Origin of the sequence: Neoroseomonas eburnea (genome assembly GCF_018129005.1) — a bacterium.
Taxonomy (GTDB): Bacteria; Pseudomonadota; Alphaproteobacteria; order Acetobacterales; family Acetobacteraceae; genus Neoroseomonas; species Neoroseomonas eburnea.
In genome coordinates, this window is sequence record NZ_JAAEDL010000001.1 from 393612 (window position 1) to 450257 (window position 56646).

50 protein-coding genes (2 of these 50 running past the window's edge) are annotated in these 56646 nt (G+C 71.2%); 22 read left to right on the forward strand and 28 right to left on the reverse strand.

The features are described 5' to 3' along the window. The 15 genes from GXW74_RS01850 to GXW74_RS01920 form a co-directional block, all read right to left on the reverse strand. A protein-coding gene (locus GXW74_RS01850) for a class I SAM-dependent methyltransferase (protein ID WP_211844558.1) crosses the window boundary here: on the reverse strand, positions 1-460 show its 5' portion. 257 nt of this gene lie to the left of the window's left edge; only the first 460 of its 717 coding nucleotides appear in the window; the start codon lies at positions 458-460; its stop codon lies off the left edge, out of view. Positions 461-587: 127 nt separating this feature from the next. Next, on the reverse strand, positions 588-1379 hold the full coding sequence (locus GXW74_RS01855; RefSeq protein WP_211844559.1) for an FAD binding domain-containing protein: 792 nt from the start codon (positions 1377-1379) through the stop codon (positions 588-590). Positions 1380-1499: 120 nt separating this feature from the next. Further along, positions 1500-3890, reverse strand: coding sequence for a xanthine dehydrogenase family protein molybdopterin-binding subunit (locus GXW74_RS01860; RefSeq protein WP_211844560.1), 2391 nt, complete (start codon positions 3888-3890; stop codon positions 1500-1502). A 115-nt stretch (positions 3891-4005) separates the two neighbouring features. Beyond that, a complete protein-coding gene (locus GXW74_RS01865; protein ID WP_211844561.1) occupies positions 4006-4509 on the reverse strand; it encodes a (2Fe-2S)-binding protein in 504 nt (167 codons plus the stop codon). 434 nt (positions 4510-4943) lie between these two features. Next, positions 4944-5975: an ABC transporter ATP-binding protein gene (locus GXW74_RS01870; protein WP_211844562.1), complete on the reverse strand. Its 1032-nt coding sequence runs from the start codon at positions 5973-5975 to the stop codon at positions 4944-4946. Continuing rightward, on the reverse strand, positions 5972-6961 hold the full coding sequence (locus tag GXW74_RS01875; protein WP_211844563.1) for an ABC transporter ATP-binding protein: 990 nt from the start codon (positions 6959-6961) through the stop codon (positions 5972-5974). The genes GXW74_RS01870 and GXW74_RS01875 overlap by 4 nt, the downstream gene beginning before the upstream one ends. Positions 6962-6966: 5 nt before the next feature. Beyond that, on the reverse strand, positions 6967-7896 hold the full coding sequence (locus GXW74_RS01880; RefSeq protein ID WP_338148107.1) for an ABC transporter permease: 930 nt from the start codon (positions 7894-7896) through the stop codon (positions 6967-6969). After that, positions 7896-8837, reverse strand: coding sequence for an ABC transporter permease (locus tag GXW74_RS01885; protein ID WP_211844564.1), 942 nt, complete (start codon positions 8835-8837; stop codon positions 7896-7898). Before GXW74_RS01885 ends, GXW74_RS01880 begins: the two co-directional genes overlap by 1 nt. A gap of 24 nt (positions 8838-8861) precedes the next feature. After that, positions 8862-10463: an ABC transporter substrate-binding protein gene (locus tag GXW74_RS01890; protein WP_211844565.1), complete on the reverse strand. Its 1602-nt coding sequence runs from the start codon at positions 10461-10463 to the stop codon at positions 8862-8864. 181 nt (positions 10464-10644) lie between these two features. Then, entirely contained in the window at positions 10645-12231 is a 1587-nt protein-coding gene (locus GXW74_RS01895) for an ABC transporter substrate-binding protein (RefSeq protein ID WP_211844566.1), read from the reverse strand. 18 nt (positions 12232-12249) lie between these two features. Beyond that, complete coding sequence (locus GXW74_RS01900) at positions 12250-13842, reverse strand: ABC transporter substrate-binding protein (RefSeq protein WP_211844567.1); 1593 nt, start codon at positions 13840-13842, stop codon at positions 12250-12252. Positions 13843-13908: 66 nt separating this feature from the next. After that, positions 13909-15501, reverse strand: coding sequence for an ABC transporter substrate-binding protein (locus tag GXW74_RS01905; protein WP_211844568.1), 1593 nt, complete (start codon positions 15499-15501; stop codon positions 13909-13911). A gap of 83 nt (positions 15502-15584) precedes the next feature. Beyond that, positions 15585-17189: an ABC transporter substrate-binding protein gene (locus GXW74_RS01910; RefSeq protein WP_211844569.1), complete on the reverse strand. Its 1605-nt coding sequence runs from the start codon at positions 17187-17189 to the stop codon at positions 15585-15587. A 249-nt stretch (positions 17190-17438) separates the two neighbouring features. After that, positions 17439-18965, reverse strand: coding sequence for an aldehyde dehydrogenase family protein (locus GXW74_RS01915; RefSeq protein ID WP_211844570.1), 1527 nt, complete (start codon positions 18963-18965; stop codon positions 17439-17441). Next, a complete protein-coding gene (locus tag GXW74_RS01920; RefSeq protein WP_211844571.1) occupies positions 18962-19819 on the reverse strand; it encodes an NAD(P)-dependent oxidoreductase in 858 nt (285 codons plus the stop codon). The genes GXW74_RS01915 and GXW74_RS01920 overlap by 4 nt, the downstream gene beginning before the upstream one ends. 86 nt (positions 19820-19905) lie before the next feature. On the opposite strand from GXW74_RS01920, the gene GXW74_RS01925 reads away from it, so the two are divergent. Continuing rightward, a complete protein-coding gene (locus tag GXW74_RS01925; protein WP_211844572.1) occupies positions 19906-20361 on the forward strand; it encodes a GtrA family protein in 456 nt (151 codons plus the stop codon). Positions 20362-20412: 51 nt separating this feature from the next. Here GXW74_RS01925 and GXW74_RS01930 read toward each other — a convergent pair whose 3' ends face one another. After that, positions 20413-21612: a glycosyltransferase family 2 protein gene (locus tag GXW74_RS01930; RefSeq protein ID WP_211844573.1), complete on the reverse strand. Its 1200-nt coding sequence runs from the start codon at positions 21610-21612 to the stop codon at positions 20413-20415. Positions 21613-21873: 261 nt separating this feature from the next. On the opposite strand from GXW74_RS01930, the gene GXW74_RS01935 reads away from it, so the two are divergent. The 3 genes from GXW74_RS01935 to GXW74_RS01945 are packed head-to-tail and all read left to right on the forward strand — an operon-like array spanning position 21874 to position 25327. Then, a complete protein-coding gene (locus GXW74_RS01935; protein WP_211844574.1) occupies positions 21874-23637 on the forward strand; it encodes a type I secretion system permease/ATPase in 1764 nt (587 codons plus the stop codon). After that, on the forward strand, positions 23634-25025 hold the full coding sequence (locus GXW74_RS01940; protein ID WP_338148108.1) for an HlyD family type I secretion periplasmic adaptor subunit: 1392 nt from the start codon (positions 23634-23636) through the stop codon (positions 25023-25025). The genes GXW74_RS01935 and GXW74_RS01940 overlap by 4 nt, the downstream gene beginning before the upstream one ends. A gap of 17 nt (positions 25026-25042) precedes the next feature. Next, the gene (locus tag GXW74_RS01945) at positions 25043-25327 is read left to right on the forward strand and encodes a hypothetical protein (protein WP_211844575.1); all 285 of its coding nucleotides are present in this window, start codon (positions 25043-25045) and stop codon (positions 25325-25327) included. Between the two features lie 27 nt (positions 25328-25354). On the opposite strand, the gene GXW74_RS01950 is transcribed toward GXW74_RS01945, so the two are convergent. Further along, positions 25355-26269: an FkbM family methyltransferase gene (locus tag GXW74_RS01950; RefSeq protein WP_211844576.1), complete on the reverse strand. Its 915-nt coding sequence runs from the start codon at positions 26267-26269 to the stop codon at positions 25355-25357. Positions 26270-26411: 142 nt separating this feature from the next. After that, entirely contained in the window at positions 26412-27404 is a 993-nt protein-coding gene (gene galE, locus GXW74_RS01955) for a UDP-glucose 4-epimerase GalE (protein ID WP_211844577.1), read from the reverse strand. Between the two features lie 63 nt (positions 27405-27467). Between galE and mepA the strand changes: the two genes are divergently transcribed. Then, complete coding sequence (gene mepA, locus GXW74_RS01960; protein WP_211844578.1) at positions 27468-28304, forward strand: penicillin-insensitive murein endopeptidase; 837 nt, start codon at positions 27468-27470, stop codon at positions 28302-28304. A gap of 144 nt (positions 28305-28448) precedes the next feature. Here the strand turns inward: mepA and GXW74_RS01965 are convergent, their stop codons facing one another. From GXW74_RS01965 to GXW74_RS01975, 3 genes are all read right to left on the reverse strand, one after another. Further along, positions 28449-29036, reverse strand: a complete 588-nt coding sequence (locus GXW74_RS01965; protein WP_211844579.1) for a DUF882 domain-containing protein — start codon at positions 29034-29036, stop codon at positions 28449-28451. A gap of 3 nt (positions 29037-29039) precedes the next feature. Next, the gene (locus GXW74_RS01970; RefSeq protein ID WP_211844580.1) at positions 29040-30596 is read right to left on the reverse strand and encodes a L,D-transpeptidase family protein; all 1557 of its coding nucleotides are present in this window, start codon (positions 30594-30596) and stop codon (positions 29040-29042) included. A gap of 179 nt (positions 30597-30775) precedes the next feature. Continuing rightward, complete coding sequence (locus tag GXW74_RS01975) at positions 30776-31897, reverse strand: NAD(P)/FAD-dependent oxidoreductase (RefSeq protein WP_211844581.1); 1122 nt, start codon at positions 31895-31897, stop codon at positions 30776-30778. A 104-nt stretch (positions 31898-32001) separates the two neighbouring features. Here GXW74_RS01975 and GXW74_RS01980 point away from each other — a divergent pair, with 104 nt between their 5' ends. Next, positions 32002-33339: an aspartate aminotransferase family protein gene (locus tag GXW74_RS01980; RefSeq protein WP_211844582.1), complete on the forward strand. Its 1338-nt coding sequence runs from the start codon at positions 32002-32004 to the stop codon at positions 33337-33339. On the opposite strand, the gene GXW74_RS01985 is transcribed toward GXW74_RS01980, so the two are convergent. After that, positions 33340-34176 (reverse strand): SDR family oxidoreductase, encoded by an 837-nt coding sequence (locus tag GXW74_RS01985; RefSeq protein ID WP_246522716.1) that lies wholly within the window; start codon positions 34174-34176, stop codon positions 33340-33342. Positions 34177-34199: 23 nt separating this feature from the next. Between GXW74_RS01985 and GXW74_RS01990 the strand changes: the two genes are divergently transcribed. The 5 genes from GXW74_RS01990 to GXW74_RS02010 all read left to right on the forward strand — a co-directional run bounded on the left by GXW74_RS01990 (position 34200) and on the right by GXW74_RS02010 (position 39705). Next, on the forward strand, positions 34200-35609 hold the full coding sequence (locus GXW74_RS01990; protein ID WP_211844583.1) for an amidase: 1410 nt from the start codon (positions 34200-34202) through the stop codon (positions 35607-35609). Positions 35610-35627: 18 nt separating this feature from the next. Then, positions 35628-36413, forward strand: coding sequence for an enoyl-CoA hydratase (locus tag GXW74_RS01995; protein WP_211844584.1), 786 nt, complete (start codon positions 35628-35630; stop codon positions 36411-36413). 4 nt (positions 36414-36417) lie between these two features. Then, entirely contained in the window at positions 36418-37290 is an 873-nt protein-coding gene (locus tag GXW74_RS02000) for an SDR family oxidoreductase (RefSeq protein WP_211844585.1), read from the forward strand. A gap of 98 nt (positions 37291-37388) precedes the next feature. After that, the gene (locus tag GXW74_RS02005; protein WP_211844586.1) at positions 37389-38501 is read left to right on the forward strand and encodes an LLM class flavin-dependent oxidoreductase; all 1113 of its coding nucleotides are present in this window, start codon (positions 37389-37391) and stop codon (positions 38499-38501) included. A gap of 55 nt (positions 38502-38556) precedes the next feature. Further along, on the forward strand, positions 38557-39705 hold the full coding sequence (locus GXW74_RS02010; RefSeq protein ID WP_211844587.1) for an iron-containing alcohol dehydrogenase: 1149 nt from the start codon (positions 38557-38559) through the stop codon (positions 39703-39705). 333 nt (positions 39706-40038) lie between these two features. Here GXW74_RS02010 and GXW74_RS02015 read toward each other — a convergent pair whose 3' ends face one another. Further along, positions 40039-41292 carry an NAD(P)/FAD-dependent oxidoreductase gene (locus GXW74_RS02015; RefSeq protein WP_211844588.1) on the reverse strand — a complete coding sequence of 418 codons (1254 nt, stop codon included), beginning with the start codon at positions 41290-41292 and terminating at the stop codon, positions 40039-40041. Positions 41293-41399: 107 nt separating this feature from the next. On the opposite strand from GXW74_RS02015, the gene GXW74_RS02020 reads away from it, so the two are divergent. The 4 genes from GXW74_RS02020 to GXW74_RS02035 all read left to right on the forward strand — a co-directional run bounded on the left by GXW74_RS02020 (position 41400) and on the right by GXW74_RS02035 (position 44717). Continuing rightward, entirely contained in the window at positions 41400-42281 is an 882-nt protein-coding gene (locus tag GXW74_RS02020) for a TauD/TfdA dioxygenase family protein (protein WP_211844589.1), read from the forward strand. Further along, positions 42278-43186 (forward strand): fumarylacetoacetate hydrolase family protein, encoded by a 909-nt coding sequence (locus GXW74_RS02025; protein WP_211844590.1) that lies wholly within the window; start codon positions 42278-42280, stop codon positions 43184-43186. The genes GXW74_RS02020 and GXW74_RS02025 overlap by 4 nt, the downstream gene beginning before the upstream one ends. A 36-nt stretch (positions 43187-43222) precedes the next feature. Beyond that, positions 43223-44209 carry a Bug family tripartite tricarboxylate transporter substrate binding protein gene (locus GXW74_RS02030; RefSeq protein WP_211844591.1) on the forward strand — a complete coding sequence of 329 codons (987 nt, stop codon included), beginning with the start codon at positions 43223-43225 and terminating at the stop codon, positions 44207-44209. A 61-nt stretch (positions 44210-44270) separates the two neighbouring features. Continuing rightward, positions 44271-44717, forward strand: a complete 447-nt coding sequence (locus tag GXW74_RS02035; RefSeq protein WP_211844592.1) for a nuclear transport factor 2 family protein — start codon at positions 44271-44273, stop codon at positions 44715-44717. Here GXW74_RS02035 and GXW74_RS02040 read toward each other — a convergent pair. Further along, positions 44707-45084, reverse strand: a complete 378-nt coding sequence (locus GXW74_RS02040) for a nuclear transport factor 2 family protein (RefSeq protein WP_211844593.1) — start codon at positions 45082-45084, stop codon at positions 44707-44709. The genes GXW74_RS02035 and GXW74_RS02040 overlap by 11 nt on opposite strands. Before the next feature lie 99 nt (positions 45085-45183). Here GXW74_RS02040 and GXW74_RS02045 point away from each other — a divergent pair, with 99 nt between their 5' ends. From GXW74_RS02045 to GXW74_RS28560, 4 genes are read left to right on the forward strand one after another with little or no spacing between them, the layout of a single operon-like run. Then, positions 45184-46152, forward strand: a complete 969-nt coding sequence (locus GXW74_RS02045) for a Bug family tripartite tricarboxylate transporter substrate binding protein (RefSeq protein ID WP_211844594.1) — start codon at positions 45184-45186, stop codon at positions 46150-46152. A gap of 10 nt (positions 46153-46162) precedes the next feature. Beyond that, a complete protein-coding gene (locus tag GXW74_RS02050; protein WP_211844595.1) occupies positions 46163-47032 on the forward strand; it encodes an isocitrate lyase/PEP mutase family protein in 870 nt (289 codons plus the stop codon). Next, positions 47029-47754: a haloacid dehalogenase type II gene (locus GXW74_RS02055; RefSeq protein ID WP_211844596.1), complete on the forward strand. Its 726-nt coding sequence runs from the start codon at positions 47029-47031 to the stop codon at positions 47752-47754. Before GXW74_RS02050 ends, GXW74_RS02055 begins: the two co-directional genes overlap by 4 nt. A gap of 3 nt (positions 47755-47757) precedes the next feature. Beyond that, entirely contained in the window at positions 47758-48936 is a 1179-nt protein-coding gene (locus GXW74_RS28560; RefSeq protein WP_211844597.1) for a class I SAM-dependent methyltransferase, read from the forward strand. Between the two features lie 194 nt (positions 48937-49130). Here the strand turns inward: GXW74_RS28560 and GXW74_RS02065 are convergent, their stop codons facing one another. Continuing rightward, entirely contained in the window at positions 49131-50114 is a 984-nt protein-coding gene (locus GXW74_RS02065; RefSeq protein ID WP_211844598.1) for a Bug family tripartite tricarboxylate transporter substrate binding protein, read from the reverse strand. Between the two features lie 106 nt (positions 50115-50220). Here GXW74_RS02065 and GXW74_RS02070 point away from each other — a divergent pair, with 106 nt between their 5' ends. From GXW74_RS02070 to GXW74_RS02080, 3 genes are all read left to right on the forward strand, one after another. Next, positions 50221-50940: a DUF1028 domain-containing protein gene (locus GXW74_RS02070; RefSeq protein ID WP_211844599.1), complete on the forward strand. Its 720-nt coding sequence runs from the start codon at positions 50221-50223 to the stop codon at positions 50938-50940. 194 nt (positions 50941-51134) lie between these two features. Beyond that, positions 51135-52214, forward strand: coding sequence for a tartrate dehydrogenase (locus tag GXW74_RS02075; protein ID WP_211844600.1), 1080 nt, complete (start codon positions 51135-51137; stop codon positions 52212-52214). 437 nt (positions 52215-52651) lie between these two features. Then, positions 52652-54160, forward strand: a complete 1509-nt coding sequence (locus GXW74_RS02080) for an amidohydrolase family protein (RefSeq protein WP_211844601.1) — start codon at positions 52652-52654, stop codon at positions 54158-54160. An 11-nt stretch (positions 54161-54171) separates the two neighbouring features. Here GXW74_RS02080 and GXW74_RS02085 read toward each other — a convergent pair whose 3' ends face one another. The 3 genes in view from GXW74_RS02085 to GXW74_RS02095 are tightly spaced (at most 57 nt apart) and all read right to left on the reverse strand, a layout consistent with a single transcriptional unit that may run on beyond the window. Next, positions 54172-55134 carry a Bug family tripartite tricarboxylate transporter substrate binding protein gene (locus tag GXW74_RS02085; RefSeq protein ID WP_211844602.1) on the reverse strand — a complete coding sequence of 321 codons (963 nt, stop codon included), beginning with the start codon at positions 55132-55134 and terminating at the stop codon, positions 54172-54174. 5 nt (positions 55135-55139) lie between these two features. Beyond that, on the reverse strand, positions 55140-56051 hold the full coding sequence (locus tag GXW74_RS02090; protein ID WP_211844603.1) for an NAD(P)-dependent oxidoreductase: 912 nt from the start codon (positions 56049-56051) through the stop codon (positions 55140-55142). Between the two features lie 57 nt (positions 56052-56108). Beyond that, a protein-coding gene (locus GXW74_RS02095; RefSeq protein ID WP_211844604.1) for a hydantoinase/oxoprolinase family protein crosses the window boundary here: on the reverse strand, positions 56109-56646 show its final stretch. The gene runs 1544 nt beyond the window's last position; the window shows 538 of its 2082 coding nt (coding positions 1545-2082); its start codon lies off the right edge, out of view; its stop codon occupies positions 56109-56111.

Sequence of the window (56646 nt, forward strand, 5' to 3'; positions counted from 1 at the left end):
ACAGGCGCGCAAGCCGGAGCAGCCGCCGCTCGGCCTTCGATCCCTCCGGGAGGCGATGCACCAACGGGGCGCCGAGATGCGGCTCGACCCAGGTCTCCCGGACGGGAAAGAGGGCCAGCAGGATGCCCTCCGGCGTCAGCACCCGCCGCAGTTCGGCGAGCGCCTTCTCAGGTTCGGGAACGTGCTCGAAGACCTGGTTCGCCGTCACCACGTCGAAGCTGCCGTCGGCGAAGGGCAGCGAAGCGTCGGGGGAGAACAGCGCGACGCGGCCCGGCACGCGGACACCGAGGGAGAACATGTCCCACTCCGCGTTCTTCACATCCACGCCGAAGGCGTCGAAGCCCTGGGCGAGCGCCGCCTCCAGCAACCCGCCGCGGCCGCAGCCGAAATCAAGGAACCGCCCGCCGGGGCGCGCGAGGCTCGCGGCCATCTCCGCCGCGAAGCCGTAGTTGCGCGACACGACTAGGACCGGAGGAGGACGGCCGCCCCCTCCCTGCTCAGGCATCCGGGCCAGCAAGGTGCTGGCTCGCATCCAGCCGGGGCGTGCAGCGCTGCCACCCGTCCGCTGACTTCCGTCATAATCGGTGTCACCCCGCCGCCGCGACCGCGCGCTTGGCCATGACCGTCACCAGATGGGCACGATATTCGGCGCTGCCGTGGATGTCGCTGTTGAGGTCGTCCGCGGCCTGCTTCACGCCGGCGACAGCATCCACCGACCAGTTGGCGGCAAGTGCGGCCTCCATGTCCGCCTGGCGGAAGACGCAGGGGCCGGCGCCATTGACCGCGACGCGCACGCCGCCGGCCGTCTTCGCCACGAAGACGCCGGCCATGACGTAGCGGCTCGCCGGGTTCTTCATCTTGGCGTAGCCCGCCTTCTCCGGGATCGGAAACTCGATCGCGGTCAGGATCTCGCTCGGCTCGAGCGCCGTGGTGAACATCCCGAGGAAGAAGTCGTCCGCGGCGATCTTGCGGCTGGAAGTGTGGATGGTCGCGCCCAGGCCGAGCACGGCAGCCGGGTAATCCGCCGCCGGGTCGTTGTTGGACACCGAACCGCCCATCGTGCCGCGATTGCGCACCTGCACGTCGCCGATATGGTCGGCCATATAGGCGAGCGCCGGGATGGCGGCCTTCACCTCCGCGCTCGTCGCGACCTCGACATGGCGGGTCAGCGCGCCGATGACGATGGCATTGCCGACCTTCCTGATGCCCTTGAGCTCGGCGATGCCTGACAGGTCCACCAGCGCCGAGGGCTTGTTCAGCCGATGCTTGAGCGCCGGCAGCAGTGTGTGGCCGCCGGAGATCGCCTTCGCGTCGGGATCGGCCAGCAGCTTGACGGCGTCGGCGACCGTGGCGGGCTTGTGGTAGGCAAAATCGTACATCTCGCTTGCTCCTTGCGTCGCGATCCGGCCGGTCTACGCCTCCGCGCCTCGACAGGGTCCGCGCGAAGCGTGCTTCGCGGGGTGTCTCGGCGCTCCGACGATCGGCCGGCGGCTGGTCCCCTACTCCGCCGCCTGACGGCGGCCGCCATTGATGATCTGCCAGATCTTGGCCGGTGTCGCCGGCATGTCCAGTGTCCGTACGCCGTAATCGCGCAGCGCATCCACCACGGCGTTGATGACGGCGGGCGGGGAGCCGATCGCACCCACCTCCCCGCAGCCCTTCACGCCGAGAGGATTGTGCGTGCACAGCGTGGTGTGCGTCGCCACGCCGACCGGCGGCAGGTCATCCGCGCGCGGCATGGTGTAGTCCATCATCGACCCCGAGAGGAGCTGGCCATCCGCGTCGTAGATGCAGGTCTCCAGCAGCGCCTGGCCGATGCCCTGGGCGATGCCGCCCTGCACCTGGCCCTCCACGATCATCGGGTTGATGACTCGGCCGACATCGTCCACGGCCGTGAAGTTCACCATCGAGACCTTGCCCGTGTCGGGGTCGATCTCGACCTCGGCGATGTGGCAGCCGCCGGGATAGGTGAAGTTCTTGGGGTCGTAGAAGGCGGTTTCCTCGAGCCCGGGCTCGAGTTCGTCGATCGGGTAGTTGTGCGGCACGTAGGCGGCCACCGAGATGTCCACCAGCGCCTTGGTCTTGTCCGTGCCGGCGACGCGGAAGGTGCCGCGGTCGAACTCGATGTCGTCGACCGAGGCCTCCATCAGGTGGGCGGCGATGCGCTTGCCCTTGGCGATGATCTTGTCCATCGCCTTCATCATCGCGCTGCCGCCGACCGCGAGGCTTCGGGACCCGTAGGTGCCCATGCCGAAGGGCACCTTGGCTGTATCGCCATGCACGATGTCCACCTGGGATACCGGCACGCCGAGCTTGTCGGCGACGAGCTGGGCGAAGGTGGTCTCGTGCCCCTGGCCGTGGCTGTGCGCGCCGGTCAGCACCGTCACGCTGCCGGTCGGGTGCACGCGGATGGTGCCGACCTCATAGAGGCCCGCACGGGCGCCAAGGCTGCCCACCACGGCCGAAGGAGCGATGCCGCAGGCCTCCAGGTAGGTCGAGCAGCCGATGCCGCGCAGCTTGCCCTGCCGGGCGGCTTCAGCGCGGCGCGCTTCGAAGCCGGCCCAGTCGGCCGCGGCCAGCGCCTGGTCCAGCGTCGCCTGGTAGTTGCCGGAATCGTACTGCAGCGCCACCGGCGTCTGGTAGGGGAACTGGTCGGGCTGGATGAAGTTGCGGCGACGGAGCTCGATGCGGTCGATGCCGGTCTCCTTCGCCGCCACGTCCATCAGCCGTTCCAGCAGGAAGGTCGCCTCCGGCCGGCCGGCGCCGCGATAGGCGTCCACCGGCACGGTGTTGGTGAAGACCGCCTTCACCTCACAGTAGATCACCGGCGTCGTGTAGGTGCCGGCGAGCAGCGTGGCATAGAGGTAGGTCGGCACGCAGGGCGCGAAGGTGGACAGGTAGGCGCCCATGTTGGCGTAGGTGTGCACGCGCAGGCCGAGGATCTTGCCGTTCGCATCCAGCGCGAGCTCGGCCTTCGACACGTGGTCGCGGCCGTGCGCGTCCGACATGAAGGATTCGGTGCGGTCCGCCGTCCACTTGACCGGGCGGGCCAGCTTGCCGGCCGACCAGGTGACGATCGCCTCCTCGGCGTAGTGGTAGATCTTGGAGCCGAAGCCGCCGCCGACATCCGGCGCGACCACGCGCAGCTTGCTCTCGGGAATGTGCAGCACGTTGGCGCCCATCAGCAGGCGAATGACGTGCGGGTTCTGGCTGGTGGTATGGAGGGTGTACTCGCCCGTCGTGCGGTCGAACTCGCCGAGCGCGGCGCGCGGCTCCATCGCGTTCGGGATCAGGCGGTTGTTGACCAGGTCCAGCGAGACGACCTTGGCGGCGCCGGCGAAAGCCTGGTCGAGCACCGCCTTGTCGCCGATGTGCCAGTCGTAGCAGAGGTTGTTCGCCACGCCGTCATGGATCACCGGCGCGCCGGGCTTCAGCGCGGCTTCCATGGTCGCCGCGGCCGGCAGCACCTCATAGTCCACGATGACCGCTTCCGCCGCGTCGCGCGCCTGTTCGCGCGTCGCGGCGATGGCGACGGCGACCGGGTCGCCGACATGGCGCACCTTCTCGGCCGCCATGACCGGGTGCGGCGGCTCGGCCATCGGCGAGCCGTCCTTGTTGTGGATCTGCCACCCGCAGGGCAGGCCGCCGAGCGCGTCCTTCGCCATGTCGGCGCCGGTGAACACCGCGACCACGCCCGGCATCTTCGCCGCCGCGGCGGTGTCAACGCCCCTGATGCGCGCATGGGCGTGCGGGCTGCGGACGATCCAGGCGTGCAGCTGCCCCTGGCGGTTGAAGTCGTCCGTGTAGGCGCCGCGTCCCTGGAGGAAACGGAAATCCTCCTTCCGCCGGACGCTCGCGCCGATGCCTTCGAACGGTGCCACGACGTTCATGACCTGTCCCCTCCCTTGAGGGCTTTTCGTTGAGCGGGCCGGCTTCGCCGGTCCCGAATTGTTGAGGCGCGCGCGAGCGCGCCCGATTGCCCGCGGCCGGCAAAGCCGCCCGCCGCTACTCCGCCGCGCGCGCGATCTCGCTCCGCCTGCCGTGCATGACCTCGGCCGCGGCGGCGATCGCCTTGACGATGTTGTGGTAGCCCGTGCAACGGCAGAGGTTGCCCTCGAGACCCTCGCGGATCTGCTGCTCGGTGAGCCCGCCGGGGTTCTTCTGCACCAGGTCGATCGCGCTCATGACCATGCCCGGAGTGCAGAAGCCGCACTGCAGGGCGTGGTATTCGCGGAAGGCCTCCTGCATCGGGTGCAGCGTGCCGTCCGGCTTGGCGAGGCCCTCGATGGTGGTGACCTGCGCGCCATCTGCCATCACCGCAAGGGTGGTGCACGACTTCACGCTCTCGCCGTTGATGTGCACGACGCAGGCGCCGCACTGGCTGGTGTCGCAGCCGACATGGGTGCCGGTCAGCCGCAGCTTCTCCCGCAGGAGCTCCACCAGAAGAGTGCGGCCCTCCACCTCGGCCGTGTGGGTCTGGCCGTTCACGGTCAGTGTGACCTGCGGCATCGTGCGTCTCCCTGAGTCGATGGATCGCCGCGCATGTGGTGCCCGGCTGTCGGGGCGCAAGCCTCGCGCTGCCGCCCATGCCTCGTCAAGCGTCGGACGCTGCCCGGACGCGCGGCGATCCGCGGGTTGCGAATGAGTCGCAACACCTTGCCGGCGCCGCGGTCCGGCTGCACCGGCCCAATGCCGCGTCAGCCGGTTCATCGCGATCAGAAGCGGAAACAGCGCCGAGATGACTGGCCGCAGCGGCACCCAGGCTGCGCCCAGGACCGTCACCACGCCCGACAACCGCGGCTGACCCGACGACAACGCGCCAGACCGGGGCACAGGAGCCCGACGCCTTGAAATTCCCAGCAGATGCGCCGGAAAACCGCCTGGATCCGGCGGTGGTCGGCGGAGGGGACGGGCAATGCCTCCTTTGCCCGTCCCCCGCGCGATCAGTGATGCGCGATCACCGCTGCCCCGCGCGCGCCGGCCAGCGGGTTCTCCGCCGCCGGCAGGTCGTGCAGATGGCAGGCCGCGAAATGGCCGTCCTCGGTCTGCCGGAGCTGCGGCTCGTCCTGCTTGCAGCGATCGAAGGCGTAGGGGCAGCGCGTGTGGAAGCGGCAGCCCTTGGGCGGCCGGATCGGGGACGGCACGTCACCCTTGAGGATGATGCGCTCCCGCGCCGCGCCGGGCTCCGGCACCGGCACGGCGGAGAGCAGCGCCTCGGTATAGGGATGCTTCGGCGCGGCGAAGAGCTGCCGCTTCGGCGCGACCTCCACGATCTTGCCGAGGTACATCACCGCGACGCGGTGCGTCATGTGCTCGACGATCGCCAGGTCGTGGCTGATGAAGAGCATCGCCAGGCCGAGTTCCTTCTGCAGGTCCTGCAGCAGGTTCACGATCTGCGCCTTCACCGAGACGTCGAGGGCGGAGACCGCCTCGTCGCAGATGATAAGGTCCGGATCCGCCGCCAGCGCGCGCGCGATGCAGATACGCTGGCGCTGGCCGCCGGAGAATTCGTGGGGCCAGCGGTTCACCGCATCGCGCGGCAGGCGCACGCGGTCCATCAGCTCGGCCACGCGGCGCTCGATGTCCGCGGCATCCTTCGCCAGGCCGAAATTGCGGATCGGCTCGGCGAGGATGTCGCGCACGCGCATGCGCGGGTTCAGCGAGGAGAACGGATCCTGGAAGACCACCTGCATGCGCCGGCGCATCGGCCGCAGCGTTCCGGCCGGCATGTCGTCGATGCGCGTGCCGTCGAGCACCACCTGCCCGTCGGTGATGTCGAACAGCCGCAGGATGGCCTTGCCGACGGTGGACTTGCCGCAGCCGGACTCGCCGACCAGCGACAGCGTCTCGCCCTTCTCGATCGAGAAGGAGACACCGTCCACCGCGTAGACATGGCCGGTGACGCCGCCGAAGAAGCCGGCGCGGATCGGGAAGTGCTTCTTGAGGTCGTTGACCTCGAGGATCGGCTGGCTCATGCGGCGACCGCCTCCTTCATGGCGTAGTGGCACGCCGCGATATGGCCATCGGCCTTTTCCTCGAGCGCGGGGGCGACCTTCCGGCAGAGGTCCGTCGTGTGGCTGCAGCGGCTGGCGAAGACGCAGCCTTCGAGCTTGCGCTTGAGGCTCGGCACCAGGCCCGGGATCTCCTGCAGCCGCGTTTCCTCCCCGGTCAGGGAGGAGCCGAGCTTCGGCATCGAGCCGAGCAGGCCCTGGGTGTAGGGATGGCGCGGGTTGCGGAAGAGCTTCTCGACCGAGGCTTCCTCCACCTTGCGGCCCGCATACATGACAATGACGCGTTCCGCGACTTCGGCCACCACCCCGAGGTCATGGGTGATGATGACGATCGCCGCCCCCACGGTGCGCTTGAGGTCCCGCATCAGGTCGAGGATCTGCGCCTGGATGGTGACGTCGAGCGCGGTGGTCGGCTCGTCCGCGATCAGCAGCTTCGGATTGCAGGCGAGCGCGATGGCGATCATCACGCGCTGGCGCATGCCGCCCGAGAGCTGGTGCGGGTATTCGCGCACGCGCCGCTCGGGTTCGGGGATGCCGACGAGCTTCAGCATCTCCACCGCGCGGGCCTCGGCCTGCTGGGCGGACATGCCCTGGTGCAGGCGGAGCGTCTCGCCGATCTGCCGTCCCACGGTGAGCACCGGGTTCAGCGAGGTCATCGGCTCCTGGAAGATCATGCTGATCTCGTTGCCGCGGATGGCGCGCATCTCGCGGTCCGAGCACTTCAGCAGGTCGCGGCCGTTGAAGCGGATGGAACCGGCGATCTTGCCCGGCGGCTCGGGGATGAGCCGCAGGATGGACATGGCGGTGACGGACTTGCCGCAGCCGGACTCGCCCACGATCGCGACGGTCTCGCCGGCGTTGACGTGGAAGTTCACGCCGTCGACCGCACGGTTGATCCCGTCGGGCGCGCGGAAATGCGTCTGCAGGTTCTCGACTTCGAGCAGTGCCATGGGCGTCAGATCCTCTTGGCCATGCGCGGGTCGAGCGCATCGCGCAGACCGTCGCCGAGCAGGTTCACGGCGAGCACGGTGATGGACAGGAACAGCGCGGGGAAGAACACAATGTAGGGCTTCACCTGCCACAGCGCGCGGCCTTCCGCCATGATGTTCCCCCAGGAGGGGATGATCGGCGGCGTGCCGGCACCGATGAAGGACAGGATCGATTCCACGATCATCGCGGAGGCGCAGATGTAGGTCGCCTGCACCGTCATCGGCGCCACGGTATTGGGCAGGATGTGGCGCCAGATGATGACCGGCGTGCGCGTGCCGCAGGACACCGCGGCATCGACATAGGGCTGCTCGCGCAGGCTCAGCACCACGCCGCGCACCAGGCGGGAGACGCGCGGCACCTCGGCGATGGTGATGGCGATGATGACGTTGCCGACCGAACCTCGCGTCAGCGCCATCAGCGCGATGGCGAGCAGGATCGGCGGGATGGACATCATGCCGTCCATCACGCGCATGACGATGCTGTCCGCCCAGCGCACGAAACCGGAGACCAGGCCGATGGTGAGGCCGACGATCGAGGACAGCACGGCCACCGAGAAGCCGACGATCAGCGACACCCGCGCCCCGTAGATGACGCGCGAATAGACGTCCCGGCCCAGCATGTCGGTGCCGAACCAGTACATGGCCGAGGGTTCGCGCGTGCGACGGGCCGGCGCCAGCGCCGTCGGGTCCACGGTGAACAGCAGCGGCGCGAAGACCGCCATCAGCACCATCAGCAGCACGATGGCGCCGCCGATGGCGATCGAGGGGTTGCGCCACAGGAAGCCGATGAATCCCTTGCGGGTCTTCACTGGCGGCATGATGTCGGGCATCGGCGTCGCGGCCTTGACGGCCTCCGGCGACACCTGGCCCGGGCTGAGAACGGAAGCGGAGGCCATCAGTACCGGATCCTCGGGTCGAACAGGGTGTAGAGCAGGTCGATCGCGAGATTGACCAGCACGTAGACGAAGGAGAACAGCAGCACGACGCCCTGGATGACGGGGTAGTCGCGCCGCAGGATCGCATCCACGGTCAGCCGGCCGAGGCCCGGAATCGCGAAGACGCTTTCCGTCACCACCGCGCCGCCGATCAGCAGCGCGATGCCGATGCCGATGACCGTCACGATCGGCACGGCCGCGTTCTTCAGCGCGTGCAGGAACAGGATGGAGGTCTGCCCCGCGCCCTTGGCGCGCGCGGTGCGGATGTAGTCCTGCTGCAGCACTTCCAGCATCGTCGCGCGGGTGATGCGGGCGATCAGAGCGATATAGACCGAGCCCAGCGCGATGGCGGGCAGGATCAGGTTCTCGAACCACGGCCAAAGGCCCTCGCTGAACGAGGTGTAGCCCTGCACCGGCAGCCAATCGAGTTCGAGCGCGAAGACGTAGGCGAGCAGGTAGCCCACCACGAAGACCGGCACCGAGAAGCCGAGCACCGCGAAGCCCATCACGGAACGGTCGATCCAGGTGCCGACCTTCCATGCCGCCACCACGCCCATCGGGATGGCGATGGAGACGGCGAGGATCAGCGTCACGAGCATCAGCGACAGCGTCGGCTCGATGCGCTGCTTGATCATCGTCACGACCGGCAGGTTGGTGAAGATCGAGACTCCGAGATCACCCCGCAGGATGTCGAACACCCAGGCCCCGAACCGGACGAGGTAAGGCCGGTCGAGGCCCAGGCTCTGGCGGATGCGTTCGACGTCCTCGGGGGTCGCCTGGTCGCCCGCGATGACTGCCGCCGGATCGCCCGGCGCGATGTAGAGAAGACTGAAGACGAAGAGCGCCACCACCGCCATCACGGGGATGGTGGCGAGGACTCGGCGGACGACATAGGCGAACATGTTTCTCGCTTGCCTGTTGGCTTGTTATGCCTTCGTGACATTCCAGAAGAAGGGCAGCGGCCCCTTCTGGATGCCCGAGACGTTGCTGCGCCACGCGGTGTAGCCCAGGAAGAAGCCCGTGGGGGCGTAGACGACGTAGTCCATCGCGGCGCGGTTGATCTTCGCCATCGCCGCGCGCTCGCTGGCCGCGTCAGGCGCCGCGAACCACTCGGCGACGCCGGCCTCGACGGCCTGGTTCGACGGCCAGCCGAACCAGGCGCCGTCGCCATTGGCGCGCAGCGCGTTGTAGGAGGCCGGGTTCACGCAGTCGGCGCCGGCGTGCCAGGTGTGGAACATGGCCCAGCCGCCCTGGTTCGGCGGGTTCTTCATCGCACGCCGCTGGCCGACCGTGCCCCAGTCGGTGGCGACGAAATCGACATTCATGCCGAGCCGCTTCAGCAGGTCGGCCGTCACGTCGCCCATCGCCTTGAGCGGCGGCTGGTCCTGCGCGACCAGGCAGGTGACCGGCTGGCCCGAATACCCGCCCTCCGCGAGCAGGCGCTTGGCCGCATCGATGTTGCGCGGCCCCTTGAGGATATCGCCGCCTTCCTCGGTGTAGCCGGGCGTCCCCGGCGTGAAGAAGCCAGGCAGCGGCTTCCACAGCGCATCGTCGCTGCCGACGATGGCGCGCATGTAGTCCTCCTGGCTCATGGCCATCAGGATGGCCTGGCGCACCTTCTGGCTGTTGAAGGGCGCATGCAGGTGGTTCATGCGGAACGCGCCGACATTGCCGAGCGGGTCGGCGATATCCACGCGGATGTTGCGGTTGCGCCGCATCACCGGGATCAGGTCGGACAGCGGGTTCTCCCACCAGTCCACCTCCCCGTTCTGCAGCGCGGCCGAGGCGGTGGCCGGGTCGGGCATCACCACCCATTCCACGCGGTCGACGTTGATGCGCTTGCCGCCCGAGAGCCAGTTCGCCGCCTCGCTGCGCGGCACGTAGCCGTCGAACTTCTGGAACACCGCCTTCGCACCCGGCACCCACTCGTCGCGCAGGAAGCGCATCGGGCCGGAGCCGACATACTCGCCGATCTGCTGGAAGGGATCGGTGCGCGCGATGCGCTCCGGCATGATGAAGCAGATCGGCGTGTTGGTCTTGCCGAAGGCGAAGCGCATCTTCGGATAGGGGCTCTTGAGCACGATGCGGAAGGTGCGGTCGTCGACCGCCGTCATCGCGTTGAGCTGCGCGCGGATCATCTGGCCCATCGGATCGCGCGGCATCCAGCGCGTGATGGAGGCGATGACGTCCTTCGCCAGCACCGGCTCGTTGTCATGGAACTTGAGCCCGGCGCGCAGCTTGAAGGTCCAGGTCAGGCCGTCCGAGGAAACCTCGTCGCCCTCCACCATCTGCGGCTTCGGCTCGAGCTTGTCGTCCACGCCGTAGAGCGTGTCCCACACCATCGCCGAGGCGTTGCGGACGACATATTGCGTCCCCCAGATTGGGTCGAAATTCGCCAGGTTGGCCTGCGGCACGAAGCGCAGCGTGCGCGCCGCGGCCCCCTGCGACAGCGCCGGAGCGGACATGCCGCCCGAGCCTCCGATCGCCGCCGCGCCCACACCCGCCTTGAGGAACGTCCTACGGTCCATTCACCGTCTCCCGATTGGCACCCTGGCAGAGCCTCTCCTGCCTGGGGCGCAGTCACATTGCATCAAATGTAGGCGCTTCACCAGCACCCTCGGGGGCTGCCCCCTGCCTCGACGCGACCGGTCCAGACCGGCCGCGCCGCATTGCGGCAGAAGATCAGCATTTAACGTGCCAGGAGGGGCGTCAGCCCTTGCCGATGTTCCAGAACACGGTGGCAGGCGCGCGGAAGACGCCCGTCACGTTGCGGCGCCAGGCCGAAGGCTGCCAGTAGTAGCCGAGCGGGATGTAGTACATCTCGCGCATCGCCACGCGGTTGAGTTCCTCGGCGATGCGGCGGCCTTCGGCCGGATCGCCCCCCTTCTCGACCCATTCGCCGCGCAGCCGCTCCACCTCCGGCACGTCCGGCCAGCCGAACCAGGCGTTGTTGCCGTTGGCGCGCAGGAAGAGGTTGAACACCGGCAGCGCCAGCGACTGGCCGGAGGAGGTGGTGTGGAAGACGCTCCAGCCGCCGCGCTCCACCGGCTCCTTGCTGGCGCGGCGCTGGACCACCGTGCCCCAGTCGGCCGAGATGAATTCGAGGTTCATCCCGATGCGCCGCAGCAGGTCGGCGGTGACGAGCGACAGCGCATTGATCTGCGGGTAGTCGCCCGGCGCGATCAGCACGACCTTCTCGTTGTTGTAGCCGGCCTCGCGCAGCGCCTGCTTCGCCCGTTCGACGTTGCGCACCTTGAGCAGGTCGCTGCCCACTTCGTTGGCAAGCGGGGTTCCGCAGGTGAAGACGCCCTCGCAGGCGCCCCAGTCCGCCGGATCGTCGCCGGCGACCGCGCGCAGGTAGTCGCGCTGGTCCACCGCCATCGCGACGGCGCGGCGGATCGCCGGGTTGTTGAAGGGCGGCTGCAGGGTGTTGAAGCGGCAGACGCCGTAGGTGCCGTCGAGCAGGCGCTGCTCCACCACCACGTCGCGCGCGCGGCGCAGCATCGGCAGCAGGTCGTGCAGCGGGTATTCCCAGTAGTCCTGCTCGCCCTGCGCCATCGCGTTGCCGCTCGTCGCGGGGTCGGTGATGATTGTCCACTCGATGCGGTCGATGCGCGGGATGCGGCCGCCGGCAAGGCCGTCCACCGGCTCCTGGCGCGGCACGTAGCGCTCGTTGCGCGCCCAGACGGCGCGCTGGCCAGGGTTCCACTCGTCGCGCACGAACTTGAAGGGGCCCGAGCCGACCGTCTCGCGGATCTGCTGGAAGGCGTCCGTCCCGGCGATGCGCTCGGGCATGACGAAGCAGGGGAACTGGGTCTGTCCCAGCGCCATGATCAGCAGCGGCGTCGGCTTGCTCAGCCGGAAGCGGAAGCGCCGGTCGTCGAGCGCGCTGAGCTCGGCGACATTCGGCCACAGCACCTGCATGAAGGGATCGCGCCGGCGCCAGCGGTCGATCGAGGCCACCGCGTCCTTCGCGAGCACCTTCTCCCCGTCATGGAAGAAGAGATTGTCGCGCAGCGTGAAGGTCCAGCTCAGCTGGTCCGGGGAGATCTCCCAGCCCTGCGCCATCTGCGGCCTGATGTCGCCCTTGGAATCCTGGGCGCAGATCTGGTCGTAGATCATGAAGGCGTGGTTGCGGGTGACGACCGCCGTCGTCCACACCGGGTCCAGGCTGGTGAGGTTCGCCTGCGGGATGACGCGCAGCGTGCGCGCCGCAGCGCCTTGCGACAGGGCCGGCGCGGAGACGCCCGCCGCGGCGAGACCCGCGGTGGCGCCGAGGAAGGTTCTGCGTTCCATGGCTTGCATCTCTCCGTGTCAGGCCCGCCGGATGTTCCAGAACAGCGCGAGCCCGGGAACGCGGTTGGTCAGGTTGCGCTTGATCGCCGTCAGCGAGAGGTAGGAACCGACCGGCACATAGGGCAGCTCGTCCATCGCGACCGTCTGCATCTCGCGCGCGATGCGCTGCTCGGCCGCGAGGTCGGGCGCGTCGAACCAGGCGTCGCGCAGCTCCTCGAGCCGCGGCACGGTCGGCCAGCCCACCCAGGCCTGCGCGCCGTTGCCGCGCACCGGGAAATGCGCCGCCGGGTCGGCGAAGTCGAAGGAGGAGAAGGCGGTGAGCAGCATCGACCAGCCGCCCTTGTCCACCGGCTCGCGCGAGGTGCGGCGCTGCACCACCGTCCCCCAGTCCGTCAGCACGATGTCGGCGTTGAAGCCGAGCCGGCGCACGAGGTCGGCGCAGACCTGCGTCATCGCCGAGGGGGCGAGGATGTCGGTCGGCCCGATCAGGCGCATCGGCTGGTTCGTGTAGCCGGCCTCGCGCATCAGCGCCTTGGCGCGGTCGAGGCTGCGCGGCCCGGTGAGCGGCCCCATGCCGGCGTCGTTCGCGAGCGGCGTGCCCGGCGTGAACAGCCCGACATTGGTGAAGTAGGTCGCCGGATCGGTGCCGACGATCGCCTGCATGAAATCCTCCTGGCTGATCGCCGGAAGGATCGCCTGGCGCATCTTCTTGTCGTTGAAGGGCGCGTGCAGATGGTTGAAGCGCAGGATGCCGGTCAGCGGCAGCGGGTCGATCGCCTCGATCGCGATCTGCCGGTTGCGGCGCAGGAGCTGCTGGATCTCCGGCGGCGGCTGCTCGTACCAGTCGATCTCGCCGGTCTGCAGCGCGGCGGCCGCGGTCGCGGCATCGACGATGATGTGCCACTCGACGCGGTCGAAATGCGCGACCTTCGGGCCGGCGGTCAGGCTCGGCGTGCCGTTCGCCACCGGCACGTAGTCGGCGAAGCGCTCGTAGACCACGCGGCTGCCGGAGTTGAACTCATCGGCCTTGAACTTGAAGGGGCCGGAGCCGATCGCCTCGCGCACCTGCTGGAAGGGGTCGGTCTCCGCCAGGCGCTGCGGCATGATGAAGGCCGGGCTGTTGGAGACCTGGCCGAGCGCCTTGAACAGCAGCGGGAAGGCCCGCTTCAGGCGGAAGCGCAGGCGGCGGTCGTCCACCACCTCGATATCATCGACCACCGTCGCGAGCTTCTGGCCGAAGGGGTTGCGGCGCATCCAGCGCTTGATGGAAGGCACCGCATCCTGCGCGCGCACCCTCTCGCCATCGTGGAACTTCAGCCCCTCGCGCAGGGTGATGGTGACGGTCTTGCCGTCATTCTCGGCCACGTGGCCCTCGGCCATCTGCGGCTGCGGACGGAACTGCGCGTCCAGGCCGTAGAGGCTGTCGTAGATCATGTGCCCGTGGTTGCGGGTGATGTTCGCGGTCGTCCAGATCGGGTCGAGGCTGGTCAGGTTCGCCTGCGGCACCATCTTCAGCACGCGGCTCTGCGCGGGCTGCGCAAAGGAAGCGCGCGGCAATGCGGCAGCGGCCCCCGCGGCAGCGGAGGCTCTCAGCAGGTCACGGCGGTTCATACTCAGTCTCCCAGGCCAGACAGTCGCTGCATCAGACCAGCCGAAGGCAGGATCGGCAACCCCGCATCAGCTTCGTTGCAAGTTCCAGAACAGCGGGGGCCCCTTCAGCATGCCGGAAATGCCGCGGCGATAGGCAGTCGCCTGGAAATACTGCCCAAGCGGCAGGTAGGGCACTTCGCGCAGCGCCTCGGCCTGGATCTCGCGCGCCACGCGCTGCTGGGCTGCGAGATCCGGGGCGTCGAACCATTGCGCGCGCAGCTCCTCCATGCGCGGCATGGTCGGCCAGCCGAACCAGGCGCGCTCCCCGGTGCCGCGCAGCGCCTGGTGCACGCCGGGATTGGCCAGGTCGAGACCGGACCAGAAGGTGAAGAACATGCTCCAGCCGCCGGCAGCCGGCGGATCGCGCCGGGCGCGACGCTGCACCACGGACGCCCAGTCCGCGGAGACGAGTTCCACCTCGATGCCGGCGCGGCGCAGCATCTCGGCGCCGGTATTGGCGAGGGCGGAGAGGGTCGGAAAGTCGCTGGCGGCGAGCAGCACCGCCTTCTCCCCGCCGTAGCCGGCCTCGGCGATCTCGCGCTTCGCCTTCTCGACATCGCGCGCGCCGGTCAGCACGGCCATGCCCTCGTCGTTCGCGAGCGGCGTGCCGGGCGCGAAGATGCCGACATCGTCGCGCCACAGGCTGCGGTCGCTGCCGACCACCGCGGTCATGAAGGCTTCCTGGTCCACCGCGCCGAGCAGCGCCCGGCGAATCGCCGGGCGGTCGAAGGGCGGATGCAGGTGGTTGAAGCGCGCGATGCCGACGAAGCCGGTCGGATCGAGGATCTCGAGCACGATGTTGCGGTTGCGGCGCAGGGTGGCCTGGATGTCGCCGATGGGATTTTCCCACCAGTCCACCTCGCCCGCCTGCAGGGCGGCGGCGGCGCTGCCCGGATCGGGCATGACATGCCACTCGACGCGATCGAGATGGACGCGCTTCGGCCCCGCCGTCCAGGTCGGCACGCCTTCCGGCCGCGGCACGTAGTCGGCGAAGCGTTCATAGACCGCGCGCCGGCCCGGCACGCGCTCATCGGCGAGAAACCGGAACGGCCCGCTGCCGACGATCTCTGTCACCGGCCGGGTCGGCGGCGTCGCGGCCAGGCGCTCGGGCATGATGAAGCAGACCGGCGGCGTCGGCTTGGCGAGCGCATCGAGCAGCAGCGCGAACGGTCGCGACAGGCGGAACAGGATGGTGCGGTCGTCGGGGGCGGAAAGTTCCTCCGTCCGCGCGATCAGCACCTGGCCGAGCGGGTCGCGCGCCGCCCAGCGGCGGATGGACGCGACGCAGTCCGCCGCGCGCACCGGCTCCCCGTCGTGGAACTTCAGTCCCTCGCGCAGGCGGATGGTGACGCGGCGGCCGTCATTCTCGACGCTGTGGCCCTCGGCCATCTGCGGCTCGGCCGCATAGTCCTGGTTGAACCCGTAGAGCGTGTCCCACACCGCGAAGCCATGGTGACGGGTGGCATAGGCGGTGGTGACGATGGGGTCGAGCGCACCGGGATCCGCCTGCGGCACGAACTTCAGGACCCGCGCGGCGCCTGCGGTCCCCTGCCCCAGCGCCGCGCGCGCCGGCCCGCCGGCCAGGGCGGCCGCGCCGGCGAGAAGATGGCGTCGCTGCATTCGCACCTCCGGGGCTCGCACGGCGCCTTCTGGACCAGATCGCCCGGCGCCGCGCAAGGGGCGCCGGGCATCCTCCCGCCGCATCAGGCCCGGCGGACGTTCCAGAACAGCGGCGGCTGGCCCTTCAGTATGCCGGTCAGGTTCCGGCGGTAGGCCGTCGGCTGGTAGTACATGCCGGTCGGGACATAGGGCACCTCCTCGAAGGCGATGCGCTGCATCTCCGTCGTTGCCGCCTTTGCCGCGGCGTCGTTCGGCGCGTCGAACCAGGCGTTGCGCTGCGCCTCGATCGCCGGGATGGTCGGCCAGCCCGGCCAGGCGGCGTCGCCATGGCCGCGGATCGAGGCATGGCTCGCCGGATTCCAATGGTCCACGCCCGACCAGAAGGTGAAGAAGCCCGACCAGCCGCCCTGATCGAGGGCATTCTTGCTGGCGCGGCGCTGCACCACCGTGCCCCAGTCGGCGCTGATCAGATCGACGTTGAAGCCCATGCGGCGGAACAGGTCCGCCCCCACCAGCGTCGCGGCATTGATCGAGGCGAGGTCGGTCGCGTTCAGCAGCACCAGCCGCGCCCCCATCGCGCCGGCCGCCTGCAGTTCCGCCCTCGCCGCATCGATCGATTTCTTCAGCCGGTCGAGCCCGACGGTGGCGGCGGAAGGCGATTCCGGGGCGAAGAAGCCGATGCCCTCGCGCTTCAGGGTCTGGTAGCCGGGCACCGTCGCATCGCCGATCACCGCCGTCATGAAGTCCATCTGGTTGACGGCGGTGATCACCGCGCGGCGCACCGCGGGGTTGTTGAACGGCGCGGTCAGGTGGTTCGGCCGGAAGATGCCGATCAGCCCGGTGGCGTTGATCACGTCCACCGCGATGTTGCGGTTGCGCGCGACGAGCGGAAAGAGGTCGGCGGTCGGCTGCTCCCACCAGTCGATCTCGCCCGATTGCAGCGCCGCGGCGGCGGTGGAGGCATCGGGGATGATCCGCCACTCGACGCGATCGAAATGCGCGACCTTGGGGCCCGCGGTCATCGACGGCGTGCCGTTCGCCACCGGCACGTAGTCCGGGTTGCGGACATAGGCGATGCTCGACCCCGGCACCCATTCGTTCTGCACGAAGCGGTAGGGTCCGCTGCCCACCGCCTCGGCCAGGTTGGTGAAGGGATCAACGTTGGCCAGCCGCTCGGGCATGATGAAGAGGCAGGAGGTCGTGACCTTCGAGAAGGCCTCCAGCATCTTCGGGAAGGGCCGCGACAGCCTGATGCTGAAGACGCGGTCGCTGTCCTCCGTCATGTCGGCGACGCGCGCCAGCAGTTCCTGGCCGAAGGCATCGCGCCGGCCCCAGCGGCGGATCGAGGCGATGCAGTCGCGCCCGCGCACCGGGCTGCCGTCATGGAACTTCAGCCCTTCCCGCAGGGTGAAGCGCCACAGCAGGCCGCCATTCTCCACCACATGGCCCTGCGCCATCTGCGGCTGCGGCTCGAACTTGTCGTTCATGCCGTAGAGCTGGTCGAAGACCAGGAAGGCGTGGTCGCGCGCGACGAAGGCCGTGTTGGTGAAGGGGTCGATGTTGGGCAGGTTGGCATGCGGCACGTATTTCAGCGTGCGCGCCGCGGCGGGCTGCGCGAGCGAGGGCCGCGCCAGGGCGGAGGCCGTGGCGGCGAGGGCGGCGCCCGCCAGCAGGTCGCGTCGGAACATCAAGGTCGTTCTCCCAGGGGTACAGCGGGGGCGGAGCCTAGCGGCCGGCGTTCAGCCGATCCAGCGCGACGACGCCGCGCGTCCCGTCCGCAAGGCCCGCGGCATCCGCAGCGAAACGAGCGGACAGGCAGGCCACTGAAAACAAAGGCGGGCTGCGCAGGGGCACCTTCGGGGCGACGTCGCGACCGGGACGCCGGGGGAAGCGGCGGAATGACCGGCAAGGCGTGGCGGCCTGCGCGCCACGCCGCCTCAATACCCCGCCGGCCGGTGGCCGAATCCGAGCGCCGGCGTCTCCGCCGTGTCGATCCACACCGCCTTGCTCTGGGTCAGTTCCGCCAGCACCTCCGCCCCCGAGGAGCGCCCGTAGCCCGATGCCCCGAAGCCGCCGAAGGGCACCGAGACATGGATGGTGCGGTAGCCGTTCACCCAGAATGTGCCGGCGCGCACCGATGCCGCGACGCGGTGCGCCCGCCCGACATCGCGTGTCCACACCGCGCCGGCCAGGCCGAAGCGGGTGGCGTTGGCGAGCGCGATCGCCTCCGCCTCGTCCTCGAAGGGGATGGCGGCGACGACGGGGCCGAAGATCTCCTCCTGCGCCGGCCCTGCGGCATTGGACAGGCCCGCGAGCACGGTCGGCGGCACCCAGAACCCGTGCTCCGGCAGGCCCGGCGGCGGCGCGGCGGCGATGACGCGGGCGCCTTCGGCCGCGCCCTGCCCGACCAGCGCGCGGACATGGGCGAATTGCCGCGCATTCGCGACGGGGCCCATCTCGGTGGCGGCATCCAGGGGATCGCCGAGCCGGATGCGCGAGGCCGCCTCCGCCATCGCCGCGACGAAGCGGTCATGCACCGACCGCTGCACCAGCAGGCGCGAGCCGGCGACGCAGGACTGCCCGCTGCCGGCGAAGATCGCCTGTTGCGCGCCCTGCACGGCGGCGGCGAAGTCGGCGTCGTCGAAGACGATGTTCGCGCTCTTGCCGCCGAGTTCGAGCACGCAGGGGATGGTGCGCGCCGCGCAGGCGGCGGCGACCGCGGCCCCCGAGGCCGGGCCGCCGACGAAGACCACCTTCGCGACCTCCGGCGCCGCGAGCAGCGCCGCGCCGCTCCCCTGCCCCGGCCCGCAGACCACCTGCACCAGGCCGCGCGGCAGCCCCGCTTCGAGGCACAGCCGCCCGAGCGCGAGCGAGGTCAGCGGCGTGAACTCGGAGGGCTTCAGCACCACCGCATTGCCCGCGGCGAGCGCCGGAAACACGTTCCACCCGGCGGTGAACAGCGGCGCGTTCCAGGGCGTGACGGCGAGCACCACGCCGAAGGGCTCCCGCCGCACGATCACCGTGTGGCCGGAGGGCACGGGCACCGTGCGGCCCTCGATCTTGTCGCACCAGCCGGCCCAGTATTCGGCCATCTCGGCGACGCGCGCGGCCTCCCCGCGCGCATCGCGCAGCGGCTTGCCGGACTGGGCCGATTCGAGGCGCGCCAGCGCCTCCGCGTCACGGCGCACCAGCGCGCCGACCGCCCAGAGGCGCCGGCCGCGCTCGGCGGCGGACAGCGCCAGCCATTCGCGCTGCGCCCGCGCGGCGCCGGCGCAGGCAGCCGCGACGAGCGAGCCGTCGGCCGCGGCATAGTCCATCAGCGCCGCGCCGGTGGCCGGATCGGTCAGCGTCACGCCCGGGCCGGCGGCCTCCGCGATCTCGCCATCCACCAGGCTGCCGGCGCGGCCGCCGAGCAGCGCCGCAACGCCGGCCTCGAGCTCCGGCCTTGCCGAGAAGACCGTCATGCCACTTCCCCTTCGAAGATGGCGGCGGAAAGCCGGTTGAAGTCGGCCTCGTCGGGCACGGCGGCGGACAGCGCCTCCCACGCCGCGGCGGCGCGGGCGGTGGCGTCGAGCGGCGCGCCGACCGCCCCGGCCAGCGCCACCGCAAGGCGCACATCCTTGCGCATCAGCCCGGCGGAGAAGCCGGAATCGAAAGCGCCGCCGAGGATCCAGCGGGGCCAGTTCACCTCCGTCGCCGCCGAGCGGCCGGAGGCGCCGTTGATCACGGGCAGGAGTGCCTCCGGGGCCACGCCGGCCGCCGCACCGAGGCGCAGCGCCTCCCCCGCGACGACGAGATGCGTCGCCACCAGCAGGTTGTTCACCAGCTTCGCCACCTGGCCGGCACCGGAAGGGCCGATATGCAGCAGCCTGGCCGCCAGCCGGTCGAGCAGCGGCCGCGCACGATCGAGCGCGGCAGCGTCGCCGCCGACCATCATCGCCAGCGTCCCGGCGGCCGCACCGGCCGGACCGCCCGAGACCGGCGCGTCGAGATAGGCGCATCCCGCCGCCGCGGCCTGTGCGGCGAAGCCGCGCACCGCCCCGGGCGAGAGGGTCGAGGTGTCGGCGATGACCGCGTCCCGCGGCAGGACCGGCAGCAATTCGGCGAGCACGGCGCCGACCGCCGCCTCGTTCGGCAGGGACAGCACGGTCACCGGCGCCCCGGCATCGGCCAGGGCCGCCGGCGCCCTCGCCCCGGCTTCGGCCGCCGCGGCCCGTTTCGCCGGATCGAGGTCCCAGGCCGAGACGGCCACACCGAGCTCGCGCAGCCGGCGCAGCATCGCCATCCCCATGTTGCCGAGACCGATCACAGCGACCATTGCCACCCCGCCTGCAAGACGCCGCGGGAAAGTGGCAGCGCGGACCCGGCTGGGCAAGGCGAGGCGGCCGCCCTACACCCCCGGGCATGGAGCAGGTCCCCTTCATCGACTCGCTGCTCGTGCGGCTGCTCGGCCAGGAGCGCGCGCGGCTGCTGCTGGAATTCATGCGCTTCGGCATCGTCGGCACCATCGGCTTCGTGGTCGACACGGCGGTGCTCTACGGCGCGCTGGCGCTGGGCGGCGGGCTCTACCTCGGCCGTGCGATCTCCTACGTGTCGGCGGCGACCACCACCTGGGGGCTCAACCGCGTCTGGACCTTCCGCGGCCGCGGCAGCGGGCCGGTGCACCGGCAATGGGCGCTGTTCCTGGTGGTGAACCTGGTCGGCTTCGCGCTGAACTACGGGACCTATGCCCTGCTGGTGAGCCTGGTGCCGCTGGTGGCGGCGCACCCGGTCCTCGGCGTCGCCGCCGGGTCGATCGCCGGGATGTTCACCAATTTCGCGCTCTCCCGCCGCCTGGTCTTCGCCGGCGTGCGGGGCTGAGCCTGGCTGGCATCCTGCTTCCGAAGTCGCCAGGACTTCGGAAGCAGGACGCTAGGCGCCCCCCGGGCCGGACCGCATCATCCCGAGCAGCGCGACGAAGAAGGCCCCGAAGGCCAGTTGCAGCCCGAGCACCATGGCCGTGACCGAGGCGATCGCGACCCGCATCGCCCCCATGCCGGCCAGCGGCCCGAAATGCTCCGCCCCCCACATCGCCACGGCAGCGACGCCGAGGCCGAGCCCCGCCAGCACCAGCACCACCGCCACGATCAGCGCCGGCTCCAGCCCGAAGCGGGCAAGCAGCGCGGTGAGCCGCTTCTCCTCCGGCACCACGCCCTGCTGGGCGCCGTGGATGCGCGCGAAGACCCAGAACTGCACCGCCTGGAAGCCCATCACCACGGCGCCCGAGGCATAGAGCAGCGTGTGGACGTCGAAGGTCACGCCGCCCACCGCAACCGGCCCCGGCAGCAGCGCCGCCATCGCCGCCAGCCCGGCGAGGAACAGCGCGGCGCCCGGATAGAGGAACAGCCAGCGCGGGCAGAAGACGAGCAGGAAGCGCAGATGCCGCCAGCCATCCCGCCAGGAGCGCAGGTGCGGCGGCCGCGATCGCCCGTCCGGCGACAGCGTCGTCGGCACCTCGGCCATGCGCAGGCCGTTGACGGTCGCCTTCACCACCATCTCGGAGGCGAATTCCATCCCCGGCGCGCGCAGGTCGAGCGCCAGCATCGCCGCCCGGTCGAAGCCACGCAGCCCGCAGTGGAAATCGCCGACCGGGCTGCCGAAGAAGAGCCGCCCGATGGTCGACAACACCGGATTGCCCAGGTAGCGGTGCAGCGGCGGCATCGCCCCGGGCCGGATCCCGCCCTTGAAGCGGTTGCCCATCACCAGCTCGAAGCCTTCGCGCAGCCTGTCCACGAAGGGATCGAGCGCCGCGAAATCGTAGGAATCGTCGCTGTCGCCCATGATGACGTAGCGCCCGCGCGCCGCGCGGATGCCGGCGATCAGCGCGGCGCCGTAGCCGCGCTGCGGCACCGGCACCACCCGGGCGCCGAGCGCCTCGGCGATGGACTGGCTGCCGTCGGTGCTGCCGTTGTCGGCGACCAGCACCTCCCCGGCCACGCCGGCGCGGGCCAGGTAGCCCATCGCCTTGCGCACGCATGTCCCGAGGGTCTCGGCCTCGTTCAGGCATGGCATCAGGATGGTGAGCTCGATCGTCGCCGCCCCGGTCGCGACCTGCGGTTCAACCCTGTCCATGCCGGTCCCGAGACTCCCTTGCGACGCCGCGGCCGCGCGGCATCCTCACGGGGGAAGCCTCGGCGCGTCACGCGCGAATTGTCACCGATCATACATTGATTCGACGGATGATATGGTGTGTCAGGCGCTGCCTGCACGCTCATGCAGTCGCGGACGGCGCGGGAACAGGACGGAAAGCGAGCGCCACGATGGCGAGGGCGGACGACAGGGCACGGGCTTGCGTGGCGCCGGACGGCAGCCGCTGCGACAGGGCGCCGGCGCATGGCTGCTGATCCCAGGGCGCTCCTCGGCGAGGCGAAGCCGACCGCGACGCTTCTCGGCCGCGCCGTGGCCGCCTGCCGCGGCCAGTTCATCGCCGTCGGCGTGTTCAGCGGCGTGGTCAACGTGCTGCAGCTCACCGTCTCGCTCTACATGATGCAGGTGTTCGACCGGGTGCTCGCGACCCGCAACCTCGACACGCTGCTCCACCTGACGCTGATCGCCTTCATCGCGCTCGGGCTGCTGGCGCTGCTCGAAGGGGCGCGGTCCCGCGTCATGCAGCGCATCGGCGCCTGGGTGGAGGAGAAGGTCGCGCCGGAAAGCTTCAGCCGCGCCATCGAGAGCCAGCTCCGCGGCCGGCCCTACCGGATGGAGGCGCTGCGCGACCTCGGCGTCTGCCGCGGCTTCATCGGCTCCCCCGGCGCGCTGTCGCTCTACGACGTGCCCTGGGTGCCGGCCTATCTGGTGGTGATCTTCCTGCTCCATCCGCTGCTCGGCACCGTCGCGCTGGCCGGCGCGGTGCTGCTGTTCGGCCTGACAGTCTTCAACGAGCTCGCCACCTCGAAGCTGCTGCGGGAGGCGAACACCGCCGCCATGGCGACGCAGCGGCGGGCCGATTCCATCGTCCGCAACGCCGAGGTCATCGACAGCATGGGCATGCTGCCCGCCGTCATGGCGCGCTGGCGCGCCGGCGTGGTCGAGATGTCGGGGCCGATGAACCGCGCCATGGACCGCGCGGCGCCTCTGCTCGCCTTCACCAAGTTCTTCCGCCTGGTGATCCAGGTCGCGATCCTCGGCATCGGCGCCTATCTGGTGCTGGGGCAGGAACTGACCGCGGGCGCCTCGATCGCCGCTTCGATCATCATGGGCCGGGCGCTGGCGCCGGTGGAACAGCTCATCGGCGGCTGGAAGCAGCTCGTGCAGGCGCGGCAGTCGTGGAAGCGGCTGCAGGCCTTCCTGATGCTGCCGCGGCTGCGCCCGCCGGGCATCCCGCTGCCCGCGCCCACGGGGCGGCTCTCGGTCGAACGCGTGACCTACGGCTTCCCCGGGTCGAGCGTCGCCACCATCAAGGGCGTCGCCTTCGCGCTCGAGCCGGGGGAGAGCCTCGCGGTGATCGGGCCTTCCGCCGCGGGCAAGACCACGCTGATCCGCCTGCTCACCGGCACGCTGCAGCCCAATGCCGGCTCCGTGCGGCTCGACGGCGCCGATGTCTACACCTGGCAGCGCGAGGATTTCGGCCGCCATGTCGGCTACCTGCCGCAGGATGTCGAACTCTTCGACGGCACGGTGCTCGACAACATCGCCCGCATGGCCGAGGCCCCGGCCGAGGCGGTGTTCGACGCGGCGAAGCTCGCCGGCGCGCATGAGATGATCCTGCGCCTGCCGAAGGGCTACGAGACCGAGATCGGCGAGGGCGGGCAGCATCTCTCGGGCGGGCAGCGCCAGCAGATCGGCCTGGCCCGCGCGATGTTCGGCAACCCCAAGCTGATCGTGCTGGACGAGCCGAATTCCAACCTCGACGGCGATGCCGAATCCGCCCTGCTGCGCGCGCTGCACGACCTCCGGCGGCGCGGCACGACGGTGGTGCTCGTCTCCCACCGCCCGGTGCTGGTGCAAGGGGTGGAGAAGGTGCTGCTGATGCGCGACGGCGCGGTCGAGATGTTCGGCCCGCGCGCCGAAGTGCTGAAGAAGATCATGAAGCCCGCCCAGCCGACACCGATCCCGGCGCCGGCCAATCGCATCGCAGGCCGGGAGGCACAGGCGTGAGCGAAGCCGCACCCGCCGCCCCGCCGCCGGGTCAGGACATCATCCCCCGGCGGGAACGCCTGCCCGCGGTCGAGCTGACCCTGCCCGCGGTGCCCGGGCCGGCCCCCCACCCCCGCACGCGCGGCACCATCCTCTTCGGCTTCGCGGCGATCGGCCTGTTCTTCGGGGCCTTCGGCGCCTGGTCCGCGCTGGCACCGCTGAGCGAGGCGGCGATCGCCCCCGGCATGATCAAGGTGGAGGGCACGCGCCGCACCATCCAGCACCTGGAAGGCGGCATCGTGCGGGAGATCCTGGTGCGCGACGGCGACCGGGTCCGCGCCGGCCAGGTGCTGGTGCGGCTCGACGACATCCGCGCCGGGGCGGATTTCGAGACGCTGCGCAGCCAGCGCTGGTCCTTCCTGGCGCAGGATGCGCGCCTGACCGCCGAGCTCGAGGACCGCCCGGAACCCGCCTTCCCGCCCGAGTTGCTGGAGGCGGGCGAGGCCCGCGCCACGGATGCGATCGCCGGCCAGCGCGCCGTCTTCGAGGCGCGGCGCGCCGCGCTGGTCAGCCAGGTCGCGGTGCAGCAGGCGCGCATCGGCCAGCAGGAGGCGATCATCTCCGGCGCCACCGGCCAGCTCCGGTCCCAGCGCCAGCAGCTCGAACTGATCCGGCGGGAGGAAGAACTCACCCGCGTGCTGGTGCAGCAGGGCCTGCAGCGGCTGCCGACGCTGCTCGCGCTGCAGCGCACCGCCGCGTCGCTCGAAGGCCAGGCGGAGGACCTGCAGGGCCAGCTCGACCGCGCCGCGCAGGCGATCGCCGAGGCCCGCAGCACCATCGCCTCCATCATCGGCCAGCGCCGGCAGGAGGTGGCGGCGGAACAGCGCGACCTGCGCACCCGCGTCGCGGAGGTGGAGGAGCGGCTGCGCGCCGCGCGCGACGTCGCGGTGCGGCGCGACATCGCGGCACCGGAGGACGGCACGGTGCTGAACCTCCGCCTGTTCAACATCGGCGCCGTGGTGCGCCCCGGCGACCCGGTGATGGACCTGGTGCCGGCGCAGGACCGCCTGGTCGCCGAGGTGAACGTCCAGCCCAACGACATCGACGTCGTCCATGTCGGGCTGCAGGCCGAGGTGCGGCTGCCCGCCTTCAAGCAGCGCCTGGTGCCCTACCTGCACGGCCACGTCACCTTCGTCGCGCAGGACGTGACCATCGACGAACGCACCCGTGCGAGCTTCTACCGCGCGCACATCCTGATCGACGCGGAGCAGCTCAGCCGCTCCGAGGGCGTGCAGCTCGTCCCCGGCATGCCGGTCGAGGCGATGATCCAGATCGGTGAGCGCAGCTTCCTGCGCTACATCACGCAGCCCGTGCGCGACAGCTTCACGCGCGCCTTCCGGGAACAATAGGACAAGAGGATTCCAGAATGGCTGATACCCGCACGACCGTCTTCGCCGATGGCGTCATCGAGGCGCAGGTCGCGCACGGCGTCGCGCGCATCACGCTGGCGACGACGGGTTCCGACGGCAAGGCCGTGCCCTGCGCCACGCTGTGCGTGCCGGTGACGCAGCTTCCGGCCATGGTCAACGGCATGGGCAACCTGCTGAAGCAGATCGAGGAACGCGTCCGCGCGCAGGTCCAGCAGCAGCAGGCGGCACAGCCGGCCGCGGCGGCCGATACCCCCACCGGGGCCTTCCGCTTCCAGAGCTGAATCCCGCGGCACAGTGCGTACGGCCGGTCAGCGGGCCGCGTACGCAACCGAAGGAACCCGGGCGGTGGCCGGCGCGCCGGCCACGCAGGCGACGGCCTCCCGGTGGTCGGGCATGCCGGTGAAGACGAAGGCGTTCTCGCCCATGTTAACGACCTCCGCATCGATGCCGGAGATCGCCCTGTAGAAGCTCCGGCTGGTCCGCGTGAACGGGATCAGGTGATCGTGCAGTTCCACGATGAGCAGCCGGGCGCGGTCGATCCATTCGGTATTCTTCGCGAAGATCTCGCTCTCCGCCCCCTCGACGTCGATCTTCGCGATGAGGATGCGCTCGTGCTTCTCCTGGCGCAGGATGTCGGACACGCCGAGCGCCTCGAAGGAAACTTCCGTACCGGCACCCGGGCCGCGCCCGACCTGGAACGCCCAGGGCTCCGCGCCCGGATTGCGCAGGCAGACGCGCTCCTTCTCCGCCCAGAGCGCCATGCGCAGCGGGGTGATGTTCGGATGGCCCGCGGTGTTGCGTCGGAGCAGCTCGAAATTCGCGCCCTCGGGCTCCAGGGACACGATCCTCGCCTGCGGGAAGCGGCGCGCGAACCAGATCGCCGCCAGCCCGATGTTCCCCCCGGCGTCGATGATGAGCGGCGTGCCGCCGGCGCGCACATCCTCCTCATAGGCCTCCCGGACGAAGGCGGATTGCCGCACGTCCTCGAAGTTCTCGAAGTCGTATTCCCGCAGTGCGAAGATCTGGCAGAAGGTATGGAAGTCGCTGGTCCGCGCGCGCAGCAGGATGTCCTCACGCGTGCCGCGCAACCTGACGCGGATCACGCGCCCCGGATTCGAACGGTAGTTCCGCCAGATCAGCGCCGCGGTCCCGGCCAGGCCCAGTGCTTCCACGAGCCCGGCCAGCATGCCGACGCGCTTGCCCCACCAGATCGATCGGATCATCCCCGTCTCCCTGCGCCTCGTCGGCGGCGATGCCCGTCCAGGCCCGGTGCGGCAGTGTGGCCACCCCGTGCGGGCCGGAACAAAGCGTGCAGGGAAAAACTTGTCGGGCGATCCGGGAACGGGAGTGTCCTTTCAGGACCGTTCAGCGGTCGCCATAGCCCCGCGGGTGCTTCTCCCGCCAGGCCCAGGCGGTACGCACGATGTCGTCCAGCGCACCGAGCCTCGGCGCCCAGCCGGTCTCGGCGCGCAGGCGGTCGCTCGCCGCCACCAGGACCGCCGGGTCGCCGGCGCGCCGGGGTCCGATGGAATGCGGCACCTGGCGGCCGCCGACGCGCTCCACCGCGGCAATCACCTCCTTCACCGAGGCACCGGTCCCGCTGCCGATGTTGTAGCGGCAGGAGCCATGCGTCTCGAGCCGCACCAGCGCCGCGAGATGTGCCTCCGCGAGATCCGTCACATGCACGTAGTCGCGGATGCAGGTGCCGTCGGGCGTCGGGTAGTCGTCACCGAACACCGTGAGCGCCGGGCGGCGGCCGAGCGCGGCATCGATCGCGAGCGGCACCAGGTGCGTCTCGGGATCGTGGTCCTCGCCGGCACGGCCGGCGGGATCGGAGCCCGCGGCATTGAAGTAGCGCAGCGCGGCGTAGCGCAGCCCGTGGATGCGCTCCGCCCAGGCAAGGCCTTCCTCCACCATCCGCTTGCTGTCGCCATAGGGGTTGGAGGGCGCGATGCGGCACTCCTCGTCGATCGGCACGCGCTCCGGCTCGCCGAACAGCGCGGCGGTGGAGGAGAGCACGAAGCGCAGGCAGCCGGCCTTGATGGCGGCCTCGGCGAGGCGCAGCGAATGGCCGACATTCTCGGCGATGTAGTGCAGCGGATCCTTCATGCTGGCGCCGACGAGCGAGAGCGCCGCGAAATGCAGCACCGCATCGAAGCGCCAGGCGGCGAAGACCTCCGCGACGCGCGTCGCGTCGGCGAGGTCCGCTTCCACCAGCGTGGCGCCGGACGGCACCGCGGCGCGGTGGCCCTGGGAGAGGTTGTCGAGCACCACCACCTCGGCACCGCGGTCGAGCAGGGCAAGCACCAGATGGCTGCCGACGAAACCGGCGCCGCCGGTCACGAGATATCGGGGCAAGCAGATCCTCCTTGGCGGACGGCGGCAGTTCCAGGCGCCGCCGATCTGCTTTAGCAATCGGGCATGGGCAAGGCATCTCTTCTCGCGCTGCTGGCGCTGCTGCTCCCGCGGATCGTGATGGCGCAGGGCATCACGCGCGCGGACCTCTGGGGCGCCGTCAGCGCGCCGGCGCCGGGACCGGCGCGGATTGTCGGCAGCACCGGCCTCGGCTGCATCGCCGGCGCCGTGCGACTGCCGGACGAAGGGCCGGGCTGGCAGGCTGTCCGGGTTTCACGCAACCGCCACTGGGGGCATCCGGCCATGGTGAGCTGGGTGCAGGATTTCGCCGCGGCGGCGCGGGCGCGGGGCTTCCCCGATCTGTGGATCGGCGACCTTTCCCAGCCGCGCGGCGGACCGATGACCTATGGCCACGCCAGCCATCAGGCCGGCATCGACGCCGATATCTGGCTGGACCTGAGCCCGAAGCCGAGCGTGCCGGCGGTGCAGCGGGAGAACCCGCCCGTCGCCTCCCTGGTATTGCCGGACGAATCGGGGGTCGATCCGGCGCGCTTCACGGATCGGCACGCCGCGCTGATCCGGCTGGCGGCGGAACAGCGCGGGCTCGACCGGCTGCTGGTGAACCACGCCATCAAGCGGGAACTCTGCCGGCGGCATCGGGGGGAAGCCTGGCTGAGGCGGGTGCGCCCCTGGCGCGGGCACGATTCGCACATGCACATCCGGCTGCCCTGCCCGGCGGGACAGGCGGAGTGCCGGGGCATCGCACCGCCGCCGCCCGGGGACGGCTGCGATGCCAGCCTCGACTGGTGGCTGACGCCGGAGGCTCGGCGGCCGGCGCCGCGGGCGCCCGGGCCGGCGCCGCAATTGCCGGCCGCCTGCGCGGGGATCCTGGCGGCGCGGTGATGGTGAGGGGGGCGTTGCCCCCTCGCGCTCCCCCACCAGGGGACGCGGTCCCCTGGACCCGCGGTCACTCAAGCAATCGGTTTCCAAAGGCCCCGAGGCCTTGGCGGGGCGAGCATGAAGGAGGCAAAGCCCCCCTCGCCCGTGTCACCAGCGCCTCGCCGGTCCGCAATCCAGGTGCACGAACCCGTCGCGCCGATAGAGCCCGACGCCCCCGATCTGCATGTCCGCCGCCACCCGCGCTATCCCCATCGCCTGCCGCCCGGGCAGGCGCACATCGGCCGCCATGCCCGACATGTGCAGCGACACGCGCGAAACACGCCGCGACTGGCGCGCCCGCGCCGCATTGGTCTCGGGCGCGCGGTAGCCGCTGATCACCTCGTAGTGGTCATCCGAGTCGAGATGCCGCGCGACGGTGTGCAGCACATCGAAGAGCCTCGGGTCCATGGGCGTTGTTTCGTCCATGGACGGGTCACGGAAGAGGAGATCGAGGCGGCGCAGCGCCTCACGGTCGTACCGCCCCTCGCGCCAATAGACGCCTTCGAAGGATTCGCCCGTCTGGACCCTGCGGATGCGGACGACGCGCGCACCGCCGGCCGCCGCCTGCGCGGCGGCCGTTGCCGGCGCCACGGCCAGGGCGAGCAGCCCGCCGAGGCCGGCACGGATCACTTCACGCCGCCGCGCCACCACCGGATCGCAGCACGGGCAGTCCAGACGATGGAACACGCGCGCCATGGGTCAGCGTGTCCCGGTGTTGCGGGCAGCCCCCCCGTCCACCGAGGCGAGACGCTGGTTCTGCGCGCGATCCAGGGCGCGGGCGTATTCGGCATCGAGTTCGTAGATATCCTGGCGCATGACGACGCGGCCCCCTTCCACGATGACGGTCGTGTAGTGCAGCCGTACCGGGATGGAGCGCGCGAGGGGTGCGCTGCGGGTGGCACGGCTGGCCAGGACGCGGTCCACCTGCGCCCTGTCCCAGGACCCTGTGCCGGATAGCGCCTCGGAAAGCAACTCCATCGGCCTCTCGAGTCGGATGCAGCCGGAGGAGAAGGCCCGCTGGCCCCGGCTGAACAGATGCCGGTCCGGGGTGTCGTGCATGTAGATGTCGTCGCCGTTCGGCATGACGAACTTGATGCGGCCGAGGGCGTTGGTGTCACCCGCGTCCTGCCGGATGTAGTAGGGGAAGTTGGTGCGGCTGTAGCCGCTGAAATCGATCGTGGTCGGGTCGATCTCCACCACCTCGCCGTCGATGCGCTGGTACATGCGGTAGCCGCGCGCCTGCATCGCCGCCGGGTCGCGGCGGAAGCGCGGCAGCAGGTCCTCGCGCGCATTGCGCTCGGGCACGCCCCATTGCGGGTTGAACTGCACTGAGGTCATGCGGACGTTGAGCATCGGCGTCTGCCGGTCGCGCCGGCCGACGATGACGGCCATGTCGCGCACCACCCGGTCGCCTTCCAGCAATTGCAGGCGATAGTGCGGAATGTTGACCTCGATGCGACGCTCGGTGGAGCGTGGCGGCTGGCCGCGGCGCATGTCGAGCGCGACGCGAAGCTGGTTGACCTTCGCCTCGGCCGGAATGTTCAGCGTCGCCCAGGTGATGGCGCCGACGCGCCCATCCGTCTCCAGGCCTTCCTGCGCCTGGAACTGGCGCACGGCGGCGAGCAGTCGCTCGTCATAGACCGGGTTGGTCGCCGCGGCGCCCTCGACCAGGGCGGCATCGATGAAGGCCAGGCGCGCGCGCAGCTGCGGCACGCGGGCCGCATCCGTGCTGCCGGGCTCCAGCGTGCGACGCGTGTCGCCGGTGATGCGCGGCCAGCCGCCGGCGGCGACGAGGGCCCGGTAGCGCGCGAGCTCCGCCTTCAGCGCCGGCGCGTCCGGCGGCAGGTTGGAGGCACGCTCGATGACCTCCGCCGGCTCCCGTGCCGTGCCGAGTTCCGCCATCCAGGCCGAAACATTCACCGAGGAAGGATCGCGCCGCAGGTCCACCCGCCCGCGCAGCGAGGCGACGCGGCCGAGCAGCAGGTCCGTCAGTGCCGCCCGAGCCGCGCGCATCGTTTCGGCATTGTACCGGGCCGGATCGGCGGCGGCCAGCTCCGCCGGCGGGACGTGGTAGTGCCGCGGGTCGAGCCCGTCCTCCGCGAGCCGGGACAGGCGATCCGCGAGGCGGGCCATCGCGGCCGGGGAGGCAACCTCCGACGCGGCCGGATAGGCGGCCGGAGCCACCCCCTGGGACAGGGCCGGCGGCGGGAGAAGTGCGGTGGAGGCGAGGAGAGACAGGACGAGAACAGCGCGCATGACGATTTCGTAAGGGCCACCTCTGAAAAAGCCAAGAATACGATGCGGCGGCGGAGCGTTATTTCTCGTGCTGTTGCAGCAATTCCGCACAGCCGGTCGGGAATTCCCTCCCCTCCCCGGGGCGGTGCGGGCCGGCGCCGGAGATCGGAATGCCCGAATGGCGCGTTGTCGAACGGGCGTCAGGCCGCGCGCGAGCCCTCGAAGCGCCTGGCTGAGAAGGGGGCGAGGACGGGGTCGAGCGCCCCCCGGGCGATCATCGGCGCAAGCAGCCGGGCGTGCGCGCCGGCGAGCGTGACGCCGGAATGGCAGTTGGCGGTGAAGGCGCCGGGGAAGCGTTCCGACTGGTCGTAGATCGGCAGCCCGTCCGGCGCCATCACCCGCAGCGCGGACCAGGCGCGGACGATGTCGAGTTCGGCGATCCAGGGGAAGGAGAGCACGGCGCGCTTCGCGATCTCCGCCATCACCGGCGGGGACTGGCGGAGGTCGAAGCCGACCTCCTCCATGCTGTCGCCGAGCATGATCGTTCCTTCGGCCGTCTGGCGGATGGTGGTCGTCGGCATGGGCAGGATGCTGCGGGCACGTTCGGTCACCAGGATCTGGCCGCGCTGCGGGCGGACCGGGGCGCTGAGGCCGAAGCGCGGCGCGAGCGCCGCGTTGCCGAGGCCGGCGGCGAGCACGATGCGCGGGGCGGCGAAGGCGCCGGCCGGGGTCTCCACCCGGAAGTCGTTCGGCGCGGCAGTGCCGCCGGTGACCGTCGCATTCGGGATGTAGGCACCCCCGGCATCCGTGAAGGCGCGGTGCAGCGCCCGCAGCAGCAGGAGGGGGCTCGCATGGCCGTCATAGGGCGACCAGGAGGCGCCGACGACGGCCGGGCCAAGGCCGGGCAGCATCCCGCCGAGCTCGTCCGCGCGGATCATGCGGTAGTCGAAGCCGTGGTTGCCGGCTTCCTCCTTCATCCGCGCCATCCGCGCCGCACGGTCCTCGAACTCCGCCTCGCCCAGGCAGAGATGAACGCCTCCGGGCTGCTGCAGGGCGGGATCGAGCCCGGTACGCGCAGCGAGATCGGCCGCAAGACCCGGCCATTCCCTGGCGGAACCGCGCGTCCAGAGCTGGTACCACGGCGCGCCGAGGCCCTTCGACTGCACCCAGACCAGGCCGAAATTGCCGCGGGAGGCGCGGAAGGCGACGTCGCCCTCGTCCAGCAGCAGGGTGTCGAGCCCCCGGTCGCGAAGCCCGCAGGCGATGGCGGCGCCGACGAGGCCACCGCCCACCACGATCGCCTCCGCGCTGCGTGACTGCATCCGCGCATCATGGTCCGGCTCGCGCCCCGGCGTGAAGCCCCGCGCCGTTGACGCGCCCGAAGGAGCGCGCGAGCCTTCGCGGCCCAGGATCAGGAGCCCACCCGATGAGCCCGCTCGACGCCCCGCGCGACCCGCGCAACAGCGACCTCGAGACCGCCCTGATCGAGGCGCGGGACGCCTACACCGACGCACGGCCGGGCAGCGCCGCGATCCATGCCAGGGCGCGCGAGGTGATGCCCGGCGGGAACACCCGCACGGTGCTGTTCTACACCCCCTTCCCCACCGCCATGGTGCGCGGCGAAGGCTGCCGGCTGTGGGACGCGGATGGGCGCGAGTACCTCGACCTCTGCGGGGAATACACCGCCGGGCTGTTCGGCCATTCGGAGACGCGCATCCTCGATGCGGTGAAATCCGCGATGGACCGCGGCATCAACCTCGCGGCCGTCGGCGAGAACGAGGGCCGGCTGGCGGCGCTGATCTGCGGGCGGTTCCCCTCGGTGGACCAGGTGCGCTTCACCAATTCGGGCACCGAGGCGAACATCATGGCGCTCGCCGGCGCGCGCGGCTTCACCGGGCGGACGGAGGTGCTCGCCTTCCGCGGCGGCTACCATGGCGGCGTCTTCACCTTCCCGGTCGGCGTGCCGGTCTCGCCGGTGAACCTGCCCATCCCGATGCGTTTCGCCGACTACAACGATGCCGCCGGCGCGGCGGCCGCGATCCGCGAGGCCGGCGACAGGCTGGCGGCGGTGATCGTGGAGCCCATGCAGGGCTCGGGCGGCTGCATCCCGGCGACGCGGGACTTCCTGCAGGCGCTGCGCGAGGCGACGCAGGAGACCGGCGCTCTGCTGATCTTCGACGAGGTGATGACCAGCCGCCACGGCTTCGGCGGCCTGCAGCAGCGCCTTGGCATCACGCCCGACATGACGACCTTCGGCAAGTACATGGCGGGCGGCATGTCCTTCGGCGCCTTCGGCGGGCGGCGCGACGTGATGGCGGTGTTCGACGGCCACAAGCCCGGCGCCATGCCGCATGCCGGCACCTTCAACAACAACGTGCTGTCGATGGCCGCCGGCTGCGTCGCGATGGGCGAGATCTTCGACGAGGCCGCCGCCGAGGCGCTGTTCGCGCGCGGCGAGACGCTGCGCGAGGCGTGCAACGCCGCCGCGGCGAAGCATGGCGTGGCGCTGCATTTCACCGGCGTCGGCTCGATGATGAACCCGCATTTCCGCAAGGGCCCGGTGACCGCTCCCTACAAGGCGGGCGCCGAGGAGGAGCAGATGCGCGAGCTGTTCTTCTTCGACATGCTCGCCGCCGGCATCTACCTGGCGCGGCGCGGCATGGTGGCGCTGAGCCTGCCCGTCACCGACGCCGACTGCGACCGCTTCCTCGCCGCGGTGGAGGAATTCTGCGCGGCGCGGAAGCCGGTGCTGACGCCTGCCTGATCAGCGCCCGCCGCCCACCGGCAGCCGCGCCCCGGCGACATAGGAGGCGGCATCCGAGGCGAGGAAGAGGATGCATTCCGCCACTTCCTCCGCGGTGCCGCCGCGGCCCATCGGCACGCCGGCGGAAAGCCGCGCCACCCGGTCCGGCATGCCGGCGGCGGCGTGGATCTCGGTCTCGATCAGGCCGGGATCGACGGCGTTGACGCGGATGCCCTCGGCGGCGACCTCGCGCGCCAGGCCGACGGTGAGCGTGTCCACCGCCCCCTTGCTGGCGGCGTAGTGGATCCATTCGCCGCCCGACCCGATCTCCGCCGCGCGGGAGGAGACGTTGACGATCGCGCCGCCCTTCCCGCCGCGCCTGGTGGACATCCGCCGCACCGCTTCCCGGCAATGCAGCGCGAGGCCGATGACGTTGGGCGTGAAGACGGAGACCCAGTCCTCCAGCGTGGTGTCCGCGAGAAGCCGTCGCGGGCCGGTGATGCCGGCATTGTTGACCAGCACGTCGATGCGCCCGAAGGCCTCGTCGGCACGGTTGAAGGCGGCGAGGATGTCGCTCTCCACCCCCGCATCGCCCTGCACCAGCACGACGCGCGCGCCATCGGCCTCGCAGCCCCGCGCCGTCGCCTCGGCGCGCGCGATCTCGCTGCGGTAGGTCAGCAGCAGGTCGTAGCCGCGTCGCGCCGCGAGCCGCGCCGTCGCAGCGCCGATGCCCCGCGAACCGCCCGTCACCATCATCACGCGTCGCGCCATGGCGTTCTCCCCGTGCCTGCCCGCGCCATTGTCGCGGAAGCGGGCGCGGCTGTCAGCCTTGCCCGCGCCCGGCACGCGGGCGAGCATGGCGGCAGCCGAGGAGACGCAAGATGGACCTGCCCGCACCGCAATCCTATTCGCCCGAGACCTTCCGCCCATTGACCTTCCACGATGCGGTGCCGCGCTTCCTCGACGGGTCGGACACGCCGCGCGCCTATCTGGAACGCTGCCTCGCCACCATCTCGGCGCGGGAGCCGCAGGTGATGGCCTTCGCCAGCCTGAACGAGGAGGGCGCGCGCGAGGCAGCGGATGCCAGCGCGGCGCGATACAAGTCGGGCGCACCGCTCTCGCCGATCGACGGCATGCCGGTCGGCATCAAGGACCTGCTCGAGACGCGCGACATGCCGACCGAGATGGGCAGCGCCTTCTACAAGGGGAACCGGCCGGGCCGCGATTCCGCCCTGGTCCAGGCGCTGCGCCAGGCGGGTGCCGTCATCGTCGGCAAGACGGTGACGACCGAGCTCGGCATGTCGCATCCGGGCCCGACGCGGCATCCCTTCGACCTGCGGCGCACGCCCGGCGGCTCCTCCTCCGGTTCCGGCGCGGTGATCAGCGCGCGGATGCTGCCGGCGGCGATCGGCACGCAGGTGCTGGGCAGCGTCATCCGCCCGGCCTCCTTCAACGCGAACTGGGCGCTGAAGCCGACCCAGGGCGCGCTGAACCGCGGCGAGCGCCAGGGCTTCAGCCAGTCCACCGTCGGCGTGCATGCCGGTTGCGCCGAGGACATGTGGAGCGTCGCGGTGGAGATCGCCAAGCGCGTCGGCGGCGATCCGGGCGCGCCGGGGCTGTACTTCACCGGCGAGGCACCGCCGCCGGCCCTGAAGCCGCGCCGGCTCGCGGTGCTGGAGACGGAGGGCTGGCCGCTCGCCGAACCCAAGGCCGTCGCGGCCTTCGAGAAGGCGCTGGATGCGCTGCGCGCGCAGGGCGTCGCCATCCTCCGCCGCACCGACCATCCGCTGCTGGAGGCGCTGGAACAGCGCGTGCTGGGCGCCATGGCGCTGGCAACCGACGTCTGCGCCTATGAAAGCGCCTGGTCGGTCGCCAACATGATGGCGAAGAACCCCGCTGCGCTGTCCGACAGCCTGAAGGCGCGCTTCGAACTCGGCTGCTCGGTGACCTTGCCCCAGTACCGCATGCGCCTGCTGCAGCGCGAGGAGATGCGCCGCGCCCAGGCCGCCCTGGCGGGCGAGGTGGACGCCTTCATCGGCCTGCCCGCCTGCGGCCCGGCGCCGCTGCCGGGCGACACCGGCGGATCGACCAACCGCATCCTGCACACCACCGGCAACCCGATCATGAACACGGCCTCCTCCGGTCTCGGCTGCCCGGTGGTGACGGTGCCGCGCATGGCGGTGGAGGGCATGCCGCTCGGCATCGCCATCACCGCCCAGCCGCACCAGGACGAACGGGCGGCCGCGATTGCCCGCTGGATTGCCGAGGCGGTTCCGCCGATCATGACCTGAACGCCCCTGGAGGAAACGATGAGCGAGATCGAGGTCACGGACGATGCCGGCCTGCGGACCATCCTGCTGAACCGGCCGGACAAGAAGAACGCGCTGACCCGTGCGATGTACGCCGGCATGCGCGACGCGATGCGCGAGGCGGCGGCGGCGCCTTCGGTCCGCGCCGTGCTGATCACCGGCGGGGCCGAGTGCTTCACCTCCGGCAACGACGTGAACGACTTCAGGACGCGCAGCGCCACGCCGGACGATTCCGGCCCGACCCCGGCGCGGGACTTCCTCTTCGCGCTGCGCGACTGCCCCAAGCCGGTGGTGGCGGCGGTGGCCGGCTATGCCATCGGCATCGGCACCACGCTGCTGCTGCACTGCGACCTGGTCTATGCGGCGGAGAACGCCGTCTTCCGCATGCCCTTCGTCGATCTCGGCCTGTGCCCGGAAGGCGGGTCCTCCCTGCTCGTCCCGCAGCGCGGCGGGCAGTTGCTGGCCAATGAGCTGCTGATGCTGGGCGAGGCCTTCGCGCCCGCCACTGCCCTGCGCGCGGGCATCGTGAATGCGGTGCTGCCGACCGGAGAACTGCTGGCGACGGCCGAAGGCGTGGCGCGCAAGCTCGCGGCCAAGCCGCCCGTCGCCATGGCGGCGACCAAGCGCCTGCTGCGCGGCACCGGCGCCGAGACCCTGACCGCCCACATGACCGAGGAGTTCGCCAAATTCAGCGAGTTGCTGCGCGGACCGGAGGCGGCCGAGGCCGTCGCCGCCTTCCAGGAGAAGCGCAAGCCCGACTTCTCGCGCTTCCTGGCGGCGGAGTAGGCCCATGTTCAGGAACGACCTCTTCGCCGGCCAGCGCGTGCTGGTGACGGGCGGCGGCACCGGGCTCGGGCGCATGATGGCGGAGCGGCTGCTCTCGCTCGGCGCCGCGGTGGAGATCTGGGGACGGCGCGGCGAGGTGGTGAACGCCGCCGCCGCGGAGATGAACGCCGCGCATCCCGGCATGGCGAGCGGCCGCGCCGTGGACATCAAGGACCCGGAGGCGGTGGAGGACGCCGTCGCCGCCATGTGGGCGGAAGGCCGGCCGGCAACGCGCCTCATCAACAACGCCGCCGGCAACTTCATCAGCCGGACGGAGGACCTTTCCCCCCGCGCCTTCCACGCCATCGCCGACATCGTCTTCCACGGCACCTTCCAGGTGACGCAGGCGCTGGGGAAGCGCTGGATCAAGGACGGCACCGGGGGCGCGGTGGTGTCGATCATCGTCACCTGGGTGCGCACCGGCGCGCCCTTCGTCGTGCCCTCCGCCATGTCGAAGGCGGGGATCGACGCGATGACGAAGTCGCTGGCGGTGGAATGGGGCCGCCACGGCATCCGGCTCAACGCCATCGCCCCCGGCACCATCCCGACCGAGGGCATGTTCGCGCGGCTGCGCCCCGGCGAGGACGATCCCGCCGCGCGGCTGGCGGAGAAGAACCCGATGAAGCGCATCGGCACGCCGCAGGACATCGGCGACCTCGCCGCCTTCCTGCTGACGCCGATCTGGATCAACGGGGAGACCATCGCCCTCGACGGCGGCGGGTGGCTCTCGGGCGGCGGCGGCTTCCAGGACTACCTCGCCTGGGGCGACGCCGAATGGGAGGCCGCGCGCGCCCGCATCAAGGCCCGCAACGAGGCCGACAAGGCGAAGCGCGGATAGGGGCGAGTTCCGCGCGGCACACTTGCTTTTGGGTTGCGCGACGCAACGGGCGGGTCGATCCTTCCTCCAACGATAAGAGTTGGAGGAGGAAGCGACCGATGGAATTCGGCTATTTCACCATGCCGTCCCACCCGCCCGAACGCGGACTCAAGGCCGGCCACGACTGGGACCTGCAGGTCCTGCGCTGGCTCGACGAGATGGGCTACTCCGAGGCCTGGATCGGCGAGCACCACACCGCGCCGTGGGAGCCGCACCCCTCCCCCGACCTGCTGATCGCCCAGGCGCTGATGCAGACCAGGCGGCTGCGCATCGGCCCGGGCGGCTTCCTGCTGCCGTACCACCATCCGGCGGAGCTCGCGAACCGCGTCGCGATGCTCGACCACCTCTCCGAGGGGCGGCTGAATTTCGGCGTGGCGGCCTCCGGCCTGCCGTCGGACTGGGCGATGTTCAACGTCGACGGCATGTCGGGGGCCAACCGCGACATGACGCGCGAAGCACTCGACATCATCCTGCGCATGTGGACCGAGGAGGGGCCCTGGCACTACGAGGGCAAGTACTGGAAGGTGGACAAGCCGGATACGATGTTCGGCTTCCTCAAGCCGCACATCAAACCCTTGCAGGCGCCGCATCCGCCGATCGGCGTCGCCGGCCTGTCGAAGAACTCCGACACGCTGAAGCTCGCCGGCGAGCGCGGCTTCCTGCCGATGTCGCTGAACCTGAACCCGGCCTATGTCGCGAGCCACTGGGACAGCGTCGAGACCGGCGCGAGGAAATCCGGCCGCACGCCCTGGCGTGGCGACTGGCGCCTGGTGCGCGAGGTCTTCGTCGCCGAGACCGACGAGGAAGCCTGGCGGCTGTCGGTCGGCAGCATGATGGGGCGGATGATGGGGGAATACTTCCTCCAGCTCCTCGCCCAGTTCGGCTTCAAGGACTACCTGAAGCACGACCCGTCGGTGCCGGATTCCGATGTCACGGTGGAATACTGCGCGCGACGCAACTGGATCGTCGGCAGCCCGAAGACGGTCGCCGAGAAGATCGAGCGCATCTACCACGAGGTCGGCGGCTTCGGTCAGCTCCTCGTCTTCGGCTTCGACTACGTGGAGAACCCGGAGGCGTGGAAGACCTCGCTCGGCCTGCTGCAGACCGAGGTGCTGCCCAAGGTGAGGCACCTGACCCCGCCGCGCCCGGCCGCGCTCGCCGCCGCGCAGTAGGTTGTCCGGCCGCGCCCGACGCCGCATCCTCCGCCCGACAGGCGAGGAGGGGATGATGGGCGCGAGCCTTCACCAATGGCCGGCCCAGGGCCGGGTGCATCACGGCGCGGCGGTGGCCGAGGCCCTGCCGCGCGAGATCGGCGACGCTGCCCGCGTGGTGCTGGTGACGACGCGCTCGCTCGCCGGCGGCGCGCTGGCCGAGGCCGCCAAGGCGGCGATCGGGGACCGGCTGGCGGGGGTGTTCTCCGCCATGCGCGCGCACAGCCCGGTCGAGGACGTGCTCGCCCTCGCCGCGCTGTTGCGGGAGCAGGAGGCGGATCTCGTCGTCGCCCTCGGCGGCGGGTCGGTGATCGACGGGTCGAAGGTGGCCTGCCTCGCCATGTGGCGCGGCATCGGCGATGCCGGGTCGCTGGTCGCCGCCGCCGCCTCGCGCGGGGCGGCGCCGGGTTCCTGGGACGGCACGGCGCCCGCGCCCCGCATCGTCGCGGTGCCGACGACGCTCTCCGCTGCGGAATTCGCGCCGCATGCGGGCTACACGGACCTCGCCGCGGGGCGCAAGTACCGGGCGCTCGATCCCTGGATGGTGCCGCGCGCGGTCATCCTCGACCCCGCTGCCACGCTGGAGACGCCGGCGGAGCTGCTGCTCTCCTCGGGCATCCGAGCGCTCGACCATGCGACGGAGCGCTGGTGCTCGACCGAACCCCTGCCCTTCTCCGACGCCGTCTCCCGCCAGGCCATGGTGATGCTGGCGGAGAATCTGCCGCGCGTGCGCCGCCACCCCGAGGACCTCGCGGCGCGCGGCGCCTGCCAGCAGGCGGCCTGGCTGTCGGTGATGGGCGGCTGGGCCGGCGTGCCGGTGGGGGCGAGCCACGGGCTCGGCTACATCCTCGGCGCGGCGCGCGGCGTGCCGCATGGCATCACCTCCTGCCTCATGCTGCATGCCGTGATGCGCTGGAACGCGCCGGTCAACGAACACCGGCAGAAGGACGTGGCGCACATCTTCGGCGGCGAGGAAGCGGGCCCGGCGATCGAGGCCTTCGTGCGCGGCCTCGGCCTGCCGACGCGGCTGTCGGAACAGGGGATCACGCCCGACGAGATCCCGGGCCTCGCCGCGCGCTGGACGGGGGACGCGCCGATCGCGACCAATCCCCGGCCGGTGCGCGGGGCGGCGGACCTCGAGGCGATCCTGCATCTTGCCGCGTAGCCTCGGCCGCGCAACGCCCTGTGCCGCCGCCGGGCAGAGCGAGCGAGGCGCACCGATGCACATGCTGATGGTCATGCTGGGGGGGCCTGCTGCTGCTCGCCGTCTTCCTCATCTTCGGGCGGCTCTGGGGGCATGACCTCGCGGGTTCTGCGACGGCGGCCAAGGCCTTCATCCCGGTCCGGTTCCTGGTCGCGGCGGTCAACCTCTGGGTCGGCGTGATCCGCGCGGGCTACACGGCGATGCAGGAACTGCCGATCCTGCTCGCGAACTTCGCCGCGCCGGCTGCCATCGCCGTCCTGCTGGCCGGGCAGCCCTCCCACGCGTGATCCGGGGTCAGCCGAAGCGTTCGGCCGAGAAGGGCGAGAAGTCGAAGTTCGGCTTCTCGCCGGCGAGCGCGGCGGCAACCACCGCGCCCGTCGGCGCCGAGCCGGTCAGGCCGAGATGGCCATGGCCGAAGGCGCACCAGAGGCCGTCCCACGCCTTCAGCGGGCCGATCACCGGCACGCTGTCCGGCAGGCAGGGGCGATGGCCCATCCAGGTCGTGCCGCCTTCCGTCCGGACATTCGGGAAGACGGCGCGCAGGTCGCCGAGCAGCAGCCGCGCCCGCGCCTCATTGGGCGGTGCGTCGAGGCCGGCGAACTCGACCGAGCCGGCGACGCGCAGCCCTTCCTCCATCGGCGTGATGAACACCTTGCGGTCGGCGGGCGCCACGATGCGGCCAAGCTTCACCCCGGCATCCGGCAGCATGACGTGGTAGCCGCGCTGCGTTTCGAGCGGCACCTTGATGCCGAGCGGCGCCAGCAGCCGCGCTGACCAGGCGCCGGCGGCGAGCACCACGCGGTCCGCGGCGACCTCGCCTGCATCCGTCACCACGCCGGTGACGCGGCGGCCTTCGATGCGCAGGGCGCGGACCTCGGCCTCGCGGATCTCGCCACCCATGCGGCGGATGCCGGCGGCGACGACCTGCACCATGCGCGCGGGGTTCACGCAGGACCCATGGTCGGGCAGGAACACCGCGCGGGTGTAGGCGGGCGAGACCTCGGGCTCCAGCGCCGCCAGCGCGGCGCGGTCCAGCACCTCCATCCGCAGGCCGTGGCGGCGGCGCAGCTCCAGCGAGGCGGCGTCCTTCGCCATCTGCGCATCGTCCCGGTAGAGGTACATCTGACCCTCCTGCCGGATCAGGTCGAGCGCGCCCTCGGCGGCGAGGATCTCCCGGTGTCGCTCCGGCGCGCCGAACAGCAGGGAGGCGAGCGCCGTCGCCGCCGCCTCCACCCTGTCCCGCCGCGCCGAGGCGACGAAGCGCAGCAGCCAGGGCATGGCGCGCAGCCAGTAGCCCGCCGGGATATGCAGCGCGCCGGCCGGATCGGTCAGCATCTGCGGCACCTGGCGCAGCACACCGGGCATGGCGAGCGGCGCGACGGAACCATGGCTGATCGCCCCGGCATTGCCGGCGGAGGCGGCGTGGGGCCTGCGCGCGTCCAGCACCAAGGGCCGCAGACCGCGCCGCGCCAGGTGCCAGGCGACGCAGAGGCCGACGATGCCGCCGCCGACCACGACGATGCGCGAGCCGTTCGATGCGTTTTCCATGACGGCCATGCTGGCGCAGCGGCGTGCGATGCGGAAGCCTCGGCGCGCGTTGACGGGCGCGGCCTGGCATCGCACCCTCGCTCCCAATCGAGTTGAGGAACGTCCCGATGCGGATCACCCCGAACAATGCCGGGCTGGGCGCGCGCGTGGAGGGCATCGACCTCGCGCGGCCGCTGTCGCCGGAAGATTTCAAGACCGTGCTGCGCGCGCTCGGCCAGTACGGCGTGCTGTGCTTCCCGCAGCAGGACCTCGACGCGGCGGCGCTGTCCGCCTTCGGCAGCCGCTTCGGCGAGCTGGAGGTGAACGTCGCCAACCTGTTCCACGCCGAGGGGCATCCGGAAGTGATGCACCTGTCCAACATGAAGGACGAGACCGGCAAGCCGCTCGGCCTGTCGGATGCCGGCCAGGGCTGGCACACGGACATGTCCTATTCGAAGGAGATCGCGCTCGCCAACGTGCTGCACGCCAGGCGCGTGCCGCGGCGCGACGGCCGCGTGCTCGGCTGCACGCAGTTCCGCAACGTGCACGCCGCCTATGACGACCTGCCGGCGGAGGTGAAGGACCGCATCGCCGGTCGCACCGCGATCCACGACTTCGCCAAGTTCTGGGACATGATGCGCATCCGCCCCGGCAGCATCCGCGGCCCGCTGACGCCGGAGCAGAGGGCGAAGAAGCCGCCGGTCTCGCAGCCGATCGTGCGCATCCACCCGATCACCGGGCGGCCGGTGCTCTACTGCAATTCCGGCTACGCCATGCATGTCGAAGGCATGGAGCGCGCGGAGAGCGACGCGCTGCTCGACTACCTGTTCCGCCACCAGGCGCAGGAGAAATACCTCTACACCCATGAATGGGCCGAGGGCGACGTGCTGATGTGGGACAACATCGGCACCACGCACAACGCCGTCGCCGATTATGGCCCGGACGAGCACCGCTTCATCCTGCGCGTGCAGGTGATGGCGAACCTCGACTACGCGGCGCTCGCGGCATGAGGCTCGTCACCTTCGAAGGCCCGGCCGGCGCGACGCTGGGCGGGATGATCGGCGGCGAGGTCGTGGCGCTGCGCCCGGCGCTGGCCGCGGCGATGCAGGCGGCGGGCGAGGCCGATACCTCCGCCGCCGCGATCCCGGACGACATGGTCGCGCTGATCGCCGACGAGGCGGCGATGGTCGCCGCCGGCCGTGCCCTCGCCTTCGCCGCGCGGGCGGAGAACGCGGCGCTGCGCCGCCCGGTCGGCGAGGTGCGGCTGCTGGCGCCGCTGAAGCCGGGCAAGATCCTCGGCGTCGGGCGCAACTACGGCGACCATGCGAAGGAGACCGGCGGGCCGAAGCTCGAACTGCCGCGCATCTTCATGAAGCCCACCTCCTCGGTGGTCGGGCCGGGGGCGGCCGTGCGCATCCCGCCCGATGTGAAGAAGCCGGACTGGGAGGTGGAGCTCGCCGTCGTCATCGGCCGCCGCGCCCGCAACGTCAGCGAGGGCGTCGCGCTGGACCATGTCGCCGGCTACACCGTGCTCGACGACATCAGCGCGCGCGAATTCCAGTTCGACGTGCCGCTGGCCATGACCTCCTTCGCCAAGGGCATGGACGGGTTCTGCCCGATCGGCCCCTGTCTTGCGACGGCGGACGAGGTGGGCGAGCCCTGGGCGCTCGACCTGCGCTGCTGGCTGAACGACGAGGAAGTGCAGCACGGCAATACGCGGGACCTGATCTTCCCGGTCGCCACGCTGATCGCCTTCCTCTCCCGCTACATGACGCTGGAGCCGGGCGACGTCATCGCCACCGGCACGCCGGCCGGGGTCGGCCATTTCCGCGACCCGCCACGCTACCTGAAGCCAGGCGACCGGCTGCGCATGGAGGTGGAGCGGGTCGGCGTGCTCGAACACTCGATCGCATAAGAAACATCGCATAAGAGACCAAGGGGGGAGACGAACATGATCCGCAGGACGCTTCTCGGCGCCGCCATGGCGCTGGCCGCGCTGCCGGCGCTGGCCCAGCCGCGCGCGCCGGGCACCGACTATCCCAACCGGCCGGTGCGGGTGATCGTCGCCTTCGCCGCCGGCGGCAATGCCGACATGAATGCGCGCATCATCTCCCAGGCGCTGTCGACGCGCCTCGGCCAGCAGTTCGTGGTGGAGAACCGCCCCTCGGGCGGCGGCACCGTGGCCTTCGAGACGGTCGCGCAGACCCAACCGGACGGCTACACGCTGCTGGTCGGCGCGCTGGGGTCGCACACGCTCAATGTCGGCCTCTATGGCGACCGGCTGCGGGTGCATCCGCTGACCGGCGTGGACCACATCACCATCTCGAGCCATTCGCCGATCGTGCTGGTGACGCATCCGTCGATGAACGTGCGCACGCTGGCGGAATTCCGTGCCGCGGTGGCCGCGGGCAACGGCCAGGTCGCCTACGGCTCCTCGGGCAACGGATCGACGGGGCACATCGCCTCGGCGCTGCTGCTGCACCTCGCCGGCATCCCGGCGACGCACGTGCCCTATCGCGGATCGGCCGCCGCCTTCCAGGACCTGCTCGCGGGGCGCACCATGTTCCAGTCCGACACCATCTCCTTCGTCGCAGAGCATGTCCGCGAGGGCCGCGTGCGCGGGATCGTCATCGGCACGCCGCAACGCAATCCGATGACGCCGGACGTCCCGACCGCCGCGGAGGCCGGGCTTCCGGGCTGGCAGGCGACAACCTGGACGCCGTGGTCGGCGACGCTCGGCACACCCCTGCCGATCCGGCAGTTCCTCTATGAGCACATCGCCGAGACCCTGAAGACGCCGGAGGTGCGGGAACGCATCATCGCGCTGGGCAACACCATCCCCGAGAACATGACGCCCGAAGCGACCCGCGCCTTCATCGCGGCGGAGATCGACCGCTGGGTGCCGATCGTGCGCGCTTCCGGCGCCCGCGTCGATTGAAGGCTTGATCCGGGCCGCCGTCGCGCGCGAGGCTCCGTTCCGAAAGCCGACGGAGGAAGCGATGGCGTCCCGGGACCTGACCGAGGCGACCCGCGCGCGGGTGCATGCCCTCTACGCGGACTATGTGCGCGGGGACATGGCGGCCGTGATGGGCTGCATGGCCGAAGGCATCGCCTGGCATTCCCTCGGCAACCACGACGCCCCGTGGTCGGGGCGCTGGCTCGGCAAGCAGGGCGTCGCCGACTACTTCGCCGCCGTGGGCCGGGTCTGCGCGGTCACCGGCTGGGAGATCGAGCGCGTCATCGCCGATGGCGAATGGGCCACCGTGCTCGGCACGCTTCGGGTGCGCTTCCATGCCGACGGCAGCGAGACCACCTATGCCAAGGTCGATATCCTGCACCTGGCCGACGGCATGCTCGTGGAATTCCGCGAGTTCTACGACACCGCCACCATGCTGCGCGACCTCGGCCGGGTGAACACGGCGAGCTCCGACCGGGCTACGCCCTGACGTCGGCGCGATAGACCTTGCTGACGATCTTCCAGCCCTCGCCCGTCTTCAGGAAGACCAGGTAGTCGGTGAAGTAGCGCGGCGGGATCTGGCAGGCGACCTTCGCCAGCGCCGTCTCCGGCCCCGACTGGTCGAGCATCAGGATCCGGTCGTCGCGCGCCAGGCCCTTCGCCTTCGCGCTGCCGCGGCCGCGCACCATCTCGAACCACTGCTCGCGCGGCAGGTCCTGCACCACCCCGTCCTTGTCCCAGTAGAGATGCGAGCAGGGGTGGAAGGCGCTGGCCAGCTTCCCGGTATCCCCTTCGTAGAGGCCGTCGAAATAGGTCTGCAGCACGGCCTCGATGGCGGCGATGTCGCTGGCGGGCATGTCGGTTCCTCCTTCGCGCGATCGCCGATCCTGGCCCGGAACGCGGGACGTTTACAGGGGGCGCGCGGCGAGGGAATGTCCGCCCCGGGAGAAAACGCCATGACCCTGCATCGCCGTCCATTCCTGCTCGGGGCCGCCGCCCTCGCCGCGCCCGCGCCGCTCGCCGCCCAGGGTGGCTGGCCCAGCCGACCGGTGCGGGTGATCGTGCCCTATGCCGCGAGCGGGGGGACCGACATCCTCGCGCGCGCGGTCGGCGAGGCGCTGCGCCCTTCCCTGCCCCAGCCGATCGTCGTCGAGAACCGCGCCGGCGCGGCCGGCGTCGTGGGCTCGGAGGTCGTCGCTCGGGCAGAACCGGACGGGCACACGCTGCTCATGGTCGTCAGCACGCATGTGATGAACCGCTACCACCTGCCGTCCATGCCCTTCGACCCGATCCGAGACTTCTCGCCGATCGCGATGCTGACGCGGAACACGATGGTCCTCGTCGCCGGCGCCAGCCAGCCCTTCGACAGCCTGCGCGCCATGATCGAGCACGCGAAGCGCAACCCGGGCCGCGTCGGGACCGGCAGCACCGAGGCGCTCTCCTCCTTCATCGGGCAGGAGCTCGCGCGCCGCGCGGGCGTGGACATGCCGGATGTCGCCTATCGTTCGGGCGGGCAGTTGATGAACGACATCGTCGCCGGCCACCTGCCGACCGGCTGGACCAGCACGGTCAGCGCGGCGCCGCACATGCAGACCGGGCGCGTGCGGATCCTCGCGGTCTCCACCGGGTCGCGCTCCGCCTTCTTCCCGGAGGTGCCGACGGCAGCGGAACAGGGTGTGGCGGAATTCGACCTGTCCGGCTGGGTCGCGCTGCTCGGCCCGCCCCGGATGGATGCGGCGCTCGTCGCGCAGATCGACGGCGCGGTGCAACGCGTCTTCGGGGATGCCGCCTTCCAGGACAGGCTCCGTGCCCTCGGCGTCGAGCGCGACTTCCGCCCCGCCCCCGCGCTGCTCGAGGCGATGCAGCGCGACGACCGCATCTGGGCCGCCGCCGCGCAGGCTGGCCATATCCGTCCGCAGCAGTAGGATCACCGCCATGGCCAATCCCGCCCTCCGCCAGGCCTTCGCGCAGAAGCGGTTCATCGTCGCGCCCGGCGTGTTCGACATGATCTCGGCCAAGATCGCCGACGGCATGGGGTTCGACTGCATCTACGGCACCGGCTTCGGCACGGTGGCCTCGGCGCTCGGCGTGGCGGATGCCGGCATCGCCACCTATTCCGACATGGTCGCGCGCATGGGGCAGATGGCGCGCGGCTGCCGCACGCCGCTGATCGCCGATGCCGATACCGGCTATGGCGGGCTGCTCAACGTGCGCCACACCGTCATGGGCTACGAGGCCGCGGGCATCTCCGGCATCCAGCTCGAGGACCAGGAGATGCCGAAGAAGTGCGGCCACACGCCCGGCCGCCGCGTCATCCCCGCCGAGGAGATGGTGCTGAAGATCAAGGTCGCCGCCGAGGCGCGGACCAGCCCCGACTTCCTCATCGTCGCGCGCACCGATGCGCGCACCACGCTCGGCCTCGAGGAAGCGATCCGCCGCGGCCTGATGTTCGGCGAGGCCGGCGCCGACATCGTCTTCATCGAAAGCCCCGAAAGCGAGGATGAGATGCGCGCCATCGGCAAGGCGATCCCGAAGCCGCTGCTCGCCAACATGGTGGAGGGCGGGCGCACGCCGATCCTGCCGGCGGCGAAGCTGCAGGAGATCGGCTACGCCATGGCGATCTACCCGGCGATCGGCTTCCTCGCCGCCGCCGCGGCGCTGGAGAAGGCCTATGCGCACCTCAAGGCGACCGGCGACAGCCTGGCGATCGGCGAATCCTACGGCTTCAGGCGCATGACGGAGCTGATGGGCTTCCCCGAGGTCTGGGACTTCGAAAGCCGCTGGGCGAGGAGCGCCGCGGAATGAGCGCGCTCCCTGGCGTGAAGGCGCTGGTCTTCGACGTCTTCGGCACCGTCGTCGACTGGCGCAACGGCGTGGCGCGGGATGCGAGGACCTTCCTCCTCCGCCATGGCCGCGCCGACATCGATCCGCACGCCTTCGCCGATGCCTGGCGCAAGCGCTACCAGCCGGCGATGGAGGAAGTGCGCTCCGGCCGCCGCCCCTTCACGCGGCTCGACGTGCTGCACCGGGAGAACCTAAACCACGTCCTGCGCGACCACGGCATCGACCCGGACGGCAGCGCGCCGGAGGAGCTGGAATGGCTCAACCGCGCCTGGCACCGGCTGGATCCCTGGCCCGACACCATCCCCGGGCTGATCCGGCTGCGGGCGAGGCATTTCCTCGCGCCGCTGTCGAACGGCAACATCCTGCTGCTGGCGAACATGGCCAAGCGCGCGGGCCTTCCGTGGGACGCCGTGCTCGGGGCGGAGGCGGCGCAGGCCTACAAGCCGCAGCCCGAGGCCTATCTGCGCACGGCGGAGATCCTCGCCCTCGCACCCGGCGAGGTCGCGCTGGTCGCGGCCCACAACGGCGACCTGGCGGCGGCGCGCAAGGCGGGGCTGAAGACCGCCTTCGTGCTCCGGCCGACCGAGCACGGACCGGCCCAGACCACCGACCTGCGCGCCGAGCAGGATTGGGAGACCGTCGCCTCCTCCTTCGAGGATCTGGCCGAACGCCTTGGCTGCTGACACGTGACCTTCCCGCACCAGGACCCCTTCTGGAGCGATGCGGCCCGGGCGGTGCGCGGCCGCGCCGTGCCGGGCGCCCGCATCCTCGCGCCGGATCTCTTCTGGTGGGTCTTCCCGCGCATCCACCGCTACGCGCGCACGGCCATCGTTCCGGATGAGCGCCACGACTGGGCCATCCTGCACAAGGGCATGCTGGATGCGCTGACGCGCGACGCGCTGCGCGACATCACGGCGCGCCTGCATCCCGTGCTGGCCAACCCGGTCTTCGTCGTCTTCGGCCCCACGGCCGGGGAGGCCGAGACGATCCGCGCCAGCGAGCATTTCCACGCCTTCGAAAGCGCCCTGCCCGCGCGCATGGAGCGCCCCGATCCGCCCGCCGAGGCCGAGACCGACCCCATCCTGCCCGAGCCCGGCATCATCGCCCAGTTCCCGGCCATGACCGATGCCGAGTTGCGCCATGCGATGAACCAGTTCTGGCGCAATGGCGGCTATGTCTACGAGACGCTGCGCGACCGCAGCTACTATGAGGAGATCGATCGCCTCATCGCCGACTACCTCGGCCCCTGCGCGGGGGAGGAGGTGCTGGACCTCTGCTGCGGAACGGGGCGCCTGGCGCGGCTCCTCGCCGGCGCGCGCTCGGTTCTCGGCGTCGATATCGCGACCGTGGCGCTGACGATGGGCCGCGCGCGGCACGCCGATCAGCCGCGCTTCCGCTTCGCCGCCATGGATGCGGCCGCGCTCGCCCTGCCGGATGCCGCCTTCGACCGCGTGCTCTTCATCGACGCGATCGAGCATGTCCGCGATCCGGCGCGCGCCCTGGCCGAAACGGCGCGGGTGCTGCGCCCGGGCGGCACCGCCATGATCACCGTCGCCAACCGCGATGGGCTGAACCAGCGCATCTCGCGCAGGCTCGGCTCGGGCGAGTTCGTCACCAACTACCAGCACCTGCAGGAATTCACCTGGGCCGAGACGCAATCCATGCTCGCGGCCGTAGGCCTGCGCGCCGTGCGCGCCGACGGCATCTTCCTCTACCCCTATTGGGGCGTGCCGGGCGTGGACGAGGCGGTGCGCCACCTCACCGACGAGGATCCGGAGATCGTCGCCGCCACGCTCGAACTCGGCCGCCGCGCCGGGCCGGAATTCGCCTACGCCTTCGCGGTGCTGGCGCGGAAGGACGCGTAGCGACCTGCCCGCGAAGCTCGCTGGATCTCCGGCGAACGAAGCGGCCGGGCCGGCCGCCGAAAGCAGGGAATGGCGGCCCGAGGACGAAGCCCGCAGGACTTCGCAAGCGGGACACGGGGTCGGATCGCCGATCGGTCGTGCGCCCGACGATGCGCGCGCGACGACGCCCGCTGCGGATACGGGCCACCGGCCGGCTATTCGGCGCGAATGTTCCCCTCGCGGATCACCGGTTCCCACTTCTCGGCCTCGGCGCGGATGAAGCTCGCGAACTCCTCCGGCGTGCCGGCGACGACCTCGGCGGCCTGCACCCGTTCCGTCTGTTCCTTCACCGACGGCGTGGTGATGATGGCGCGGAGAGCGCGGTTGGCGGCGACCACCAGTTCCGCCGGCATGCCTGCCGGGCCCACCACGCCATGCCAGGTGGCCGAGGCGAAGCCCGCATAGGTGGCGGCGACCGGCGGCACCCCCGGCAGCGACGCCACCGGATTGGCCGTGCTGACGGCCAGCGCCTTGACGCGGTTGTCGCGGATGAAGGGCAGCGAGGTCGAGACGGAGGGCATGGTGAAATCCGTCTCGCCCTGGATCACGCTGCGCATCACGTCGGCGCCGCTGCGGTAGTGCACCGCCGTCCAGCGGATGCCCGCGCGGCGCGCCAGCAGTTCGGCGCTGAGATGGCTGGCATGGCCGACGCCCGGGGAAGCATAGGTCATCTCCCCGTTGCGCCGCTTCGCCAGCTCGATGAGCTGCGGCAGCGTCGCGGCCTCAAGCCCCGGCCGGGCCACGATCACCAGCGGCAGGTTCACCAGGTGGATGATCGGCGCGAAGGCCGTCAGCGGATCGTAGCCGAGGCCCGGCTGCAGCAGCTTGCCGATCGCATTGGCGCCAAGGTCGGCCATCATCAGCGTATAGCCGTCCGGCCGGCTGGTCGCGACCACGCCGCCGGCGATGGTCCCGCCGGCGCCGGAGCGGTTCTCCACCACCATGGGCTGACCGTTGGCGTGCTGCGGAAAGGCGTTGGCGACGGTGCGGGAGAGCGTGTCCACCGCGCCGCCGGCGCCGAAGGGCACGATCAGCCGCACCGGCCGGTCCGGCCAGGCGCCCTGTGCGCGGGCGGCGGCAGGCGCCGCGGCGGCAAGGGCAAGGGCGCCGAACGCGCGGCGACGCAGCACGAGATCCATGGCGTTCTTTCCTCCCAGTTCGTTGCGTCCACATCGACGCGGCCGCGCCCTGCTGTCAACCGCCCCGTCCCGGTGCAGGATGCGCAGCCCCTCAGGAGTCCCGGCCATGACCTGGTCCATCGTCGCCCGCGATCCGGCCTCCGGCGCCTTCGCCGTGGCCGTCACCACCTGCAACCTGGCGGTCGGCGCCTCCTGCCCCTTCCTGCGGACCGGAGTGGGGGCGGTCTCCACCCAGTCGATGAGCAACCGCTACCTCGGCCCGGCGGTGCTCGATGCCATGGCGCGCGGGCTGTCGGCGCGGCTCGCGCTGGACAGCGCGCTGGCCGGCGACGAGGGGCGCGGCCTGCGGCAGATCCATGCGGTGGATGCGCGGGGTCGCGTCGCCGCCCATACCGGCGAGAATTGCGTCGAGTGGTGCGGCTCGGTCGCCGGAGATGGGTTCAGCGTGGCCGGCAACATGCTCTCCGGCGAGCGCGTGGTGACCGAAACCGCGGAGGTCTTCGCGAGGCGCACCGACCTGCCGCTGCCGGAACGCCTGATGGCCGCCCTGCATGCCGGCCAGGACGCCGGCGGCGACAGGCGCGGGCGGCAATCCGCCGCGCTGATGCTCACTTCCACCGAGGACTTCCCCGACATCAACCTGCGCGTCGACGACCATGCCGAGCCGCTGGTCGAGCTCTCCCGCCTGCTCGGCCTGTGGCGGACGCAGGCGGAGCCGAGCCAGCACACGCGGCCGAGCCGCGCCAACCCGGCCGGGCTGACGGACATGGACGCGATCGAGGCCGCCTGGCGCGCCCGCGGCATGGATCTGCGGTTCCGCCGCTGACGGTCTGGGCGCGATGCGCCGCAGATGAGGACTTGCGCGCCTCACGGCGCGATGATGGCTTGCGCGCCTCAAGGCGCGATGATGGCTTGCGCGCCTCACGGCGCGATGATGGCTTGCGCGCCTCACGGCGCGATGATGGCTTGCGCGCCTCACGGCGCGACGGCAGGGAAGCTCGGAAGCAGGAGGGACAGCGCATGCGCCAGCACAGGATCGCCGCCATCGGGGGCGACGGCATCGGACCGGAGGTCATTGCCGCGGGCTGCCGCGTGCTGGACGCCGTGGCCGAGGCCCAGGGCGGCTTCTCGCTGGCCTTCGACTCCTTCGACTGGGGCAGCGAGATGTACCGCCGCACCGGGAAGATGATGCCGGCCGACGGGCTGAAGCAGCTCGAAGGCTTCGACGCCATCTTCTTCGGCGCCGTGGGCGCGCCGGACATCCCCGACCACATCACCCTGTGGGAGTTGCGGCTCGCGATCTGCCAGGGCTTCGACCAGTACGCGAATGTGCGGCCCACGCGGCTGCTGCCCGGCGTGCGCGGGCCGCTGCGGGAGGATCTCGGCAGCCAGATCGACTGGGTGATCGTGCGCGAGAACTCCGAGGGCGAATACGCCGGTGTGGGCGGCCGCGCCCATCGCGGCCTGCCGATCGAGGTAGCGATGGATGTCGCCGTCTTCACCCGCGACGGCGTTGCGCGCATCTGCCGCCATGCCTGCGAGATCGCCATGTCGCGCCCGCGCCGGCACCTGACGGTGGTCACCAAGTCCAACGCCCAGCGCCACGGCATGGTGATGTGGGACGAGGTCTGCGCCGAGATCACCGCGCAATATCCCGCCCTGGCGGTCGAGAAGATGCTGGTCGACGCCATGGCCGCGCGCATGGTGATGAAGCCCGGCACGATCGACACCATCGTGGCGACCAACCTGCATGCCGACATCCTGTCGGACCTCGCCTCCGCGCTGGCCGGTTCGCTCGGCATCGGCGCGACGGGCAACATCGACCCGCAGCGGCGCCGGCCCTCGATGTTCGAACCCATCCACGGCTCCGCCTTCGACATCACCGGCAAGGGCATCGCCAACCCGCTCGGCGCCTTCTGGACGGCATCGATGATGCTGGAACACCTGGGCGAGGCCCCCGCCGCCCAGCGCCTGATGCGCGCGGTGGAGACGGTGACCGCGCGCGGCGAGGTGCTGACGCCGGATCTCGGCGGCACGGCGACGACGGCGCAGGTCACGGATGCCGTGGTCGCGGCGTTGAAGGGCGCCAATATGCCTTGAGGGGGCGTTGCCCCCTCAAGCTCCCCCAGCAGGGGACACGGTCCCCTGCACCCGCGGTGACCCGGAGTGTTGGTTTCCAAAGGCCTCTCGGCCGATGAGTCGCCATCGCCGATGCATCGCATCGGCAATGATACCGGCCAGCCTTTCGCTGACTCGGTATCAGTGTCTTGGTTTCGCGCGCGGCCGCCCCGCCAGCCCCGTGCGCCATACCGCTGAACCTCGCCGATGAGGTCATCGGCAAGGCTCGGCGGTATGGGATCCCTGGCAGGGTGAGCCCGAGAGTGGCCGCGCCCCTCTCGGACCCGCACTCCTCCAGAGCGAAGCGGCTTCCACGCGAAGGAAAACCGCTCCACGCTCGGCCCCGCGGGCAGGATCGCGCCGACAGCCCTTGCCGGCCGTCCGCGACCTGCCCCAGACGCAGCACGGGAGCATCCGGCATGGCGGAGATCGAACCGGGCTTCATCCTCATCCGCGGCGGGCGCCTGGCCGATCCGGCGAAGCGCCGCGCCGAACCGGCCGACATCCTGGTGGAGGACGGCGTCATCCGCGAGGTCGGCGCCGACCTCGCCGCGCCGGCGGAGGCGCGCATCGTCGAGGCCGCCGGCTTCCTGCTGCATCCCGGCCTGATCAACGCGCACACCCACGGCCATGGGGCGCTCTCCCGCGGCCAGGGCGATCGCTGGACGCTGGAACTGCTGCTCGCCGCCGCACCCTGGACCGGTGGCGGGCGGGCGCTCGCCGACAAGAAGCTCGCCGCGCAGATCAACGCGGCGGAGATGGTGCTGAAGGGCTGCACCGCGGCCTATGACCTCTACACCGAGGTCCCGGTGCCCACGGCGGAGGGGATGGATGCGGTGGCGGAGGCCTATGCCGGCATCGGCATGCGCGCCGTCATCGCGCCCATGGTCGCCGACCGCACGCTCTACGAAGCCGTGCCGGGCCTCTACGACGCCCTGCCGGAGGCGCTGCGCGCGCAGGTCGACCGCCTGCGCCTGCCCGCCTGGGAACGCACGCTCGATGCCATGCGCGGCGTGCTCGCGGGCTGGCGCTGGGCGGGCAAGGACATCCGCGCGGCGGTGGCGCCGACCATCCCGCACCATTGCTCGGATGCCTTCCTCTGCGGCTGCCGCGACCTGGCGCGGGATTTCGGCGTCGGGCTGCACAGCCATGTCGGCGAGAGCAAGGTCCAGGCCCTGATCGGCATCCGCCGCTACGGCCGGACGCTGCTCGCGCACATGGATGCGCTCGGGCTGGTCGGGCCCGGCTTCACGGCGGCGCACGGCGTCTGGCTGGACGATGACGACCTCAGGCGCCTGCGCGATGCCGGCGCGGCGCTCGCGCACAATCCGGGCAGCAACATGAAGCTCGGCAACGGCATGTTCCGCTTCCGCCGGGCGCGCGACCTCGGCGTCACCGTCGGCATCGGCACCGACGGGTCGAGTTCGTCGGACAACCAGAACATGTACGAGGCAATGCGCGCCGCCTCGCTGCTGTCCAAGGTGCAGACGCCCGACCCGCGCGCCTGGGCGAGCGTGGAGGAAGTCTACGACGCCGCCACGCTCGGCTCGGCCAAGACACTGGGCTTCAAGGACATCGGCGCGATCGCGCCGGGGATGAAGGCGGACATCGTCTTCCTCGACCTCGCCTCGATCAACTGGATCCCGCACCATTGGTCGGTGAACCAGATGGTTCATGTCGAGGACGGCACCGGCGTCCGCCATGTCATGATCGGCGGCCGCTTCGTGGTGCAGGACCGGCGGCTGCTGACGCTCGACATCGCGAAGCTCGCGCAGGAGGCCGAGGCCGCGCGCGAAAGGCTGGAGGCGCTGAACGCGCAGTGGAAGGGGCTGTGCGACCGGCTGGAGCCGGTCGTCGCCTCCTTCTGCCCCGCCCTCGCGGCGCAGCCCTACCACCTCCGGCGCTATCTCTGCGACGCGCCGGAGTAGGACAGGCCCGGCTACTGCTGTTCGAGCCCCGCTTCCCGCGCGCGCGCGGAGAGCACGGTGATCTGGTTGCGCAGGAAGTCCTGGAATTCCTGCGGCGTGCTGCCGCGCGGCGCGTAGCCGAGCCGCGCCAGGCGTTCCTTCAGCTCGGGATCCGCCAGCACCTTGTTCAGCGCCGCATTGGCGCGCGCGACGACGGGCGCCGGCGTGCCGGCAGGGACCCCCATGCCGAACCAGACGTCGAAGGTGAATTCCGGCAGCACGGAGGCGACGGTCGGAATCTCGGGCGCCAGCGAGAAGCGCTGCGGCAGCGTTACCGCCAGCGCGCGAACCTTGCCTTCACGCACCTGAGGCATACCGGCGGCGAAATCGGTGAAGGTGCTGTCGATGCGCCCGGCGATGACATCGGTCAGCGCCTCCGGCCCGCCGCGATAGGGGATCGGCATCATGTCCACCCCGGCGAGGCGGGCGAGCGTCGCCGAGGCGATCAGCGCCGAGGAATTGCCGTGGCTGAAGGTCAGCGGCGTGCGGGACGCCCTGGCGTGCTCGATGAAGCCGCGCAGGTCGCGCGCCGGGGAACTCGCCGGCACCACCAGGATGTAGGCGGTCTCCGCGACGAAGCCGATCGGCGCGAAGTCGCGGATGGGGTCATAGGGCAGGCGCCGGATGGTGTAGGTGTTGAGCGCCCCGTTGGTGACGCTCAGCACGACCCAGGTGTGGCCATCGGCCGGGGAGCGCGCCGCGCTTTCGGTGCCGACGACGCCGCTGCCGCCCGGCCGGTTGTCCACGATCACCGGCTGGCCGAGCTCGCGGCCGAGCGGTTCCGCCAGGTGGCGCATCAGCGTGTCGGTGACGCTGCCGGCGGGAAAGGCCACGACCAGGCGGATCGGCCGGTCGGGCCAGGTCTGCGCGACGGCCGGCGCGGCCAGCATCATCGCGCCGGCACCGAGCAGCGCACGGCGGTTCAATTGCGGCATCGGTTTCACTCCTTGGACGTCTTGCTGCCGATGAAGCGGTGGATCTCGGTGTTGTCCACCTGCGGGCCGAGGGCGGCGACGGCATCGCGCCAGCGTTCCCGGCACAGCGCCAGCAGCGGCGCGGGATAGCCCGTGTCCTCGGCGATGCCGCCCGCGGTATCGAGGTCCTTGCGCATCAGGCCGAGCTGGAAGCCGCCGGCATAGCGGCCGGTCAGGATCTCCTGCCGCGACTTGGTCTCGGTCGCGATGTTGCGGCCGGAGGAGGCGTTCATCACGTCGGTCAGGATGCCGAGGTCGAGGCCCAGCGCCTCGCCCATCCGCAGCGCCTCGGCCGTCGCCAGCAGGCCGGCGGCATAGACGTAGTTGTTCAGCGCCTTCATCGCATGCGCGCTGCCGACGGCGCCGGTGCGGATGATCTTCTCGCCCATGCCCTTGAGCACCGGCTCGGCCTTGGCGAAGGCCGCATCGTCGCCGCCGCACATGATGGCGAGGGTGCCGGTCTTCGCCTTGGCGACGCTGCCGGAGACCGGCGCATCCATCAGCGCGACGCCGCGATCCGCCAGCAGGGCCGCGAGGCGGCGGGTCTCGGCGGGCTCCGAGGAGCTCATGTCGATGACCAGCGTGCCCGGCCGCAGCGCGGGGAGAAGGCCGCCCTCCCCTTCCATCACCTGCGCGACGACGCGGCTGTTGGGCAGCATCAGCACGATGACGCCGGCCTCGGCGGCGACGCCGGCCGGGTCCCGCGCGAAGCTCACCGCCCCGGGCGCGGCGCCCTCCGCCACCGCGGCGCGCGCCGCTTCGGAGGTATCGCAGCCGAGCACCCGGAAGCCGCGCGCCAACAGGCTGCGCGCCATCGGCAGCCCCATCATGCCGAGACCGATGAAGCCGATCTCGGCGCCCTCTTCCGCCATGGACATTCCCTCGCGTTCGTCGGCGCGATGCTCCGACGCGGCGGGCGGATTGGCAAGCGGGGCTCAGGCGCGCGTCAGCAGCAGGGCTCCGGAGGGATGCACGGAGGCCGACCAGCCCGCGCCCACCACCGTCGTCGCATCGAGCTGGGTGACGATCGCCGGCCCGGCGAAGGCCGCACCCGGGCCGAGGCGCGCGCGGTCCAGCACCGGCGCTTCGGCCGCGCCGTCCTTCAGCAGGATGCGCTGGCGGCCGACCTCGGCCAAGGCGGCGCTGCCGCCATGCGGGGGCGTGGGGGCCGGGGCCGGCAGGCTGCCGGCGGCCTCGACGCGCAGGGTAACGATCTCGACCGCCACCTCCGGCAGGTCGAAGCCGTAGAGGCCGCGATGCGCGGCGGCGAAGGCGGCACCGAGCGCCCCCGGCGCGGTCCAGGGGATCGCCAGCTCGTGCCCCTGTTCCTCGTAGCGCATCAGCGCGACGCGACGGGTGCGGCGGTCCGTCTCGGCGACCTGTTCCTGCGCGAACCAGGCGGCGGCTTCGGATTCCAGCGCGGCGAAGGCGGCCTCGATGCGGGCGAGGTCGGCGCCTTCGAGCGGTTCCGCA

Coding starts and splice junctions, on each gene's coding strand:
- GXW74_RS01880 (WP_338148107.1), bottom strand. CDS start 7,896: ATGGCCTCCGCTTCCGTTCTCAGCCCGGGCCAGGTGTCGCCGGAGGCC.
- GXW74_RS02085 (WP_211844602.1), bottom strand. CDS start 55,134: ATGCCGCAATTGAACCGCCGTGCGCTGCTCGGTGCCGGCGCGATGATG.
- GXW74_RS01935 (WP_211844574.1), top strand. CDS start 21,874: ATGGCTGCTGATCCCAGGGCGCTCCTCGGCGAGGCGAAGCCGACCGCG.
- GXW74_RS01875 (WP_211844563.1), bottom strand. CDS start 6,961: ATGGCACTGCTCGAAGTCGAGAACCTGCAGACGCATTTCCGCGCGCCC.
- GXW74_RS02040 (WP_211844593.1), bottom strand. CDS start 45,084: ATGCCCGCCAGCGACATCGCCGCCATCGAGGCCGTGCTGCAGACCTAT.
- GXW74_RS01910 (WP_211844569.1), bottom strand. CDS start 17,189: ATGTTCCGACGCGACCTGCTGGCGGGCGCCGCCCTCGCCGCCACGGCC.
- GXW74_RS02010 (WP_211844587.1), top strand. CDS start 38,557: ATGGGCGCGAGCCTTCACCAATGGCCGGCCCAGGGCCGGGTGCATCAC.
- GXW74_RS01975 (WP_211844581.1), bottom strand. CDS start 31,897: ATGCAGTCACGCAGCGCGGAGGCGATCGTGGTGGGCGGTGGCCTCGTC.
- GXW74_RS02015 (WP_211844588.1), bottom strand. CDS start 41,292: ATGGAAAACGCATCGAACGGCTCGCGCATCGTCGTGGTCGGCGGCGGC.
- GXW74_RS02080 (WP_211844601.1), top strand. CDS start 52,652: ATGGCGGAGATCGAACCGGGCTTCATCCTCATCCGCGGCGGGCGCCTG.
- GXW74_RS01990 (WP_211844583.1), top strand. CDS start 34,200: ATGGACCTGCCCGCACCGCAATCCTATTCGCCCGAGACCTTCCGCCCA.
- GXW74_RS01945 (WP_211844575.1), top strand. CDS start 25,043: ATGGCTGATACCCGCACGACCGTCTTCGCCGATGGCGTCATCGAGGCG.
- GXW74_RS01885 (WP_211844564.1), bottom strand. CDS start 8,837: ATGTTCGCCTATGTCGTCCGCCGAGTCCTCGCCACCATCCCCGTGATG.
- GXW74_RS02065 (WP_211844598.1), bottom strand. CDS start 50,114: ATGGATCTCGTGCTGCGTCGCCGCGCGTTCGGCGCCCTTGCCCTTGCC.
- GXW74_RS01870 (WP_211844562.1), bottom strand. CDS start 5,975: ATGAGCCAGCCGATCCTCGAGGTCAACGACCTCAAGAAGCACTTCCCG.
- GXW74_RS02070 (WP_211844599.1), top strand. CDS start 50,221: ATGACCTGGTCCATCGTCGCCCGCGATCCGGCCTCCGGCGCCTTCGCC.
- GXW74_RS01915 (WP_211844570.1), bottom strand. CDS start 18,965: ATGACGGTCTTCTCGGCAAGGCCGGAGCTCGAGGCCGGCGTTGCGGCG.
- GXW74_RS02005 (WP_211844586.1), top strand. CDS start 37,389: ATGGAATTCGGCTATTTCACCATGCCGTCCCACCCGCCCGAACGCGGA.
- GXW74_RS02090 (WP_211844603.1), bottom strand. CDS start 56,051: ATGTCCATGGCGGAAGAGGGCGCCGAGATCGGCTTCATCGGTCTCGGC.
- GXW74_RS02030 (WP_211844591.1), top strand. CDS start 43,223: ATGATCCGCAGGACGCTTCTCGGCGCCGCCATGGCGCTGGCCGCGCTG.
- GXW74_RS01980 (WP_211844582.1), top strand. CDS start 32,002: ATGAGCCCGCTCGACGCCCCGCGCGACCCGCGCAACAGCGACCTCGAG.
- GXW74_RS02000 (WP_211844585.1), top strand. CDS start 36,418: ATGTTCAGGAACGACCTCTTCGCCGGCCAGCGCGTGCTGGTGACGGGC.
- GXW74_RS01900 (WP_211844567.1), bottom strand. CDS start 13,842: ATGAACCGCCGTGACCTGCTGAGAGCCTCCGCTGCCGCGGGGGCCGCT.
- GXW74_RS01905 (WP_211844568.1), bottom strand. CDS start 15,501: ATGCAGCGACGCCATCTTCTCGCCGGCGCGGCCGCCCTGGCCGGCGGG.
- mepA (WP_211844578.1), top strand. CDS start 27,468: ATGGGCAAGGCATCTCTTCTCGCGCTGCTGGCGCTGCTGCTCCCGCGG.
- GXW74_RS01925 (WP_211844572.1), top strand. CDS start 19,906: ATGGAGCAGGTCCCCTTCATCGACTCGCTGCTCGTGCGGCTGCTCGGC.
- GXW74_RS01970 (WP_211844580.1), bottom strand. CDS start 30,596: ATGCGCGCTGTTCTCGTCCTGTCTCTCCTCGCCTCCACCGCACTTCTC.
- GXW74_RS01855 (WP_211844559.1), bottom strand. CDS start 1,379: ATGTACGATTTTGCCTACCACAAGCCCGCCACGGTCGCCGACGCCGTC.
- GXW74_RS02020 (WP_211844589.1), top strand. CDS start 41,400: ATGCGGATCACCCCGAACAATGCCGGGCTGGGCGCGCGCGTGGAGGGC.
- GXW74_RS02050 (WP_211844595.1), top strand. CDS start 46,163: ATGGCCAATCCCGCCCTCCGCCAGGCCTTCGCGCAGAAGCGGTTCATC.
- GXW74_RS01995 (WP_211844584.1), top strand. CDS start 35,628: ATGAGCGAGATCGAGGTCACGGACGATGCCGGCCTGCGGACCATCCTG.
- GXW74_RS02045 (WP_211844594.1), top strand. CDS start 45,184: ATGACCCTGCATCGCCGTCCATTCCTGCTCGGGGCCGCCGCCCTCGCC.
- GXW74_RS01865 (WP_211844561.1), bottom strand. CDS start 4,509: ATGCCGCAGGTCACACTGACCGTGAACGGCCAGACCCACACGGCCGAG.
- GXW74_RS01930 (WP_211844573.1), bottom strand. CDS start 21,612: ATGGACAGGGTTGAACCGCAGGTCGCGACCGGGGCGGCGACGATCGAG.
- GXW74_RS01965 (WP_211844579.1), bottom strand. CDS start 29,036: ATGGCGCGCGTGTTCCATCGTCTGGACTGCCCGTGCTGCGATCCGGTG.
- GXW74_RS01860 (WP_211844560.1), bottom strand. CDS start 3,890: ATGAACGTCGTGGCACCGTTCGAAGGCATCGGCGCGAGCGTCCGGCGG.
- GXW74_RS01950 (WP_211844576.1), bottom strand. CDS start 26,269: ATGATCCGATCGATCTGGTGGGGCAAGCGCGTCGGCATGCTGGCCGGG.
- GXW74_RS01895 (WP_211844566.1), bottom strand. CDS start 12,231: ATGGAACGCAGAACCTTCCTCGGCGCCACCGCGGGTCTCGCCGCGGCG.
- GXW74_RS02075 (WP_211844600.1), top strand. CDS start 51,135: ATGCGCCAGCACAGGATCGCCGCCATCGGGGGCGACGGCATCGGACCG.
- GXW74_RS02055 (WP_211844596.1), top strand. CDS start 47,029: ATGAGCGCGCTCCCTGGCGTGAAGGCGCTGGTCTTCGACGTCTTCGGC.
- GXW74_RS02035 (WP_211844592.1), top strand. CDS start 44,271: ATGGCGTCCCGGGACCTGACCGAGGCGACCCGCGCGCGGGTGCATGCC.
- GXW74_RS01920 (WP_211844571.1), bottom strand. CDS start 19,819: ATGGTCGCTGTGATCGGTCTCGGCAACATGGGGATGGCGATGCTGCGC.
- GXW74_RS01985 (WP_246522716.1), bottom strand. CDS start 34,176: ATGCTCGCCCGCGTGCCGGGCGCGGGCAAGGCTGACAGCCGCGCCCGC.
- GXW74_RS01890 (WP_211844565.1), bottom strand. CDS start 10,463: ATGGACCGTAGGACGTTCCTCAAGGCGGGTGTGGGCGCGGCGGCGATC.
- GXW74_RS02025 (WP_211844590.1), top strand. CDS start 42,278: ATGAGGCTCGTCACCTTCGAAGGCCCGGCCGGCGCGACGCTGGGCGGG.